Annotated in this window: 48 protein-coding genes and 2 tRNA genes (1 of these 50 running past the window's edge); 13 read left to right on the top strand and 37 right to left on the bottom strand. The window is 58.7% G+C overall.

Translation table 11 applies throughout. The features are described 5' to 3' along the window. Both MP439_01595 and MP439_01590 read right to left on the bottom strand, forming a co-directional pair. Positions 1-320: the start of an acyl-CoA dehydrogenase family protein gene (locus MP439_01595; protein MCI2974758.1), read on the bottom strand. It extends 871 nt beyond the left edge of the window; 320 of the gene's 1191 nt are visible here — the first part of the coding sequence; the start codon lies at positions 318-320; its stop codon lies beyond the left edge, outside the window. 76 nt (positions 321-396) lie between these two features. Next, positions 397-4005, bottom strand: coding sequence for an EAL domain-containing protein (locus MP439_01590; GenBank protein MCI2974757.1), 3609 nt, complete (start codon positions 4003-4005; stop codon positions 397-399). 157 nt (positions 4006-4162) lie between these two features. Here MP439_01590 and MP439_01585 point away from each other — a divergent pair, with 157 nt between their 5' ends. The 4 genes from MP439_01585 (at position 4163) to MP439_01570 (ending at position 7818) form a co-directional block, all read left to right on the top strand. After that, positions 4163-5311, top strand: coding sequence for an acyl-CoA dehydrogenase family protein (locus tag MP439_01585; GenBank protein ID MCI2974756.1), 1149 nt, complete (start codon positions 4163-4165; stop codon positions 5309-5311). A gap of 35 nt (positions 5312-5346) precedes the next feature. After that, positions 5347-6165 (top strand): 3-hydroxybutyryl-CoA dehydrogenase, encoded by an 819-nt coding sequence (locus MP439_01580; protein ID MCI2974755.1) that lies wholly within the window; start codon positions 5347-5349, stop codon positions 6163-6165. Between the two features lie 102 nt (positions 6166-6267). Further along, a complete protein-coding gene (gene gltX / locus MP439_01575; GenBank protein MCI2974754.1) occupies positions 6268-7674 on the top strand; it encodes a glutamate--tRNA ligase in 1407 nt (468 codons plus the stop codon). A 72-nt stretch (positions 7675-7746) separates the two neighbouring features. Further along, positions 7747-7818 (top strand) — tRNA-Gln (locus tag MP439_01570). 298 nt (positions 7819-8116) lie between these two features. Here MP439_01570 and MP439_01565 read toward each other — a convergent pair. From MP439_01565 to MP439_01555, 3 genes are all read right to left on the bottom strand, one after another. Next, a complete protein-coding gene (locus MP439_01565) occupies positions 8117-9652 on the bottom strand; it encodes a 2-isopropylmalate synthase (protein ID MCI2974753.1) in 1536 nt (511 codons plus the stop codon). Between the two features lie 254 nt (positions 9653-9906). Beyond that, on the bottom strand, positions 9907-11490 hold the full coding sequence (gene serA / locus MP439_01560) for a phosphoglycerate dehydrogenase (protein MCI2974752.1): 1584 nt from the start codon (positions 11488-11490) through the stop codon (positions 9907-9909). 294 nt (positions 11491-11784) lie between these two features. Next, positions 11785-12990, bottom strand: coding sequence for a pyridoxal phosphate-dependent aminotransferase (locus MP439_01555; protein ID MCI2974751.1), 1206 nt, complete (start codon positions 12988-12990; stop codon positions 11785-11787). 29 nt (positions 12991-13019) lie between these two features. On the opposite strand from MP439_01555, the gene serC reads away from it, so the two are divergent. Continuing rightward, positions 13020-14141 (top strand): phosphoserine transaminase, encoded by a 1122-nt coding sequence (gene serC, locus MP439_01550; protein ID MCI2974750.1) that lies wholly within the window; start codon positions 13020-13022, stop codon positions 14139-14141. A 141-nt stretch (positions 14142-14282) separates the two neighbouring features. Here serC and leuD read toward each other — a convergent pair whose 3' ends face one another. The 3 genes from leuD to MP439_01535 all read right to left on the bottom strand — a co-directional run bounded on the left by leuD (position 14283) and on the right by MP439_01535 (position 17184). Then, entirely contained in the window at positions 14283-14879 is a 597-nt protein-coding gene (leuD, locus tag MP439_01545; protein ID MCI2974749.1) for a 3-isopropylmalate dehydratase small subunit, read from the bottom strand. A gap of 181 nt (positions 14880-15060) precedes the next feature. Continuing rightward, positions 15061-16470, bottom strand: a complete 1410-nt coding sequence (gene leuC, locus MP439_01540) for a 3-isopropylmalate dehydratase large subunit (protein MCI2974748.1) — start codon at positions 16468-16470, stop codon at positions 15061-15063. Positions 16471-16710: 240 nt separating this feature from the next. Continuing rightward, the gene (locus tag MP439_01535) at positions 16711-17184 is read right to left on the bottom strand and encodes a transcription elongation factor GreA (GenBank protein ID MCI2974747.1); all 474 of its coding nucleotides are present in this window, start codon (positions 17182-17184) and stop codon (positions 16711-16713) included. Between the two features lie 269 nt (positions 17185-17453). On the opposite strand from MP439_01535, the gene MP439_01530 reads away from it, so the two are divergent. The 4 genes from MP439_01530 to MP439_01515 are packed head-to-tail and all read left to right on the top strand — an operon-like array spanning position 17454 to position 21444. Further along, the gene (locus tag MP439_01530) at positions 17454-18473 is read left to right on the top strand and encodes a 3-isopropylmalate dehydrogenase (protein ID MCI2974746.1); all 1020 of its coding nucleotides are present in this window, start codon (positions 17454-17456) and stop codon (positions 18471-18473) included. Next, positions 18473-19399, top strand: a complete 927-nt coding sequence (locus tag MP439_01525; GenBank protein ID MCI2974745.1) for a branched-chain amino acid transaminase — start codon at positions 18473-18475, stop codon at positions 19397-19399. The genes MP439_01530 and MP439_01525 overlap by 1 nt, the downstream gene beginning before the upstream one ends. Beyond that, positions 19375-20970 carry a citramalate synthase gene (gene cimA, locus MP439_01520; GenBank protein ID MCI2974744.1) on the top strand — a complete coding sequence of 532 codons (1596 nt, stop codon included), beginning with the start codon at positions 19375-19377 and terminating at the stop codon, positions 20968-20970. Before MP439_01525 ends, cimA begins: the two co-directional genes overlap by 25 nt. 12 nt (positions 20971-20982) lie before the next feature. Then, positions 20983-21444, top strand: coding sequence for a hypothetical protein (locus tag MP439_01515; protein MCI2974743.1), 462 nt, complete (start codon positions 20983-20985; stop codon positions 21442-21444). On the opposite strand, the gene MP439_01510 is transcribed toward MP439_01515, so the two are convergent. The 15 genes from MP439_01510 to MP439_01440 form a co-directional block, all read right to left on the bottom strand. Beyond that, complete coding sequence (locus tag MP439_01510) at positions 21428-22723, bottom strand: NAD(P)/FAD-dependent oxidoreductase (protein ID MCI2974742.1); 1296 nt, start codon at positions 22721-22723, stop codon at positions 21428-21430. The two genes, MP439_01515 and MP439_01510, sit on opposite strands and share 17 nt — an antisense overlap. A gap of 69 nt (positions 22724-22792) precedes the next feature. Beyond that, positions 22793-23404, bottom strand: a complete 612-nt coding sequence (locus tag MP439_01505; protein ID MCI2974741.1) for a hypothetical protein — start codon at positions 23402-23404, stop codon at positions 22793-22795. Further along, a complete protein-coding gene (locus MP439_01500; GenBank protein ID MCI2974740.1) occupies positions 23394-24629 on the bottom strand; it encodes a hypothetical protein in 1236 nt (411 codons plus the stop codon). The genes MP439_01505 and MP439_01500 overlap by 11 nt, the downstream gene beginning before the upstream one ends. 4 nt (positions 24630-24633) lie before the next feature. Beyond that, positions 24634-25656, bottom strand: coding sequence for a ketol-acid reductoisomerase (gene ilvC / locus MP439_01495; GenBank protein ID MCI2974739.1), 1023 nt, complete (start codon positions 25654-25656; stop codon positions 24634-24636). Between the two features lie 9 nt (positions 25657-25665). Next, a complete protein-coding gene (gene ilvN, locus MP439_01490) occupies positions 25666-26229 on the bottom strand; it encodes an acetolactate synthase small subunit (protein ID MCI2974738.1) in 564 nt (187 codons plus the stop codon). Further along, positions 26229-27935, bottom strand: coding sequence for an acetolactate synthase large subunit (locus MP439_01485; GenBank protein MCI2974737.1), 1707 nt, complete (start codon positions 27933-27935; stop codon positions 26229-26231). Before MP439_01485 ends, ilvN begins: the two co-directional genes overlap by 1 nt. A gap of 195 nt (positions 27936-28130) precedes the next feature. After that, positions 28131-29816, bottom strand: a complete 1686-nt coding sequence (gene ilvD, locus MP439_01480; protein MCI2974736.1) for a dihydroxy-acid dehydratase — start codon at positions 29814-29816, stop codon at positions 28131-28133. Positions 29817-30089: 273 nt separating this feature from the next. After that, the gene (gene gatB, locus MP439_01475; protein MCI2974735.1) at positions 30090-31553 is read right to left on the bottom strand and encodes an Asp-tRNA(Asn)/Glu-tRNA(Gln) amidotransferase subunit GatB; all 1464 of its coding nucleotides are present in this window, start codon (positions 31551-31553) and stop codon (positions 30090-30092) included. Then, on the bottom strand, positions 31550-32986 hold the full coding sequence (gatA, locus tag MP439_01470) for an Asp-tRNA(Asn)/Glu-tRNA(Gln) amidotransferase subunit GatA (protein ID MCI2974734.1): 1437 nt from the start codon (positions 32984-32986) through the stop codon (positions 31550-31552). The genes gatB and gatA overlap by 4 nt, the downstream gene beginning before the upstream one ends. Next, positions 32983-33282, bottom strand: a complete 300-nt coding sequence (gene gatC / locus MP439_01465; GenBank protein ID MCI2974733.1) for an Asp-tRNA(Asn)/Glu-tRNA(Gln) amidotransferase subunit GatC — start codon at positions 33280-33282, stop codon at positions 32983-32985. Before gatC ends, gatA begins: the two co-directional genes overlap by 4 nt. A 67-nt stretch (positions 33283-33349) precedes the next feature. Then, positions 33350-33799 carry a hypothetical protein gene (locus MP439_01460; protein MCI2974732.1) on the bottom strand — a complete coding sequence of 150 codons (450 nt, stop codon included), beginning with the start codon at positions 33797-33799 and terminating at the stop codon, positions 33350-33352. 63 nt (positions 33800-33862) lie between these two features. Continuing rightward, positions 33863-35767, bottom strand: coding sequence for a PASTA domain-containing protein (locus MP439_01455; protein ID MCI2974731.1), 1905 nt, complete (start codon positions 35765-35767; stop codon positions 33863-33865). Positions 35768-36442: 675 nt separating this feature from the next. Beyond that, a complete protein-coding gene (gene ligA / locus MP439_01450) occupies positions 36443-38434 on the bottom strand; it encodes an NAD-dependent DNA ligase LigA (protein ID MCI2974730.1) in 1992 nt (663 codons plus the stop codon). After that, positions 38403-39521 (bottom strand): tRNA 2-thiouridine(34) synthase MnmA, encoded by a 1119-nt coding sequence (gene mnmA, locus MP439_01445; GenBank protein MCI2974729.1) that lies wholly within the window; start codon positions 39519-39521, stop codon positions 38403-38405. The genes ligA and mnmA overlap by 32 nt, the downstream gene beginning before the upstream one ends. Continuing rightward, positions 39514-40278: a hypothetical protein gene (locus MP439_01440; protein MCI2974728.1), complete on the bottom strand. Its 765-nt coding sequence runs from the start codon at positions 40276-40278 to the stop codon at positions 39514-39516. The genes mnmA and MP439_01440 overlap by 8 nt, the downstream gene beginning before the upstream one ends. 35 nt (positions 40279-40313) lie before the next feature. Between MP439_01440 and MP439_01435 the strand changes: the two genes are divergently transcribed. The 4 genes from MP439_01435 (at position 40314) to MP439_01420 (ending at position 44371) form a co-directional block, all read left to right on the top strand. Further along, a complete protein-coding gene (locus MP439_01435; GenBank protein ID MCI2974727.1) occupies positions 40314-40907 on the top strand; it encodes a hypothetical protein in 594 nt (197 codons plus the stop codon). Positions 40908-41011: 104 nt separating this feature from the next. Further along, on the top strand, positions 41012-41824 hold the full coding sequence (locus MP439_01430; protein MCI2974726.1) for a prolipoprotein diacylglyceryl transferase: 813 nt from the start codon (positions 41012-41014) through the stop codon (positions 41822-41824). Beyond that, positions 41817-43127: a nicotinate phosphoribosyltransferase gene (locus tag MP439_01425; GenBank protein MCI2974725.1), complete on the top strand. Its 1311-nt coding sequence runs from the start codon at positions 41817-41819 to the stop codon at positions 43125-43127. The genes MP439_01430 and MP439_01425 overlap by 8 nt, the downstream gene beginning before the upstream one ends. 20 nt (positions 43128-43147) lie before the next feature. Beyond that, positions 43148-44371 carry a beta-lactamase family protein gene (locus tag MP439_01420; GenBank protein MCI2974724.1) on the top strand — a complete coding sequence of 408 codons (1224 nt, stop codon included), beginning with the start codon at positions 43148-43150 and terminating at the stop codon, positions 44369-44371. Positions 44372-44535: 164 nt separating this feature from the next. Here the strand turns inward: MP439_01420 and MP439_01415 are convergent, their stop codons facing one another. The 14 genes from MP439_01415 to MP439_01350 all read right to left on the bottom strand — a co-directional run bounded on the left by MP439_01415 (position 44536) and on the right by MP439_01350 (position 56907). Then, positions 44536-45144, bottom strand: coding sequence for a helix-turn-helix domain-containing protein (locus MP439_01415; GenBank protein MCI2974723.1), 609 nt, complete (start codon positions 45142-45144; stop codon positions 44536-44538). Positions 45145-45289: 145 nt separating this feature from the next. Continuing rightward, a complete protein-coding gene (locus tag MP439_01410) occupies positions 45290-46690 on the bottom strand; it encodes a glutamate decarboxylase (protein ID MCI2974722.1) in 1401 nt (466 codons plus the stop codon). Between the two features lie 120 nt (positions 46691-46810). Continuing rightward, positions 46811-47674: a beta-lactamase family protein gene (locus tag MP439_01405; GenBank protein ID MCI2974721.1), complete on the bottom strand. Its 864-nt coding sequence runs from the start codon at positions 47672-47674 to the stop codon at positions 46811-46813. Between the two features lie 14 nt (positions 47675-47688). After that, positions 47689-48066, bottom strand: a complete 378-nt coding sequence (trxA, locus tag MP439_01400) for a thioredoxin (protein MCI2974720.1) — start codon at positions 48064-48066, stop codon at positions 47689-47691. Positions 48067-48140: 74 nt separating this feature from the next. Further along, positions 48141-48223: transfer RNA gene (locus MP439_01395), tRNA-Leu, on the bottom strand. A 6-nt stretch (positions 48224-48229) separates the two neighbouring features. Further along, entirely contained in the window at positions 48230-48724 is a 495-nt protein-coding gene (locus MP439_01390) for a DUF501 domain-containing protein (GenBank protein MCI2974719.1), read from the bottom strand. Beyond that, positions 48705-49355 (bottom strand): SRPBCC family protein, encoded by a 651-nt coding sequence (locus tag MP439_01385; GenBank protein MCI2974718.1) that lies wholly within the window; start codon positions 49353-49355, stop codon positions 48705-48707. The genes MP439_01390 and MP439_01385 overlap by 20 nt, the downstream gene beginning before the upstream one ends. Further along, positions 49342-49977 carry an NTP transferase domain-containing protein gene (locus tag MP439_01380; GenBank protein MCI2974717.1) on the bottom strand — a complete coding sequence of 212 codons (636 nt, stop codon included), beginning with the start codon at positions 49975-49977 and terminating at the stop codon, positions 49342-49344. Before MP439_01380 ends, MP439_01385 begins: the two co-directional genes overlap by 14 nt. Then, a complete protein-coding gene (locus MP439_01375; protein MCI2974716.1) occupies positions 49974-51182 on the bottom strand; it encodes an XdhC family protein in 1209 nt (402 codons plus the stop codon). The genes MP439_01380 and MP439_01375 overlap by 4 nt, the downstream gene beginning before the upstream one ends. Continuing rightward, the gene (locus MP439_01370) at positions 51179-52264 is read right to left on the bottom strand and encodes a VWA domain-containing protein (protein MCI2974715.1); all 1086 of its coding nucleotides are present in this window, start codon (positions 52262-52264) and stop codon (positions 51179-51181) included. The genes MP439_01375 and MP439_01370 overlap by 4 nt, the downstream gene beginning before the upstream one ends. Positions 52265-52278: 14 nt before the next feature. Next, complete coding sequence (locus tag MP439_01365) at positions 52279-53211, bottom strand: MoxR family ATPase (GenBank protein ID MCI2974714.1); 933 nt, start codon at positions 53209-53211, stop codon at positions 52279-52281. Continuing rightward, on the bottom strand, positions 53204-54016 hold the full coding sequence (locus tag MP439_01360; protein ID MCI2974713.1) for a xanthine dehydrogenase family protein subunit M: 813 nt from the start codon (positions 54014-54016) through the stop codon (positions 53204-53206). The genes MP439_01365 and MP439_01360 overlap by 8 nt, the downstream gene beginning before the upstream one ends. A gap of 45 nt (positions 54017-54061) precedes the next feature. Next, positions 54062-56437, bottom strand: a complete 2376-nt coding sequence (locus MP439_01355; GenBank protein ID MCI2974712.1) for a xanthine dehydrogenase family protein molybdopterin-binding subunit — start codon at positions 56435-56437, stop codon at positions 54062-54064. Further along, entirely contained in the window at positions 56434-56907 is a 474-nt protein-coding gene (locus tag MP439_01350) for a (2Fe-2S)-binding protein (protein ID MCI2974711.1), read from the bottom strand. The genes MP439_01355 and MP439_01350 overlap by 4 nt, the downstream gene beginning before the upstream one ends. Positions 56908-57671 lie beyond the last annotated feature (764 nt).

The raw sequence follows: 57671 nt of genomic DNA, 5'->3' as shown, positions 1-57671 counted from the left end.
TCACCAGTAAAGAGCGGGCGCAAAAGTCGATGGGCTAGCTCCACGGAGCCATAGGTCATGACCGTGGGTGCACCCATGCCGACGCCGATCGGGTTGCTCGCAAACGCTGGGGGCACCTTTGCCTCCGCGAGGGTCTCATCGATGACCCCCTGAAGGCCGGGGCTCAAGCCGAGACCTCCGAGCCCAACTGGGTGGTGAACGAACGCGAGTCCGCGATCGTATTGCTCACCACGAAAAGCTACGCCGCCAACGGCTTGAAAATCCAACTCTTCGACAAGGCGCAACGTTGCCGCTCGCACCTCTTGCTCTTGGCTTGTCATCGACCCTCCTTACGAGCCTAAGCCTAGCAAAGCAACACCGGGCGCGTGGGGCACTCTACACAAGAGCCCTGGTTTACTATCCCAGTGTTTCCAGCCGTATTGCGATGTCTTCTCTCAACCCTCGCACGAGCTCAGCCCAATGAGCCGCCAAGGCGTGATAGCCATCAACACCAAAGTGTTCCTGGTGGAGTTCACGATGTTCCAACGCGGCCGTCGCAAAGTTTGACAGATCACCCCATCGGGAGCTACGAGTAGTAAACCATTCAAAGAACGGACACTCCTGTAACGATGTATCGCTGCCCCCATCGAGGTGCCCGACGACTAGCGCATCGTTAAGCAGCAGAAAATCCTCGACGGCAAAGACCTTGGACGGCAGGTGAAGCAGGTTACTTCGCTCGAGAATTCCCAATAATACGTCAAAATCTACCGGGCGCGAATAGAGATATCCTTGCACAAAATCTCCACCGAGACGGATCCATCGCGACAGCTCATCGACCGTCTCGACACCCTCAGCAACGACCCGAATCCCTGCGATTTGAGCGAGAAAGCTCAGAGAACTCACCACGGCAAACGAGTTAACATCCATTCCAAAGCGTGAGATGAAGGAACGATCGATCTTGAGCTCATCGACATCGAGCAGCGCTACATTGCTCAGCGACGCATAGCCAGTTCCGAAATCGTCGACCGAAACGGCAACACCCACCGAATGCAACATGTTGATCATCGAGCGAGCGGCGGCCAAGTCATCGAGAGCGACGTCCTCAGTGATTTCGATCGTGAAGTGCCAAGGCTCCTCGGCCGCAAACAACGCAATGTCTGCCGGGAAATGACTGGAGAGAAAGTGTGAGGGGGTGACATTCAACGAAACGTTAACCGATGGATAACCTGCGGCGACGAGCCTGTGGTGTGTCTCGAGGGCAGATCGGATCGCGTGGTTACCGAGCAATCGTGCCAGCTCCGGATCGCTCTTCACCTCCTTGAGGACCGATTCGAGTGGCATTCCATCCCAGCGCATAAGAAGCTCCACTCCGACTACCTCACCGGTCGTGCCACTGACTTTTGGCTGAAAGGCAAAGTGCAGCTCCTGGCTCTCGATTGCCCCAGGTAGTCGATCTCGGACCTGACGTCGCAACTCGATGGAACGGGCCACCATGCCACCAAAGAGATACGATCGCGCCTTGCCCGCATCCTTGGCGGCATAGAGCGCCGCGTCGGCGTGGGCGAGAAGACTTGGATAGTCTCGCCCATCGGTCACCGACATCGCCCAACCGAGCGAGCCTGTGATGCGGAACTCCTCGCCCACGTCAGCAACGAGTCGCATTACTCGTTCGACGAGATCGTCGATGCCTCGATAGTCTCCATCGGCAATACAGAATCCGAACTCATCCCCTCCGAGACGGGAGACGAAGTCGTCACCCACCACGAGCGTGCGTAGGCCTGACCCCAACGACTCAAGGAACTTATCACCCGCCCAATGTCCCGCGGTGTCATTGAGCTCCTTGAATCCGTCAAGATCCAAGATGCCCACCGCCACCTCTCGTCCCGACATCAAGAGGTGGCGAACCTTCTCCTCGAAGGCAAGCCGGTTATCAAGACCCGTCAGCATATCAGTGCGGGCTGCCATGCGTTGAATATTACGCTCTCGTTCGAGCGCCTGCTTGAGGTTAAGATCAGCAATGCCTTGCTCGATCATTTTTACGACCGTCTCCAAAAGGGAGACGACCGCTGGCGTCACTGTATTAGTCACCTGGGACATGACCGTCAGGGCGGCAACAACCTGCCCATCCTTATGGATCGGCAGCGACACTCCGCAGTTCCAACCAAATGTCTGCAAAAAATCCAGCCAGGGGTTGATCGAGGCGTCCGCAAGCTCATCCTGATTCCACACCACAGCATCGGTGCGAATAGCCCGTAACGCCAATGGCCCGTCGCCGACAAGGTCAAGTGGAACCACCAAGGCTCCAACTTCGTCGGCACCGCGGCCAGCGCTCGCCATCGGAACCAACCGATTCATCGTGGGATTCGGGGCCGCCACCCAAGAAGAGGTGAACACGCTTTCGGTAACGAGCACTTCACAGAACGACTGGAGGAGCTCGACCTCCGACTGCGCCGAAACCATGATAGACGCGCTTTGTAGCACGGTCAACGTAAGGTTATTTAACCAGCGATTTTCCCACTCAGACCGGTTGTGTTCGACACGCGCAATCGCCTGGCGAATGAGTTCGCCCATGGCAATGACAACGTCCTCGCCAATCCCCTGATCTGCCTGATCGTCGATAGCAAAGATGAACACACCCTGGCTCTGTCCCCCGAGGACGACGGGAAGACGCAACACAGCGCTGCCGTTGGCTAAGAGGGCAGCCATCTCAGTGAGGTCGTGGCGATCCGAACTACGTATCAGGCCGTTGGTGATCAGCTCGCGCTGAAGACGAAAACATGTTGCTGAGGGCCCAAGGCTCTCGAGGTCTCCGAGCACCGAAATCTCCAGAGCAAAGAGCTCGTCGCGGGCCTCTTGGCTGAGCTCGCCCCAGACACCAACACACCCCAGGGTCTTCTTGCAGGAATCAAGCCGGAACAAACACGCCTGCCGAATAAATGTCTCACCGACCAAGGTTTCGGCGAGATCACGCATCATGCCCGTCCACTCGGTGGTCATCGCCGACTGCAACGCCACCTTTGCTCCAGCGATGCATTCGAGCAACCGGGTATGAGCAAAGGCAGTGCGCGCACGAAAGAGGCGGCTGAGTTCTGATCCAAGCGCGCCCATCATGTCTTCGATATCGACCGGCACCGGGTCGGACATTCGTCGATAGAGCGCCAAGGCCCCGCTACGGTTCAGCGAGATCGTAAAGGGCACCACAATCACCGAACCGAGCTTGTGATGCTCGAGTTGATCGATCCACGGTCGAAAGCGAGCCTCCATCGTCATGGTGCCCAACGTCACCTGATGAGTGCGCAAAGCGATCCCGACGGGACCTTGGCCACGTGGATCGTTGGCATTGGTGCGAAGATCGAGTCCGGCCGCATAGTCGGCGGCCGGACCAGATGCAGCTGCGATAGTCACCTGATCACCAAAGTCGGTCGCTCGTGTCCCAAGCGCGGTTGCAACGTAAACTAAGGGTGCCTGCGTCGCCCGCTGGATCATCTCCACCAGCTGTTCGATCAACTGCGACTCTGGCATCTGTACGTAGCGATCGAAGAGGTTGGCAACCTCGACGATCGTCTGTTGGAGAGCCTCCCTGGCACCCCAAAGCCGCATACTCGTCTCGCTAGAGGTGGCAAGGAGCTCCTTCTCGTGCAAGAGCAGGAGTGCAAGCTCATCGGCGTCAAGTACCCCGGCGAGTTCGGTTCGATAGAGCGTGTAGATTTGGTCGATCCACATCGGTCGTATACTCATTCGAAGGTGGACGTCGCTAATCCGCGCGATCACACCGTAATCGACACGATGTTCAGAGAATAATCGTATGAACTCCTCGGTGATGAGCTGAGCGATCCGATCCACCTCGGCGGGGTCGGTCTCATGAAAGCCACCGAAGTTAGCCTCGATGAGTTCTCGTAGCTTTGGTAGAAGCTGGCGAAGTGCCTTAATTACTCGCCCTGGGGCACGGCGCGGTTGCATCACGGGCTCAGGACTTCGAGGCCGCCCTCGGTGAGTACCTGATCCAACCCCTGGATTAACCTCCATACCTCAGCTCCTTGGTGGCGCACACAACCACCGACACCACACAACGTCAACGATAGACCTACGAACGAAACTTCCTTCACCCTTATCGGCACGCCTGGGCAGAACCTAAGGTCGCCACAAAGTGGCAGAACTTCCAATAAGGGTGCACAATAGAGACATGACAAACTTTGCACTCAGTGACGAGCACAAGCAATTTCGCTCCGTTCTCCGTTCTTTCGCCGAGAGCCGCATCGCTCCACATGCACAAGAGGTCGATGAGACCGCGAGTTTCCCGTGGAAGAGCTTCGAAGCCTGCAAAGAGATGGAGCTACCGGCACTCGCAATTCCTGAAGCCTATGGTGGTGCTGGTGCCGATTCGATCACCAATGCCATCATGGTTGAGGAGCTTGCCAGAGTTTGTGCCTCCACCTCGTTGACGATGTTGATCTCGAAACTTGGCATGACTCCAGTCATTTATTGGGGTTCCGAAGACTTGAAGAACAAGTACTTACCACGAGTTGCTGCAGGCGAGGCACAGGCCTCCTATTGCCTATCAGAGCCCGATGCAGGCAGCGACGTCGCCGCCATGACGACCAAAGCAGTGCGTGACGGAGACTCCTACGTGCTCACCGGAACCAAATACTGGATCACGAACGCCGGCATCTCCGATACCTACACCGTCTTCGCAAAGACTGATCCCCAGGCCGGTCACCGTGGCATCACCGCCTTTCTTGTCGAGGCCGACTGGGGCGTCAAGGTCGCCAAGCTCGAGAAGAAGCTCGGGGTGCGAGGCTCCCCTACCGGCGAGGTCACCTTTGACGAGGTACGTGTCCCAGTGGCGAACCGTATCGGCGAAGAGGGCCAAGGGTTTTACATCGCCATGGGCACCCTTGATCGATCCAGGCCGACCATTGGCGCCCAGGCGGTTGGAATCGCCACCGGCGCGATCGACTACGCCGCCGGCTACATCAAGAATCGGCATCAGTTTGGTCGTCCTATCGCTGACAACCAAGGCATCCAGTTCATGCTGGCCGACATGGCCACCAAGGTTGAGGCGGCTCGTGGCCTCGTGTATCAGGCGTGTCAGCTCATCGACGATGACCCAGATGGTCAGCTGACCAAATACGGAGCAATGGCCAAGATGTTCGCATCTGATGTAGCCATGTCGACAACGATTGACGCGCTACAGCTCCTCGGCGGCTATGGCTACACCAAGGACTTTCCACTTGAGCGCATGATGCGTGATGCCAAAATCACCCAGATCTACGAAGGGACCAACCAGGTACAACGAATTGTGGTGTCTCGGCAAGTTTTAGGAGGCAAGTAGTGATTCATCGTTTGGGAATTATCGGCGCTGGACTCATGGGGTCGGGCATCGCTGAGGTAGCGGCACGCAACGGCGTTGACGTAATCGTCGTGGAAGCCGATGACACTGCAGCCAAAGCCGGGCTTGCTCGAATCACCAAATCCCTTGATCGGGGAGTTCGTTCAGGAAAACTCACCGAGGAGGCTCGGGCAGATGCCCTCGGCCGCATCGACGTCACGACATCGTTTGATAAGCTCATCAATCGAGAGTTGGTCGTCGAGGCAGTAATCGAGGATGAGGCCACCAAGCTCGATGTCTTTCGACGCCTCGACGCCGTCGTCGAGGACCCGACAGCCGTGCTTGCCTCCAACACCTCGTCGATTCCGATCATGAAGCTCGCCATGGCTACGCAGCGTCCAGAGCAGGTCGTGGGAATTCACTTCTTTAACCCAGTTCCGGTCATGCCACTCGTAGAGGTCGTGACGTCGCTCATGACGAATCCCAAGGTGGAGCAGCAGGCGCATGAGTTTGCTGGCGGGCAACTCAGCAAGCATGTGATCAAGTCTAAGGATCGAGCCGGCTTCATCGTAAACGCTCTCCTCATCCCATACCTTCTCTCGGCGATCCGAATGTTCGAATCCGGATTCGCCACCGCCGAGGACATCGACACCGGCATGGTTGACGGATGTGCCCATCCAATGGGGCCATTGGCACTGACCGACTTGATTGGGTTGGATACCACCATGGCGGTCGCCCAATCCCTCTACGAGGAGTTCAAAGAGCCGCTGTATGCACCCCCTCCCCTGCTGTCACGCATGTGCGAGGCAGGCCTCCTGGGACGCAAGGTTGGTCGAGGATTCTACCAGTACAACTGACAGCCACTGCGGACCGATCCTAGCCACGGTGGCGAGACTAGGCCCCTGCCGTTGTGGCGAGACTAGGATGATCGTCTTAGCTGACCTGCGAAGGAGCATCCATTGAGTCCGTCTACTCCCGAAAGGGTTCGGTTCGCGCCGTCGCCGACAGGGTTTTTCCACGTCGGAAGCGCGCGTACGATTCTTTACAACTGGTTGATCGCCCGCCAATCGGGTGGCAGCATGCTGCTCAGGATCGATGACACCGACGCTGAGCGCAACCGGGAAGAATGGGTCGATGGCATCTACCGTGCCATTCGTTGGCTCGGGCTCGACTGGGATGAGGGGCCAATTCGCCAATCCTCACGCATCGATCACTACCAAGAGATCGCCTTTGATCTCTTCGAACGCGGTTTGGCCTATTGGTGCGACTGCACCCGCGAAGCGGTTGAAGCCCGCAAGGCGCCAGGCACTCCGCCCGGGTATGACGGTTACTGTCGACAGCGCAGGCTCACCCAGGGTCCTGGCCGGGCACTTCGCTTCAGGGTGCCTGACGGAGAGGTCGTTGTCAACGACCTGATACGAGGTGAAGTGATTTTTCCTCATGGCTCCATCGAAGATTTCATCATCCTCAAGTCCACCCTTGCACCCCTCTATGTCCTGGCCAACGTCATCGACGATGTCGACTTCGCTATCACGACCGTGCTGCGTGCCGAAGAACACCTACCAACGACACCTAAGGCCGTCCTCCTCCACCAGGCGCTTAACAGCCCACTGCCTCAATTTGGGCATCTACCTGTCCTTGTCAACGAGCAGCGTCGAAAACTCTCCAAACGCCGCGACCGCGTGGCCGTCGAGGACTATCGTCAACTCGGATTTCTTCCCGAACCAATGATCAACTATCTCGCGCTTTTAGGCTGGAACCCTGGCGATGATCGGGAATTCTTTACCCTCACCGAGCTGATCGAAGCCTTCTCGCTTGCGAGAGTCGGTCACTCCCCCGCCTTCTTCGACGAGCAGCGTCTGCTCCACTTCAACAAGACGTACCTGGCGTCGCTTTCGCCATCCAACTTCGCTGATGTTGCACACCCATTCGTCAGCGCACTCATCGCATCGACCCCTGACGCCGATGAGCGGCTCGCCCAGATCTTGCCGGAGGTGCAGACCCGCATCGGGACACTGTCGGAGTTACCGGCGATGATCGGGTTCCTCTTCACCTTCTCTCCCGACTATTCTGACCTCGCCAGCCGACTCCGAGCCGGGGACGCCACCTACCTCCGTGCCGTAGCCACCGCGCTCGCGACCATCGACCTGTTCACTCCACAAGCTATCGAAGCACAGGTACGAACGATTGTCGACGGATTAGACACTAGCCTCCGCAAGCTCCAAGCACCGATCCGTCTAGCCATCACGGGGTCTCCAGTTGGTCCTCCGCTCTTTAGTTCGATGGCAATCTTAGGGCGCGACGAATGTCTTGCAAGGATACAAGCACTCCTCGATGCACTCGAGGATTTGCCCTCGCCGACGTAGTTGATTCTGTCGGTCGAAACCGCCGATTAATGGCAGTTGATCAGCAGATGACTGCTAGGATCGAAAGGACCTTCGGGGGTGGTGTAATTGGCAACACTGCAGATTCTGGTTCTGTCATTGGGGGTTCGAGTCCTCCCCCCCGAGCTCAACCGGCCTGGTCCATGACCCTGAATCGTGGCTGGGCCTCGGTTGCGTCCATCCGGTTGGCGCATTCATACGAAGTCGGAGATTCCCACGCAGTCGGTCGCCGTAGGTTCTCACCCGCCAGTTCTTCGGAGCATCGTCCATGTACGCTATGATTTCGTAGTTTCACACGATCTCTTGGCCACCCATAGCCACAACTCATGGCTCCCGGCGTCTCGCAAGATAGCGCCCCGCTGCCAGCCGGTGACGGTCTCATGTGCGAGACGCCAACGATATCGTTGGCGATCGCTCATCTGGCTTACGGCGTCTCGGTATTCGACGCCTTTTCGCCAGCCCGCAGCAGCCGATTTAACCCGTTGAGGTATGCCCGTGCAGACGCCTCCACAATATCGGTCGAGATACCACGACCCGAAACTTCGACATCGTCGCTGCGCAGCGTGACGACCACGTCCCCAAGTGCGTCAACCCCCCCTGTCACCGATGCGACCGTAAACCCAGTCAACTGAGCTGTCATGCCTGTCGCCTCCAAGAGCGCTTTACCGATCGCATCAACCATGCCATTGCCATCAGCCTTAGCAGTCACTAGCTTCTTGTCGTTGATGACGGCGACCTCTGCGTGAGCGGGTTCTCCTGACGTTGCTGCCACTGAAAGCGATCGCAACTCGAAACGCTCGGCGACCGTCATACCGAGCTCATCGGCGACAATCGCCTCGAGGTCTGCTGCGGTGATCTCGCTCTTACGATCGGCCATCTCCTTAAAGCGCTCAAATGCCGCGTTGAGCGCATCGCCAGCGAGATCAAAGCCCATGTCACGCAAGGTCGAGGTAAAGGCATGGCGGCCTGAATGCTTGCCAAGAACGATCTGTGATCCTTGTTGGCCAACACTCGTCGCGTCGATGACTTCGTACGTGCTTCGATCGGCGAGCACGCCATGCTGGTGAATACCAGACTCATGGGCAAAGGCGTTTCGACCGACGACCGACTTGTTGTACTGCACAGGATAACCAGTCAATCTGGCTACAAGGCGAGATGCCTTGGCGAGTTCCTCTGTATGAATCTGCGTTCCGAGTCCCTCAAAGAGGTCGGCGCGTACCCGCAGTGCCATGACGATCTCCTCAAGTGCTGCGTTACCTGCGCGTTCACCAATCCCGTTAATGCAACACTCGACCTGGCGTGCCCCGCCAGCGATTGCAGCCAGCGAATTGGCGGTCGCCAAGCCCAAATCGTTATGGCAATGACTTGAAATGACATAGTCACCACGAACATTGCGACGTACCTCTTCAATCATATGACCAAATTCAGCTGGAATCCCGTAACCGACCGTATCGGGGATATTGAGAGTGCCAGCTCCATTGTCGACGGCCAGCTGCAAGACTTCGTACAGGAACTCGACAGGAGTACGAGTCGCGTCCTGGGGGGAGAACTCGACATCATCGGTACAACTTCTCGCGTGTGCGACCGACGCCTTGACCTCTTCGAGCACCGTCGCATTCGTCATCTTCAACATGTGGGTCAGATGCGACGGTGATGTTGAGATAAAGATATGGATGCGCGCCTGCTCAGCGTCGCGCAGCGCCTCCCAGCACCGATCGACATCACGGAGCTGGGTCCTCGATAGCGCAGCAATCGTTGGCCCCTGGACCCGACGCGCGATGGCTTGGACCGCCTCAAAATCACCCTGAGATGCCACTGGGAACCCAGCCTCGATGTAGTCGACGTTAAGCCGCGCAAGTTGTTCAGCAATCTCAAGCTTCTCGAGGGCGTCGAGCGAGATCCCAGGCGATTGCTCGCCATCACGAAGGGTCGTGTCAAAAATAATCACCTGTTCGTCCATGGTCACTCCTTATTGCTCCGTAGGTACCACCAGCCACGACCAGTGATACGTCGCTTCTGTGTCGTCACGTATCGATCTTGCTTGTCTATTCGACCTTGCTTAGCTATGCCGCTAGTTCGCGGCTCCCAACCGTCTTCAGGAAACAAAAAGACCCTCTGATCAACGATCAAGAGGGTCTTGGGCGATCACCGGTGGTGATCGCCCTACCTAAGAAGGAGTCCTGTGCTGGCCATAAACCTCATATGTCCACGAACCTAATCGATACTCGGCTCAGACCCGACCGACTTCGCATAGATAATACCTGCATTCCCCTCAAGGAGTTGAATTACCGCCGGTTCGACCGGTCGAGAAACACTCAGGAGCATCAAGGCAGTACCATCATCCACCCTCGGCGATACCGCCATCGAAACGATTGAGTAGCCTCCGTCGCCTAGGACTTTACCGACTACACCAATCATGCCGGGCTGGTCAAAGTTTCGGACCGCGAGCATCGAAGCCGCTGGAGGAACCTCCACCCAGTGACCGTCCACCAGCACGATTCTCGGTTCAGAACCAGTCGCTCCTGCCAACGTTCCGCCAACCACATGCTCTGGAGTGCGCAGGACGACCAGGTTGCGGAAGTTCAGACTGTTAGCGACGGTGGTCTCTCGAATCTCAAGGCCGCGCTCCGATGCCAGTTGGGGCGCATTGACGTAGGAAACCGGTTCATTTAGTCCCACCGAGAAGATCCCCTTTAGGATCGACAGCGTCAAGAGCCTGGTATCTTCGTGCGCGAGCCCTCCCTGGTATTCGATCTCGAGGGCACCAGGAAGTCCGCCCGTTAGGGAGGAGATGAACTGACCCAAGAACTCCACGAGACCTAGATAGGGGCGCACCTCGGGAGAGGCCTCAGCGGCGTTCACGTTGACCGCGAACGGTACGAACTCATTCGCGAGCGCCAACTGTACCTGCTCGGCGATCGTAATACCTGCCTTGTTCTGGGCCTCCTCGGTACTGGCACCAAGGTGCGGGGTAACGACAACAGAATCCAGTTCAAGCAACGGTGAGCCGGTCGGTGGCTCGTTTGCAAAAACATCGAGCGCGGCTCCGGCAACTGTTCCTTCAACGAGCGCCGCATAGAGGGCATCTTCATCGATGATGCCGCCACGCGCAGCGTTGACAAAACGGATTCCAGGCTTCGCCTGGGCCAAAATCTCCTTACCGATAAGACCCTTGGTCTCCTTGGACTTAGGAAGATGGATGGTCACAAAGTCCGCCCTTACGACCAAATCTTCGAGCGAGGTGAGCTCAACGCCCATCTTCTTGGCCCGCTCCTGGGAGATGTAGGGGTCGTAGGCGATGAGTGTCATGCCAAAGGCCAGTGCCCGCTGCGCCACCAACGCTCCGATTCTGCCCAAACCGACGATGCCAAGCGTCTTGCCATAGAGTTCGACGCCTTCAAATGAAGACCGAGCCCAAGTCCCCGCCGTCAGACTCGCGTGTGCCTGGGGGATCTGGCGTGACAGCGAAAGCAAGAGCGCCATGGTGTGTTCAGCAGCCGAGATGATGTTCGATTGCGGAGCGTTGACCACCATGACCCCCGCCTGGGTGGCGGCTTCAACGTCGACATTATCAAGTCCAATGCCAGCTCGGCCAACGACGACCAAGTGTGGTGCATTGGCAATCACTTCAGCTGTAACCTTTGTCGCCGACCGAATGATAACCGCATTAACGTCATGAACGGCTTCGATAAGCTCTTGGGGGGACAGATCAAGGGCAACGCGCACCTCGTGCCCTGCCCCGCGTAGAATATCAAGCCCGCGGTCTGCTATTACCTCGCTCACCAGGATGGTAGCCACACATACTCCTCTGTTAGTCTATGAGATCTTCTCAGTAGATGATCAATGCTATGGTTGGTTAATCAACACGACGTCCGTGCGACGCTGCACCTACGCGATACTGTGCCCAAGCGACATTGCTCGAGCGTGGCTCACACGACATAGTCCAAACCGCTCGCCTTTGGCATGCCCACCGGGGAGCCAATCCAATCACTGAAGACCGGGCCCCGATCAGCGGGTAGTGGTTTTCAGGCACTGCCCAACTCCCAACTAGAGCATCAATCCAAGCTTCGACAATGGAGTATGAGGTGTTGGCTAGAGTCTAGCGACGAAGGCGGAAATCCGACCGATCCCCTCAACAATCCCCTCATCGGCGAGGGCGTACGACAGACGCAGGTATCCAGGGGCGTCAAAGGCTTCACCTGGAATGACGGCCACCTTTGCATGTTCGAGCAAGAGCTCTGCGAGGCGATAGCTGGAGCCGATTGGCTCTTGGTCAAACTCCTTTGTGAGAATTCCTTGAACTGACGGAAAGGCATAGAACGCGCCCTGTGGCCACATGATGTCAACACCTTCGATGGCCGAGAGCAACGTCACGATCGTCTCGCGTCGACGAGCAAACGCATCACGCATGTATTGGGTTTCGCTCGGATCGGCGCGCAACGCAGCGATTGATGCCCGTTGTGACACGTTGGCCACATTCGAGCACAGCTGCGACTGTAGTTTGATGACCCCGTCAGCAACATCCGTCGGGGCAACGACCCACCCGACCCGCCAGCCAGTCATCGCAAAGGTCTTTGCAACACCGTTGACCAGCACCAAGCGCTCGGCCAACGCGTCACTAGCAAAACTTCCGATCGCTGGTGCGCTCGCAAACCCATAGGTGAGCTGTTGATAGATCTCATCACTCACCACATACAGGCCCTTGCGATCGGCAAAATCCGCCAATGCCGCGGTCTCTTCTTCGGAGTAAACCGCCCCGGTAGGGTTCGAGGGAGAGACGTGAATGAGCATCTTGGTTCGAGGGGTCACGTACTGAGCCAACAACGCCGGCGTCACCTTAAAACCCGTCTCCAGATCGGTAGGAACGGCGATCGGGATACCTCCTGCAAGGCGAACAACCTCAGGATAGGTGACCCAATACGGGGCCGGGATGAGCACCTCATCGCCGTCGTCAAGAAGAGTCATCATGGCCGAGTACACGGCATGTTTGCCACCGTTGGTCACCACGACCTGGCGAGGATCCACCGTCAGCCCGCTCAAGTGGGCACTGCGCTCAGCAATTACTTCCCGAAGCTCACCGAGTCCGGCCGCAGGCGTGTAGTGATGATTTCGAGGATCACGCGCAGCCTCGACCGCAGCCTCGACGATGAAGCTGGGAGTTTCGAAGTCCGGTTCTCCAGCAGCGAAGCTCACCACGTCGACTCCCGCAGCTAACATGGACTTGGCTTTCGCGTCGATCGCAAGCGTTGCAGACTCGTTGAGCTGCTCGACTCGTGCAGAGACCCGGCCTTGAACCATGGTAATTCACCTTTCAGATTGGAGAGACAATGAGCGCGAATTCCCACATTACCCTACCCCCCGATCTGTTGCCCTCCGACGGCCGCTTTGGGTCAGGCCCCTCGAAGATCCCAACGTTCTTCCTTGAGGGACTCGCCGACACCCAAGCCACTCTCCTTGGCACCTCGCATCGTCGCCCGGCCGTTAAGGACCTCGTTCGCGTCATCCGAGAGCGAATGACCGAGCTCTTTGGGCTTCCCGACGGCTATGAAGTCGTCCTCGGCAACGGGGGTGCGACACTGTTTTGGGACATGGCCGTCCACTCGTTAATTACGTCATCGAGCGAACACCTGGTTTTCGGCGAGTTCTCGTCCAAATTTGCGGCGGCCGCGCGCCAGGCTCCGTTCATCGACAGCGTCAAAGAGGTAAGTGCCGACTATGGCTCTTGCCCCTCGATCGAGGAGGTTGATGGCATCGACACGTACGCGTTGACCCATAACGAGACATCAACCGGTGTCCTCGCTCCCCTCACCCGACCCACAAGCGGCGATGCGTTGGTCTTGGTGGACGCCACCTCAGCCGCTGGCGCTGTACCGGTCGACCCTGAGGTCTTCGATGCCTACTACTTCTCACCACAGAAGGCCTTTGCCTCAGAAGGAGGATTGTGGATCGCCCTACTCTCCCCGAGAGCAGTGTCTCGAGCGGTCGAGACCGTCGCATTAGGTCGATACGTGCCAACCATGTTGGATTTGTCGATCGCCATCGACAACAGTCGCGAGAATCAAACCTACAACACCCCCGCGATTGCCACGCTCTACCTCATCAACGCTCAGCTTGAGTGGGTGCTTTCACATGGTGGGTTGGCCTGGGCTGCTAAGCGCTCGGCCGAGTCAGCGACCACGATCTACAACTGGGCAGAGAGTGCCACCTACGCACATCCCTTCGTCACCGATCCTGCCCTGCGCTCGCCGGTGATCGCGACCATCGACTTTGACGACAACGTCGACGCCAAGGCAGTCGCCGCCACCTTGCGAGCAAACGGCATCGTCGACACCGAGCCCTACCGCAAGCTCGGCCGCAACCAACTGCGTATCGCGCTCTTCCCATCAATCAACCCCGACGACGTCGAGGCGCTGACGCAGTGCATCGACTTTATCGTCGGTCAACTCTGACGCTATCGAGCTTCTTGACGGCTCACGGTCGGCCAGCCTTGCGCTGTCAACATCGCGCCGCGACGCTCCGGCGAGCCCGCGCACGGTGCAAGGGTAACGCCGATTAGACCAACAACGGTTGGGGTGTGAAAGCCAAACCCGTCAACCGACAACGCTTGGTGCCCACGGGTCACGGTGCTGCTCGAACCGAGTGATCTTGTCTTCTTTGGTCAGCGTCATGCCGATCTCGTCCAGGCCGGCTAGCAAGCGCGCCTTGGCCGTTGGGTCGATCGCAAAGTGAAACTCGATCCCTTCGGAAGGAACGCTTACCCGCTGACTCTCAAGGTCGACCAAAATTTGGGTTCCTGGCCGCTCGGCGACCAGATCGAGCAACCGTTGCACCTCATCCAAGGTTAGCTCCACAGGCAATAGGCCAACTTTAAGTGAGTTGTTACGAAAGATGTCGCCAAACCGCGGCGAAATAACCACTCGAAACCCGTAATCCATCAGAGCCCATACCGCATGCTCTCGCGAGGATCCCACGCCGAAGTTCTCCCGAGCGATCAGGATGGTCGAGCCCGCAAACTGCTGATCGTTAAGCACAAACCCCGGATCTTGGCGCCACTCCGAGAACAAACCCTCACCAAAGCCGGTCCGCTCAACACGCTTAAGCCATTCGCTCGGAATAATCTGATCGGTATCAACATCTGAAATTGCCAGTGGCATTGCATGCCCACGTAACTCGGTGATCGGCTCCATCAGTCGCCCTCCCTTCTGCTCGTACTCACCATCTCTGCGGTATACCTCTTGTTAGTCATCACCTCGGTGGTGTGATCAACCTCGACCAACGCACCCATCTCAAAGCCTCTGCTATGAATGCTGGGGGTCCACGTTCACCAACCGAACGCCTCCCCCAACGAGCCCCCTCGGCCAGGTCATCCTAGGCCAAATCATGTGGCGTACTGAATGTACCACGAATAGCGGTCGCGGCGGCAATGGCTGGCGAGACCAGATGGGTGCGCCCCCCTCGCCCCTGGCGACCCTCAAAGTTCCGATTTGAGGTCGAGGCCGCCCGTTGTCCCGGCATGAGTTGATCCGGATTCATCCCGAGACACATCGAGCACCCAGGCTCGCGCCATTCGGCCCCCGCTGCACGAAAAATAGCGTCAAGCCCCTCAACCTCTGCCTGTTCCATGACCCGTCGGGACCCAGGGACAACGAGGGTGCGTACTGAAGGGGCGACCGAACGACCTTCAAGCACCCTGGCGGCAATCCTGAGATCCTCGATCCTCGAGTTTGTGCAGGACCCAATGAACACCACATCCACTGGGATATCTCGCACCGCGGTGCCCGGGGTGAGGCCCATGTAGCGGAGCGCACGATTCGCTGCCTCTCGCTGGGGAGCGAGCGCGTAGTGGTCAGGGTCTGGGATGACGCCATCGATCTCGATCACCTGGGATGGGTTGGTACCCCAACTCACCTGCGGTCGCAGGGCCGACGCCTGAATATGGACTTCACGATCAAAAACGGCGTCGGCATCTGTAGCAAGCGAAGCCCACGCCTTTGCCGCTTCATCGAAGAGCTCCCCGGCGGGCGCAAAGTCACGACCGGCAAGGAAGGCGACGGTGGTGGCATCCGGCGCGATCATCCCTGCTCTCGCCCCGGCCTCAATGCTCATGTTGCAAACAGTCATACGGGCTTCCATCGAAAGCTTGCGAATGGCTTCACCCCGGTATTCGATCACATGCCCAATACCACCCCCGGTGCCGATCTGACCGATAATGGCGAGAATCAGATCCTTCGCAAAGGTACCTTCTGGAAGGTCTCCCTCTACTGTCACTGCCATGGTCTTCGGTCTTACCTGCGCGAGCGTCTGCGTCGCCAAGACATGCTCAACCTCCGATGTCCCGATTCCAAATGCCAGGGCACCAAAGGCACCATGGGTCGCCGTGTGTGAGTCGCCACACACGATCGTCATGCCCGGCTGCGTCAACCCCTGCTCTGGGCCGATTACGTGCACAATCCCCTGGCCCTGTGACCCCATTGGATAGTATCGGATTCCAAACTCGTCACAGTTTTTTGCCAGAACCTCGAGTTGCTTGGCACTGATGGGGTCCTCAATCGGACGATCAATGTGTTCGGTAGGTACGTTATGATCGGCTGTCGCCACGGTAAGATCAGGGCGCCGGACTCGGCGTTTGGCCATACGCAGCCCATCAAATGCCTGAGGCGATGTCACCTCATGGATGAGATGGAGGTCGATGTAGATTAGATCCGACTCCCCAGGTGCTCCCTGGTCAACCAGATGTGACTCCCACACCTTCTCAGCCAACGTCTGTGCTACTACCATCGTTCATCGCCCCCATTCTTCGGTCTGATCGAAACAGCCTGCGTACTTACTTCCATTGTTAGGCCGATCACCGTAACGTTACAATGTCGAACGAGCCCACCATCACGATGTCATCACCATGGGACCACAGCCATCATGTCACCACACACTCAATGCACACCGTCTACCAGAGCACGAACTCTTGCACCGGTCATCCTTTCACCAGTTGGATCTCTCCAATTGGATCGATGTCCGTTCGATCTACGCAGTCCGGATCGCCACTACCTCAACCTTCAAGAGTCCGCCCGGCGCTTGGTATTGCACCCAGTCTCCAACGCCTGCACCAACGAGTGCCTGCCCGAGTGGAGAGGTGGGTGAGACGACGTCAACCCCTGAGTGTCGCTCCTCAATCGACCCAAGAAAATACTCGCTGACCTCATCATCGTCCTCGTAGCGCAGCGCCACAACGAGACCAGGACGCACGGTGTCGGTTGTCGCGCCATTATCAGAGACCACGACGGCGCTCTCGAGTAGGGCTTCCAGCTGACGGATACGGGCCTCCATCTTGCCTTGTGCATCTTTAGCGGCGTGATAATCTCCGTTTTCGCTTAGATCGCCCAACGCACGAGCCGACTCAATAGCCTTGGCGATCTCAATGCGACCAGTTGTGGTCAGTTCTTGCAGCTCAGCGACCAGGGCATCGTAGGTCGCCTGAGAGATCGTAGTTTCGGTCATGCAAGACACTCTAGCGCCTTCCCTTGAGAGTCGCTGGCTACCGACAAACCTGCTTGCCCCACGGTAGCCAGACGCCCAAAATGTACGTCGATCCCACGAGTTGATCCACGATGATTTCAGATTTTGGCCAGGACAGCCTACAATGATCGGGTAACCCGCGAGCAATGGAGCTCATGGCAATGGGCGAGCGACTTCGATTGATCGCAGTGAAGATAGGGCGGTAGTGGTGCACATGGCAGGAAGGCAGTGGCGATGATGCGGAGGTGTCGATGAAACATCGTATTGCCGTCGTCGGTGGCGACGGGATCGGTCCAGAAGTCACAAACGAGGCGCTCAAGGTTGCGCGCGCCGCTGGGGCTCAGTTGGAGACCAAAGACTTCGACCTCGGGGCCGCCCACTACGAGCGCACGGGGGAGGTGCTCGACGACGCCACCTTGGCCGAACTCAGGAGTTTCGACGCCATCCTGCTCGGTGCCATCGGTCCGGCAATCGGTTCAACGACGGTTCCTTCGGGCATCCTCGAGCGTGGTCTGCTCCTCAAAATTCGTTTTGCGCTGGACCTCTACATCAACCAGCGTCCGTTTCTCACGCTCGACCCATCGATCACCACGACACACAAGCCGGTCGACATGATCGTGATCCGAGAGAACACCGAAGGTGCCTACGTTGGCGAAGGTGGTCTGCTCCGTCAAGGTACTCCCTTTGAGGTCGCCACCCAGGGGTCGGTGAACACCCGCAACGGCGTTGAACGTGCCGTGCGCTTCGCGTTCGAACTTGCCCAGTCCAGGCCCCGCAAGCTGCTCACGCTGGTTCATAAGACCAATGTATTGACCTACTCCGGTGACCTTTGGTATCGAACGTTTGCAGAGCTATCGGCGGAGTACCCAAACGTCATCACAAACTACAACCATGTCGATGCCGCCTGCATCTACTTCGTAGAGGATCCGGGGCGATATGACGTCATCGTGACCGACAATCTCTTCGGTGACATCCTTACCGACTTAGCAGCCGCCGTATCGCAAGGGATTGGCTACGCCGCCTCGGCAAACATCAACCCCGAGAGGCATGGCCCATCGCTGTTCGAACCAGTCCATGGAGCCGCTCACGACCGCGTGGGGACCGGCGAGGCCAATCCATACGCAGCGATTCGATCAGCGGCCATGATGTTAGATTTCCTAGGCGAGGCTGACGTAGCCAAGCGAATCGAGCAAGCACTTAGCGTCATGCCGCCGCCAGGGGCGAAGACAGCAGCGATAGGTGATTTCTATGGAGAAAGGGTAAGTAAATAATGCCAATACAACCGATGAAATACGTGTGGATGAATGGGTCACAAGTACCCTTTGAGGACGCCAAAGTGCATATCCTGACGCATGCCCTCCACTATGGTTACGGGGTCTTCGAAGGCATCCGAGCCTATGAAACACCCCGAGGATCAGCGGTGTTTCGCCTCACCGATCACATCAATCGCTTTTACGAGTCTGCAAAGATCCTCATGATGGAGATCCCGTATGCTCCTGCAGAGCTCATTGAAGCCACCAAGCGACTCGTCGCGGACAACGAGCATGCGTCGTGTTACATTCGACCAATCGCCTACTTGGGCTACGGGGAGATGGGGCTCAACCCACTCACTGGCACTACCGACGTCGCCATCGCCACCTGGCCATGGGGCGCCTATCTCGGTGAAGAGGGACTCGCGAAGGGAATCCGAGCCAAGATCTCCTCTTTTAAGCGCCATGATCCCAACATCATCCCACCAGCCGCCAAGACCACCGGTGGCTATATCAACTCCGCCCTCGCCAAGGCTGAAGCAATCAAGGCCGGTTATGACGAAGCGATCATGCTCTCGGGCCAGGGCTATGTCAGCGAGTGCACCGGGGAGAACATCTTCATCGTCAAAGATGATGTGCTCATCACACCATCAGATGCCTCAGGAGCGCTGGCCGGAATCACGCGTCGTACCATTACTGAGATCGCCAGCGACATGGGTATTGAGACACGTCAAGCCCAGCTCTTGCGCACCGACCTCTATCTCGCCGACGAGATGTTCATCACCGGCACCGCTGCAGAGGTCGTCCCGGTTGCCTCGGTCGATGACCGACCGATCGGAACTGGCGAACCTGGAAAGATCTCCAAAGAGCTCCAGCGCCGGTACTTCGAGATCGTGACCGGCAACGATCCGGCGTATGATCATTGGCTCGAATATACGAAAGGTTAACCTCTCTGCGCACGGTTGACATCTACGACACCACGCTACGAGACGGGTCACAACAGGAGGGAATCTCCCTTACCGTTGATGACAAGCTCCGGGTTGCCCGTCAACTCGACAGCCTCGGGGTGCACTACATTGAGGGCGGCTGGCCGGGTGCCAACCCCAAAGATGCCGCCTTCTTCGCGCGTGCAGCAACCGAGCTCAACTTGCATACCGCACGACTCGTTGCCTTTGGCTCGACTCGTCGGGCTAATGCCGACGTTGGAGGCGATCCAAACCTGCAAGCCCTGATCGAGAGCGGTGTCAACGATGTCTGCATCGTGGCCAAGGCCTGGGACTACCATGTGGTGCATGCACTAAGGACCTCACTCGAGGAGGCACTAGCAATGGTGCGCGAGTCGGTCGGCTTCCTTGTCCAACATGAGCGCAGGGTTCTCCTCGATGCCGAGCATTTTTTCGATGGCTTCAAAGACAACCCTGCCTTTGCCCTCGCTGTGCTCGAAGCCGGTGCCACGAGCGGTGCCACTACCGTCGTGCTTTGTGACACCAATGGAGGCACTCTGCCGACCGAGTTGGGGGCGATCCTCACCAAGGTCAGGGATCAAGTCGATATCGAGCTTGGCGTTCACTTTCATAACGACTCTGGGTGCGCCGTCGCCAACTCGCTGATCGCGGTCGACCATGGAGTTTCGCAGATCCAAGGATGCCTGAACGGTTACGGCGAGCGAACCGGCAACGCCAATCTCGTCCCCATCATCGCCGCACTCTCACTTAAGCAAGGCATCACCACGATTCCATCCGAAAATCTTGAGCTGCTCACCTCAACAGCCCGCCATATCGCCGAGATCACCAACCTGCCGGTCCCTCCGCAAACTCCCTATGTTGGGGCGTCAGCCTTTACTCACAAAGCTGGCCTCCATGTCAGCGCCATCGCCCGCCGCAGCGATGCCTACGAGCATGTAAACCCAAGCTTGGTTGGAAACCATACGCGCTTTGTCGTATCAGAGATGGCAGGTCGCCAGACGCTGATCATCAAGGCCGCAGAGCTTGGACTCGAGCTCACCGACGATGCAACCACATCGCTACTGCAACGGCTCAAGGATCTCGAGCATGAAGGGTACCATTTTGAGGTGGCCGATGGATCACTGGAGCTCTTGATGCGTCAAGCGCTCGGCTGGCAGCAGTCATTTTTCGCCGTCGAGTCCTATCGAGTTGCCACCGATGACTACCGCGGCGCCGAAATATTGACGGAAGCTACCGTCAAGATCCAGATCGCCAACGAACGAGTGATCGCGACCGCTGAGGGCAACGGTCCGGTGCACGCCCTCGACCAAGCACTGCGCCAAGCACTCCAGTCAACCTATCCACAGCTGACGTCCATGGGGCTCGACGACTACAAAGTACGGGTCCTCGATACCTCGCGAGGCACCGATGCCGTCGTGCGGGTACTCATCGACTTCTCCGATCCAGAGGCCCAGTGGACAACCACCGGCGTATCAACCAACATCATCGAGGCGTCGTTCTCCGCGCTTACCGAGGGCTTCGTGCTGGCGCTTTTGAAAACCAACCACACATGAAGGGAGAGGGTGATGAGTCAACCCGATATGGTCGAGCTCAACCAAGCAGAACAGGCACCGCGTTATTGGGCGGAACCGGTCAACCCCGTCGAGCTTGCGCTCGAGCGTCCGGCGGAGTTGACCGGTCGTCGGCTCACCGAGGGCCAGCTCAATGGCCGACCCGGTCCCGACCAGGGCTACGCGTTATCGCTCTATGCCGGCCTTGCTGACCGAATTCAGGCCTTAGGCAACGAGCAGCCCGCCGACATCGAGGCTGGCGTCGTCGCCTGTGCGATGGCACACGCCAGCAAGCTTGGCCGAGCGCCGATACGGGCCGATCTCGAACTCGTTCTCGAACACTTTGGCTACTTCGGCGGCGCAACCTCAGAACAGCTACGCATCCGCCAAGATCGCTTTCGAGGAGTCAGTCACAACTATCAGGCGCTACGCCGCATGGTCGCATTTACCGAGATGGAACTCACCCTCCAAGAATAACCCTTGGGCCCTTGCCCCAGGAGATGTAGTGCCACGTCCAGTTGATCATCACCGACGCCTTGTTCCGTGACCCCAGCAACGTGACGACGTGGAGGCCGAGCCAGGCAAGCCATGCAGGCGTACCACTAAGACAGATCCCGTGGCCCATCTCCGCGACAGCGGCGCGACGCCCGATCGTCGCCATGGTTCCCTTGTCTCGATACCGGAATGGATAGGTGGTCTCGCCGCGTGCGAGCGCCCCAATCTGCCGGGCTGCGTGGCGACCACCCTGAATCGCCGGCTGTGCCAGCTGGGGTAGCGCGTTGCCACTTGGATCTGAAGCGAGTGCGACATCGCCAACCGCGAAGATCGATTCAGAGCCAATGACTCTCAAATCCCCACCAACCATGAGCCGTCCTCCTCGGCCGGTAGGGAGACCCAGGCGCCCGATTACGGGCGGTACCGCCACTCCAGCAGCCCAGAGCACGAGTCCGTTCTGGATCTCGCGGCCGCTGTGCAACAAGATAACACCCGGCTCGAGCGCCTCCACGGTCTCCTCTAACAACACCGTCACCCCGCGCGTGCGCAACTCCCTGCGGGCATATTCCGAGAGGCGCTCGTCGAACGCCTCGAGGAGACGTGATTGCTGCTCGATCAGAATGACCTTTACATCATCTGGGTTGAGGCTGACGTAGTCGGTGTAGAGTGCACGGTGAGCAAGCTCTGCGATCGCACCGGCTAGCTCGACACCAGTGGCCCCTCCCCCAACCACGACGAAGGTGAGGGCACCATCACGCACGCCGTGCGCAACCGCCTGCTCGAACTGGTGAAAGACATGATTCCTGACGTCCAGTGCCTCATCAAGTGTGTAGATCGCATGCGAGTGCTCCCGAGCCCCCTGGATGCCAAAATAGTTGGCAGTAGCACCCACGCCAAGGACGAGATAGTCGTAATCCAACGTCCTGCCATCCTCGAGGACGATAAACTTTCGCTCCGCGTCGATCGACGCGAGTTCACCCTGTTCAAACTTTGTCCTGGCCATCGACCGAATCACGGTCCGGATCGGGAAGGCGATGTCTCCCGGATTCAGCCCAGCGGTTGCCACTTGATACAAGAGAGGCTGAAAAGTCGCGAAGTTATGCCGGTCCACCAGGGTCACTTCTACCGGGAGCTTCGCCAGCTCCTCGACTGCTGCGAGCCCGGCAAAACCGGCACCCACGACCACCACACGAGGGCGGCCATCCGGCGTTGACTGGCTACGGGTTACTGCTTTACGTTGTCGGATTCGTGTGGTTATCATGCTACCTCCTCATGCTTTGCAACGAGCATAGCTGGCCCCCGGACCGCCAGGGTTGGTCGTAACCGTCTCTTAATCTTGTGCTGGTCGCAACTCGAGTCGACGCGTCTGGGATGCAAGCCCGATCAGTGCCTCGGCATCGGTCACCATTACGACCGCCACACCGGCGGCAATCGCCTCCTTGATACGAACTACAACCTGAGGTGAAGGATCAAATGCAGGGGGCAGTGCGAGAACCCAAACCGGCAGCAAGCGCACCAGGAGCATCGCGAGCGAGAGTTGGAGCCGGCCCTCGCTGGTCAACTCCCGAGCTGGTGTATTTGCCCAGGCTGCAAGCCCCACCTCATCAAGCACATCTCGAAACGGCGGTACCTTCCCAAGACGCGGAGGTCCAATACGCACAGCGAGCGCCAGATGCTCCAACACCTTCAAGGACGAGATCGGTTCAAAGTCGGCGAATGCAATGGCGGAGACAGTTCGGGCCTCATGAGTGCCGGCCTTTGCGCCCACCATCCGAATCTGCGCTGCCGGTTCGAGGCCGAGAAAGGCTTTGGCGATGAGCTCAGCTGGAGCACCCACCAAGCGCGTCACGCTACCCTCGGCCAGCTTCCAGGTTCCAAGACGAAGGGTCTCTCCAGCAACAGGCATGGAGCCTTGCACCTCAAGCACGGTCTTAGGAGTCACGAATCTCCCCCCTCCACCAGCTCATCAATGAGATCCCAACGACACCCACCACGATCGAAAAACTGGTACCCGTGATGGTGTACTCAAAGAACAGCCCGTGGGCGCCAAAGGCGTTATTGAGTTGCACTAGCGGTGCCAGGGCACACCCCGCAAGGCCAACGACGAGGACACTCGTGATCCAGCGAGACATTGCCAGCGATCGATCACTCACAATCACCCGAAGCGCCACGCCAGCTCCGACGAATCCGACCCCACAGCCCAGGGCGATCACCGCTGCCGTGGCGAACCCAGCAAGAAAACTCACTCGCCATGCGATCAGGATCGCCACCCCTAGAAGCACGAACGCGGCCAGCACCGGCACCACCGAAACGCGGCGTCCATAGGATCCACGCGTCCGTGGCAAGACCCCAAGAATCCCTTCGGTACTCACCAATGGCGTTATGATCGACGTCAGCTCCCAACCCAGCCAACTGCCCAAAGCTGCCACCAACGGTCCGAGGAACAACAGGCCCTCCGAGAGTCCAATCCCCAACGGAATGATGGTCACCGCACCGAGTGCGATCCGAAGCCAAGTGCGCCGATCCGCGCGCAGCACGCTCGTCGCCCCCAACGTCAATCCCGGATACCGGAGCAACGATGTTAGCATGAACGATCGATCGAGAAAACGGCCGTCAGGCCGCTTGGCTCTACCCCTCGTCGGGACCCATCGGGTCACAAGCAACAAGGCGATGCCAACGATCGCCACGATAATGGAGGCCACCAGGGCATGAGCACCCACGACCAGTCCGGAGACATCGCGCTGTAGCCCAATCCCCGAACCCGTCGCGATCAGGACGATCCATGCCAGCGTCACCACCCCGAGCGCCACATCGACGATAACCGCGATCGCGCCCATTCGGTTGAAGGCAACCAAGCCCGCCCCAACTCCGAGGCCGCCCAGGAGCCACGGACCAACGCCCGTGTGAATGAGATCCTGGTGACGCAGGGCATACCAAGCGACAGCCGCATAGACGACCGTGATACCCCCGACGAGCAGCGCCACGCTCTTTGACCATCGCGACCCCGCACTAAAGGCGACTCCAGCGAGGACGAAGGCGCACAAGCCGCCTCCAAGAGCCGCGATGGGGAGGGAGTAGACGACCCGGTCGAGGTCGCGGTCGAGGACGGCGACAAAAACCACCAGAGCGACGACCCCCCACAACGCCGGCTTGCGCCAGTCGCGCACGACGCTAGCCTCCGGAGACCTCGGTGATCTTCGACTTCGTCGACAAAAATGGCATCATCGCTCGCAGCGTCGCACCCACCTGCTCCACCGGTTGACCCTTGGCCCGTTCCCGAAGTTGATTGAAACGGGGCCGGCCGGTCGCCATCTCGTCAATGAGTTCGCGTGCGAAGCTACCATCTTGGATCTCGGCAAGAATTTGCCGCATCTCTGCCCGGGTGGCTTCGGTGACCACACGTGGACCTCGGGTGAGTCCGCCATATTCTGCAGTCTCCGAGACCGAAAACCACATCCCAGCGAGCCCGTTCTCGTAGAGGAGGTCGACGATCAACTTCATCTCATGCAAGCACTCAAAATACGCCGACTCAGGCTGATAGCCAGCCTCGACCAATGTGGTAAAGCCAGCGATGATCAGCTCGCTCAGACCTCCGCAGAGAACCACCTGTTCTCCGAAGAGATCGGTCTCCGTCTCCTCAGCAAAAGTGGTATCCAAGACACCGGCCTTGGTCGAACCAATGCCCCAGGCATACGAGAGCGCAAGCTGATGACCAGTACCTTGGGGGTCGTTGGCCACTGCGATCAAGGATGGGACCCCACCGCCCTCCTCGTAGGTTCGGCGAACGAGATGTCCAGGACCCTTCGGGGCCACCATGATCACCGTCACATCCTCGGGTGGGACGATTTCTTGGTAGCGAATGTTAAACCCATGAGCGAAACCCAAGGTCTGACCCGGGCGAAGATGGGGAGCAACCTCGTCGTCATAGATCTGCTTTTGCACCGTGTCAGGAGCGAGAAACATGATCAGGTCCGCCCAGGCCACCGCCTCAGGCACCGACAAAACCTCGAGTCCGCTCGCCCAGGCCTTCTGTCCTGAGGCCGAGCCAGGCCGAAGTGCAACCCGCACCTGGACACCCGAATCGGAGAGGTTGAGTGCATGGGCATGCCCCTGTGAACCATAGCCGATGATAGCGACACGAGTGTTGCTAATGATCGATGAGTCAGCGTCCTTATCGTAATACATGTGAGCCATTTATGAAATTCATCCCTTCTTCGGTCTTCGCGTTGGTTTTGGCAGCTTGCTCAGTGCAATCCTACCGGTTCGTTGCAGCTCGATCAGGCCGAATTCGGCCAGGAAGGCTTCAACATCATCGAGCTTCTCTGGCGAGAGTGCGAACACGACGGTCAGCCGATCAAGCGAAACGTCGATAATCTCACCATGAAAGATCTCGACGAGCTCCATCACCTTTGCGCGTGCACCGGCCTCGGCGTTGATGGTTGCGAGCATGCACTCATACTCCAAGGCATCCGCTGGATCGATCTCGGTGATCTTGATCACATTGATCAACTTATGCAGCTGCTTGGTGATCTGCTCGAGTGGAACGGTCTCCACGTCCACGACGATCGTCAACCGCGAGAAGCGCTCGTCGTCCGTCGGGGCCACCGCCAACGAATAGATGTTATAGCCACGACGAGAGAACAGCAGCGAGACGCGGGCCAACACGCCGGCTCGATTCTCCACCAAGACGCTCAAGATATGATGACGCCCACCGGTGTGAGGGCGGATCGAGCCAATCGGCACGAGATTGGAGGAACGTTCGGCCATCATCGCCCCTTGAGCTGATGGGGCGGCAACACAATGTCATCGTTGGGCGCCCCAGCCGGCACCATTGGGTACACCTTCTCGAAGGTGTCCACCCGAAAATCAATGACTACCGGTCGATCATCGATCTGGTTGGCCTTTTCAATCACCGGATCGACATCACTGACCTGATCGACTCGAAAGCCCACCGCACCCATCGCCTCTGCCCATTTAACGTAATCGGGCAGGTCCGGCGAGAGGAACACCTCCGAATAGCGCTCCTCGTAGAACATCTCTTGCCACTGGCGGACCATGCCAAGGTAACCATTGTTGAGAATGGCAACCTTGATCGGGATACGCTCTGCAGTGGCAGTCACGAGCTCTTGGGCAGTCATCTGGAAGCAACCATCGCCATCGATAGCCCATACCGTACTCCGTGGACGACCAGCCTTGGCGCCGATCGCCGCCGGGACCGCGAAACCCATGGTGCCCAGCCCGCCTGAGTTGATCCAGGTGTTTGGGGACTCGAAGCGAAAGTATTGGGATGCCCACATCTGATGTTGACCAACCCCTGAAACGGCGATCGTATCCGGAGGTGCAAGCGCCGAAAGACGCTCTACCACGTATTGCGGCTTGATCGGGGCTCCAGGCAACGGCGGCTCATACGAGTATGGATACTGCTCGCGCCAAGCGTCGAGCTGGGCCAACCACCCTGAGAGGTCACGACCTTGGGCCGGTAGATGCCGAACGATCTCGGGAATCACGGACTTGACATCACCCACGATCGGCACATCGGGTCGACGGACCTTGCCTAACTCGGCGGGGTCGATATCGACATGGATGATCCGCGCCTTGGCAGCGAAGGCATCGACCTTCCCCGTCACCCGATCATCGAACCTCGCCCCAAGGGCAATCACCAAATCCGATTGCTGGAGCGCGGTCACGGCAGTGAAGTTCCCATGCATGCCTGGCATCCCCAAGCAGAGCGGGTTCGAGTCGGGCAGCACCCCGCGAGCCATGAGGGTCGTGACCACGGGAATGCCCGTCCGCTCGACAAGCGCGCCAAGCTCTGGCGCGGCACCGGCGCGGATGAGCCCCCCTCCTGCGTAGATGACCGGTCGCGACGCGCTCGCGATCATAGCTGCTGCCTGCTCGATCATCTTGGGATGGCCCTTGACGGTCGGCTGATATCCGGGGAGATCGAGTCGACGTGGCCAGTACCACTCCATCGTGTCGTTGGCGACATCCTTTGGAAAATCGACCACGACCGGCCCCGGCCGTCCCGTCGTTGCGACGTGGAACGCCTCCGCGATCACGCGAGGGATATCTCGAGCCTGGGTGATCAACCAGTTGTGTTTGGTCACCGACATGGTGATACCGGTCGTATCGGTCTCTTGAAAGGCGTCAGTCCCGATCGACGTCGTTGCGACCTGCCCGGTGATCACCACGATGGGGATGGAGTCCACATACGCGTCCGCCACCGCTGTCACGATGTTGGTCGCCGCTGGTCCGCTCGTGACGATCGCAACCCCAGGCCGTCCGGTCGCTTGCGCAAAGCCTTCGGCGGCGTGACCCGCACCCTGCTCATGACGGACAAGGATATGACGGATTGGGGATTCGAGCAGCGGGTCATACACCGGTAGAATCGCTCCACCAGGGAGACCAAAAACCGTCTCGACTCCCTGCATCTCCAGGGACTTGATCAGCGCTTGCGCTCCCGTCAATCTCATCATCGCCTCCTTCATCGTCAACGATGCGCCTGTGGCTTCTTCTAGGGATCACCATCTCTCATATGCGTAGATACGAAAAGACCTCCCGGTATGGGAGGTCTTGGGCACGACGCAACGAAGAGCCGTGCCCTAACGAAGGAGTACCACCAGCGCGCGTCGAATGATCATGGGTGCCAGCATAGCCAGCACGCGGCGCTATCCGCCAGTTACGGCACCGATTTCTGCTCCTTTCACGAGCAACGCATACTTGCCCAATGCCCCTTCGGTGTATCGGGGTGGGGCAGACACAAAGGTCTCTCGACGCTTCGAGAGCTCCTCGTCGTCGACAAGGAGTTCGATCGAATGGGTCGGCACATCGATGACGATACGATCCCCATCACGCACGAGGCCGATCGGTCCCCCGTCAGCCGCCTCTGGGGCGACATGCCCAATGCAAAACCCATGGGTTCCCCCGGAGAAGCGTCCATCGGTGATGAGCGCCGCGTCATGGCCCCGTCCAGCACCCTTCATCGCGCCGGTCACTGCCAGCATCTCACGCATCCCTGGACCGCCCTTGGGTCCTTCGTAACGGATAATCACCACATCACCGGCCTCGATGGTGCCGGCGAAAATCGCATCGAGTGCCGCCTCTTCCCGATCGAAGACGCGAGCCTTGCCATCAAAGTGCTCTTGGTCGAGACCGGCAACCTTCACGACCGAGCCCGCCGGCGCCAACGACCCCCTCAGAATAGCGATACCTCCAACCGCGTGCAGCGGCTGATCGAGGTGATGCACCACCTCCCCATCGGGTCGTGGCGGATCGTAGATGGCGAGCTCCTCAGCCATAGTCCGTCCAGTAACCGTGAGGCAGTCACCGTGCAAAAGTCCCGCCTCAAGTAGCTCGCCGAGAACGACTGGAATGCCGCCGATGCGATCGAGATCGGTCATGTGATACTTACCATGTGGCTTCGTATCAGCCAGGTGAGGCACCCGCGCAGCGACACGGTTAAAGTCATCGAGGGTTAACTCCACCTTGGCCTCGTAGGCGATCGCGAGCAGGTGGAGAACAGCATTGGTCGACCCCCCGAGGGCCATGACGGCGGCGATGGCATTTTCGAACGCCTCCTTGGTCAGGATCTGTCGTGGCCTAATGTCTTGGGCTAAGAGGTTCATCACTGTTCGACCGGCATCGAACGCGATATCCTCGCGACGTCGATCGACCGCCGGCGCCGAGGCTGAGCCGATTTGGGCCAGCCCGAGTGCTTCCGCCACGGAAGCCATGGTATTCGCCGTATACATGCCGGCACATGAACCCTTGGTCGGGCAGGCATTACGTTCGATATCCAGTAGACGCTGGTCGTCAATGGTTCCAGCTCCATGGGCCCCGACCGCTTCGAAGACACTCACAAGATCGAGCGTCTCCCCATGTAGGCGCCCCGGGAGGATGGTCCCTCCATAGACAAACACCGACGGAAGGTTGAGGCGAGCAGCGGCCATCATCATCCCCGGCAGCGACTTGTCACAGCCGGCGAGGGTTACCATAGCGTCGAATCGTTCGGCGTGCATCATGAGCTCCACCGAGTCGGCGATGACCTCGCGAGACACCAGTGAAGAGTGCATACCTTCATGCCCCATGGAGATGCCATCCGAGACGGCGATGGTGCCAAACTCCAAGGGAACCCCGCCAGCCGCGCGCACGCCGGCTTTGGCACGTTGTGCCAGATCTGAAAGTACGAGATTGCATGGGGTCACCTCGTTCCACGATGATGCGATGCCAATCTGTGGTTTGGCAAAGTCCTCGTCGTTGAGTCCGACCGCTCGCAACATCGCTCGCGCCGGAGCGCGGCGCACCCCCTCGGTAACCTCTTGACTTCGAATCCTGATTGATCGTGTCTCGCTCATGCCACCCTCTCCCCGCAATACCGCATTCGTTGATTGCCCAATTACCGCTGTTTGATTGCCGCTGTTGGCCTCGTTGCCTCGCGTCAACACTCAGTACAACGCCTCGATCATCCTCTTCTGAATTGACGCTGGTCAGCCGTCGCACTAGTGTCACTGTAGCCTTACTCACAAGCTTCCCTGGCCACTCAGCCCTGCACCCAAGCTCATACCCATCGATACGACGCTGCGCTCATCGGTTTGAGCACTGGCTGGCAACGCGAGGCCTGAGCGTCCTCAAGATTCGTCGCTGTGCGCCTCTTCACGCAAGGCGACTAGCGCATTGCGAGCGTCTGCCCCCGAAATCTGTCGTCCGTGTTGACGCATCACCTGGCCGAGCAAAAACCCAGCAACCTTCTCATCACCGTCACAATAACGAGCCCATTCTTCGGGGCAAGAGTTGACGACCTCAGCAACCATTGCTTGAATAGCCAGGGCATCGTTGGCGGTGAATCCAAGCTTGACGACGAGGTCACCGATCGGCTTTGCGTCGTCATTGGCCTCCCGGAGCAGGATCTTGACCTGCGATGCCCCGAGGGTCCCCTGATCTTCAAGGCCAAGAATCTCGACAAAGCGCTCCGGGCTCAACGCATCGATCTCGGCCAACAACGCGGTGAGCTCGTTGGCACAACGGGCAACCGCTCGGCTCGGCGTGATGCCAGCATCAAGGGCCGCCCGAAGGTAGGGCCAACACGCATCGGCGATCACCGTTTCACGAAGGTCACTTCGAAGGTCGGGAACCAACGCGTACAGTTGCGCGCGCCGAGCGCTCAACAGCTCGGGCAGCTGTGACCTGCGCTCCTCGATCAGTGATGGATCCGGTGCAACCGGGGGGAGATCAGGCTCGGGAAAGTAACGATAGTCGTTCGCCTCCTCCTTGATGCGTAAGGCTCCGGTCACCGAGCGAGCCTCGTCCCAAAACCGCGTCTGCTGCAGCATCGTCTCGCCATCTTCGTAGAGCTGCACCTGCCGCCGCCCCTCGTACTCCAACGCACGCGTCAGTGAACGGAGAGAGTTGAGGTTCTTGATCTCAACCCGAGTTCTGAAGGTGGTCTCGCCGATGGGGCGCACCGACACGTTGGCATCGACACGCAAGGAACCCTCCTCCATTCGTCCGTCGCTGGCGCCGACGGCGACAAGAATGGATCTCAGCTCGCCGACGTACTCCTTCGCCTCCTCAGGGTCACGGATATCAGGGGCGGAGACGATCTCGAGGAGTGGAACGCCCGAACGGTTGTAGTCGATGAGCGAATACTCAGCGGACTCGATCCGTCCATGTCCCCCTCGATGCACCAGCTTGCCAGTGTCCTCCTCGAGATGGGCGCGCTCGATACCGATCACCGCGCCTGATGGCAGCTCGAGCCGACCGTGAGCGTTGATTGGCACGTCATACTGGGAGATCTGAAAATCCTTGGGCATGTCAGGGTAGAAGTAGTTCTTGCGATGGAACTGACTCCGCTGGATCGTCGCATCGAGTGCGAGTCCGACGCGGATCGCAAAGTCGACCGCTTGGGCGTTCATGACCGGAAGGCTCCCTGGAAGCCCTAAACACACTGGGCAAATCGAGGTGTTTGGCTCCTCCCCAAAAGCATTCGGACAGCCACAAAAAAGCTTGGTCACCGTCTTGAGTTCCGTGTGGACCTCAAGACCAATCACGTACTCCCAACCTTTGGCTGGTCCGGCGATAGTTCGTGAACTCAACGCAGTCCCTCCTCGATCACAGAGGCCGCCCGGAACAACAACGGCTCCGACAGCGCAGGGCCAAGCAGCTGCACTCCAATGGGCAACCCATCATCATCGGTCCTCGCCGGGACCGAGATCGCAGGATCGCCCGAAAGGTTGGACGGTATGGTGCACACGTCCGAACGATACATTTCAACGGGATCATCCGAGCGTTCACCGATGCGAAAAGCCGTCGTCGGCGACGTCGGCGCAATCAGCAAATCAAAGGAGGTATATGCACGAGAAAACGCCGCGCGCACCAGGGTTCGAACCCGTTGGGCCGTGACGTAGAAGGCGTCGTAATACCCAGCTGAGAGCGCATAGGTACCGAGCATGATACGTCGCTTCACCTCGGGCCCGAAACCCTTTGTCCGCGTCGCAATCATCATCTCCTCCACCGTCGCTCCGGGCTCGCGCAGCCCATAACGCACTCCGTCATAACGCGCTAGATTCGACGAAGCCTCCGCTGGGGCCACGACATAATAGGCTGCAAGCCCGAACTCGAGCTCCTCGAGGGTGACCTCATCGACCGTAGCACCCGCCTTGACCAGTGTCGCGATCGCATCATTGACGCCAGTTTTCACCTGGGGGCTCGCGGTGGCCAAGAGGTTCGTGACAAGACCAACGCGCAGACCCTGGACACCTGCGCCGAGCACATCCACCAGTCGTGGCGACCCCTCCTGCAACGAAGTCGCGTCCCGTGGATCATGGCCCATAATACATTCAGCCACGATGGCTGCATCCTCGACCGTTCCAGCGAGGGGGCCGATCTGATCGAGCGAGGAAGCGAACGCCAAAAGACCGTAGCGCGAGACTCGTCCATAGGTCGGTTTGAAACCCACAACGCCAGTGAGCGCTGCTGGCTGACGAATCGAACCACCGGTGTCTGAGCCGAGCGCAACGAGGGCCATCCTGCTCGCTACGGCAGCGGCTGATCCTCCCGAGGAGCCGCCCGGAACCCGCTCAAGGTCATAGGGGTTGTGTGTAATCTTGTAGGCAGAGTTCTCAGTTGACGAGCCCATTGCAAACTCATCAAGGTTGGTTTTACCAAGCATGATGCCGTCATCTCGACGCAAGCGCTCGACGACAGTGGCGTCATAGGGAGGCACCCACCCCTCTAGGATCTTGGAGGCCGCCGTGGTCGGGAGGGCCATGGTGCAAAGATTGTCTTTGAGCGCAATTGGCACACCCGCAAGGCGTCCAAGCTTTTCACCACGCGCCCTGCGCCCATCTTGTTGACGTGCAACCTCTTTGGCGCTCTCAAGATCCAACGCCAGAAAGGCCCCAACCTCCGGCTCTTGAATTGCTATCTGCTCCTCATAGGCTCCGAGGACCTCGACAGTGGAAACCTGCCGGTCATCGAGGCGACGCTGCAGCTCAGCGATCCCCCAGTCCAATATCTCATCGTTCACGGCGCCTCCAGAATCCGAGGGACTCGAAAGTACTCATCCTCGGCGCTGGGAGCGGTATCGAGAACCGAGGCCCGCTCAAGACCAGGTGCAACACGATCTTCGCGCAACAAGTTCACCGTCTCCAACGGGTGATCCATCGGCGGATAACCCGAGAGGTCTTCGGCATTCATAACCGCAATCACCTCAAGAATCCGCGACAACGACCCTTGATATGCTTCGATTTCGTTGTCGCTGAGCCTGAGACGAGCGAGGTGTGCAATGTGGGCAACATCCGCTTGATCGATCCGATATGTCATGCTCCAGAGCCTAGACCTCGCGTCAAGGATCCCTGCCCCGAGGAGCTATCCAGCCACGATGGCGGTCCTACGTGGTGATCGCCTTCATGAGTGCCGACATTGGATCGTCCTCGGAGCGACCGGCGAAGACCTGCGTCAGTCCAAGCAGCTTGGTCATATCCCCAGTCACCAGGATCTTGCCAGCAATGAATGACTCGATGGCTCGCTGCGGGTTGAACTCGACAAAGAGCGCCTTGGCGGTCTCGTAATCAAGCGACACGGTGAGATCCGGGTCATCAAGCTCACCCAAGTCAAGCGCGACAACGCCTGAGGAGGTATCAAGAAAGGCCTTCAATGGCTCATCCTGGAACGGACAACCCGAGATAATCTGGTTCATCCGCAGCGCGACATCCACCCGCAACGGCTCGATGTTCAATCGTTCGGTGATCGTGCGGAACTCTTCAAGCCAAGCCGGGCTCAAAAACTCGTAGCGGCTCAACCCCTCAACCATCGACATGTCAAACTCTGTCATCGGCATAACCGCCCTTCTTTATTCTCATTGTAGAAGCTACGAACTATCAAAAACATTCCAAGGGACCTGTTAGGGGATGACCAGCAGGTTAATCGTAGCTCCATACAGCACACTCTGACCGGCCCCAGGACTCTGGTACTGGACGATCGCTCCACCAAAAGGTGCCGACACCGTGCCGATTGTAAAGCCCTGGCCTTGTAGCGTCGACTCCGCTGTGTTGAGAGCATCGCCAACAACGTTAGGAACCTGCACATAATGGGGACCCAACGACTCGACGATGGTGACACTAGACCCAACGGAACGTACCGTCCCCGAACTCACCGATTGCGAGATCACATCACCACTTGCCACCGAGTTCGAGTACTGCTTTTGCACGCTGTAGACAAAACCTTGATTTGTCAGATCACCCTCAGCTGCTGCGAGTGAAGCTCCGACGACATTGGGTACCGGGCGAGGCGCCGGCCCTTTTGAGACAACGAACTTGACGACCGAACGATAGGCCACCTTCTCGTTGACCGGACTCTCTTGCATAACGACACCCGCTGGAACATCCGGCGAATACTCATACGTTGGGTCCACCTGAAAACCCTGTGCAGTGAGCGCTTGTTTTGCCCTGGAGAACTGTGCCGATTGAAACGAAGCGACATAGACCGGTGCGTGACCTTTGGAGACGAACAGCACCACGGTGTTGTCTGGGTGGACATTGGCCCCACTCTTGGGGTTTGAACCAATCACATGACCGCTTGGCACCGCCGACGAGTACCGTTGATCGAGGGTAACGTGGGTAATCCCCTCAGCACGAAGTCGCTGTGACGCGGTCGCCGCAGTCAAGTTCGCGACGTTATCCATCTTGACCTCGCGTAGATGTTGGTACAGAACCGCAACGCCAAGTGCCGCCGCCACCAGAATCGGCAACAGGAAAAACAACAGCCACCAGGGTTGCCGACTCCCCACCTCCTCAGAATCGCCAATCGCGGGAATCGCCGGCTTGGCGACCGCAAGTGCCGAGGTGCGATCATCGCGTTCTCGATCGTCGACAGGTACCATGGCGGTCTCGGGCACCATAACGCCTACTCCAAAGTGTTGGGTTACGTCGGCCGCGAGGGTACTCCCATCGGCGAGCCACTGCAGGCTATCATCCATCACCATCTCTGGTGTGGCGTCAGCAGGCGCCGCCTGTCCAACAAACAGCGGTCCTGGATTTGTCAGATCGCGCGCGAAGGCATTGAGGGTACGCTCAACCTCGGCTGCACTCGGGCGCTCATCGGGATCGCGATTGAGCATCGCAACCACCGAACACGCCACCGGATCCTCCGGCCGTGGGTTGATCACAGGGTCGCGCAACCGAGCGAAGGCGAGCGCGAGCTGCGTGTCGCCCTGGAATGGAATGGCCCCGAACAGCGCCTCGTAAAGTACAAGCCCGAGAGCGTAAACGTCACTGCCTGGCACCGAGCGCTTGCCCTCAACCTGTTCAGGCGCCATGTATCGGGGAGTTCCAATGATTCCTCCACCCGTCTCGGTAACCGTCGTCTCCGAAAGGGCTCGCACGAGGCCGAAGTCAGCAATACGAACACGGCCCCCGTCGTCAAAGAGTAGGTTCGCAGGTTTGATATCTCGATGGAGGAAGTTACGGTTATGCGAGTATGCCAGCGCTGACGCGGTCGCCGCACCAATCTGGACCACCTGTGACGTAGAGAGCGTGGTACCGCGGGCATACAGCTCACGAAGCGAGCCATTGGAGAGATACTCCATCACGAGGTACGGTTCGCCCTCATCAGAGCCCCAATCGAACACCTTCATGATGTTCGGGTGATTCAGTTGGGCCGCCGCTTGGGCCTCATCGCGAAACCTTCGCAAGAACATCGGATCGTCGGACAATCCTCGCAGCAACAGTTTGATGGCGACGGGGCGACCAAGGCGGTCATCGAGAGCGCGATAGACGACGCCTGCACCACCCGACCCTCGCCGAGCCACAACGCGATACCGATTACTTAGGACCCGGCCAATATTCTCGTCCGCACCCGTAGCCAGCTCGTTACCTACCTTATGATTACCGCCCGACCAGGCGGTGAGCTTGTCAGAATCAGCTACAGCCTACACTGACCGGTTCTCAAACATCCACCAGTTCATCGGTTGCCCAGGGGACTCCTATCAGCAAGGCGATAACGTTGGGTTCTCTGGGAGGAGCACCCAGGCAGGCGACACGGTTGGAGACGCTCGGTGAGGCCGCCGAGGAGCTGTCAAAACCCTAGCCTGTGCCCACGTAGCCACATGGCATCCGCCCAACTAGCTCTGGCATCTGCCCAATCAGCAGGGCACCAACGTCATGGTGGCCCACCCCCCAACGCTACCCCTCTATGGCCATGCGCTCGGGCGACCCAGAAGACATCAGGGGCAGTATTGCCGACACGCTGATGGTCGATTGCCAGCGTCACAGCGATAGAGAAGGTGGACCTTGAGCGAACACGCGACAACAACCACCCGGTTGTCAACGCAAACAATCCTGGCTCCATGGATCCATCAACGGCGTCTTAACAGTTGGGACGCCGTAGCATACGCTGGTCCTCGATGACGTCTTACGAACAATATCCAAAGCTAACCACCATCCAAGGGTGCCCCCATCACCCAAGCCAGGTCGGCGCTTGCTGGTCAGAAGCCTCCTTGTCCTACACGCTCAACCAGGTTGTCGATGCCGATCACCGCGACACCAAGCTCACTCGCCTTCGCGAGCTTAGAGCCAGCACGCTCACCAGCGACCAGATAATCGGTCTTCTTTGAAACGGCCTCGGCAACTCTTCCGCCGTGAGCGACAATGAGCTGGCGAATTTCGTCACGTGAGTAGCCAACAAAACTCCCGGTGATCACGAAGCTCAATCCGCTCAGTCGATCGGAGACCTCCCGCTTTGGGGATGCCCCCACCACGCCAGCGTTGATCAAACCCGCCAACACCACCGATCCATAGGGATCGTCACGAAAACCCACGACGGACCCCGCCACCGTCTCGCCAACACCATCGAGAGTAACGAGCTCATCCACCGTCACCGTCAAGAGGTCAGACAACGAGTTCATCGCGGTGCCGATCACCTCAGCCACGTGCAGTCCGACGTTATCAATCGCGAGTCCAAACAAGACTCGAGGGAGCTCTCGCTCCCTCGAGGCAGCGATACCCCCTAGGAGGCGATCGATCATCTTCTGACCAACGCCAGGGAGCTGACGTAACTCATCAGGACCAAGACGATAGAGGTCCGATGGAAGACGCACAAGCCCCTGTTCAATAAGTTGACGAGACCGCATCTCTCCAAGACCGTCGATATCTAAAGCATCCCGTGAGCCAAAGTGACTCAATCGTTGAACCAACTGTTCTGGGCAGAATCGGTTCGGGCACCGAAAATCGGCCTCCCCAACGATTCGCACGAGCGCCTCGCCACAACTTGGGCACGTTGTCGGGAACTGATAACGCGCCAGCTCACCAACTCTCGCCGCGAGAACCGGCCCCACCACCTCGGGGATAATCTCACCGGCTTTACGTACCACCACCAAGTCGCCGACCCGCACGTCTTTGCGTTCGATCTGCTCACTGTTGTGTAGCGTTGCCCGGGTCACCGTCGAGCCAGCAACGACAACTGGCTCAAGCTCGGCAAAGGGTGTAATCTTCCCGGTCTTGCCGACGGAGATCTCGATGGCCACAAGCTTTGTCACCTGCTCTTCCGGTGCGAATTTGTAGGCGATCAACCATCGTGGGGCTCGTGTCGTAACCCCGGCACGACGACGCTCTTGGAGGCTATTAACCTTGATAACCACACCGTCGGTCTCGTAATCGAGGGTTGCACGTATCTGGTTTAGCTCGTTGATCCGCTCGATGAGCTGCTCGGCAGCCACTGACTGGGCGTGGGGTTCTATCGCGAATCCCAGCGACGCCAGATAGGCAAGGGATTGCTCATGCGTTGGAGCTAGCACCGGAGACTCGAGCTGATAGGCGAAGAAGGCGAGCCCACGCATGGCCGTCACGCGAGGATCCTTCTGTCGAAGGCTCCCTGCCGCCGCATTACGTGGATTCGCAAACGGAGTTTTGATGGCTGGGTCCCGATTCAAGGCAGCAAACGCCGACCTGGGCAGATAGATTTCGCCCCGCACCTCAAGGGGCCCCTCAAAGGCGATCCTCTTTGGAACGGCACCAACGGTATAAACGTTGGCCGTCACATCCTCGCCCACCCTGCCATCACCACGAGTTGCCGCCTGCAGGAGTACACCGTGGTCGTAGCGCAAACTCAACGCCAGGCCGTCGATCTTGAGTTCGGCGAACAGATCAGGCACCGTCTGGAGCAATCGCCCAAGACGCTCGACCCACGCCATGAGTTCGTCGGTGTCGAACACGTTGTCGATGCTCAGCATCGGCTCGATGTGGGTAACAGCCGCAAAAAGACCTGACGGCGGAGCTCCGACACGCTGGGTTGGGGAGCTATCGGTGATGCGAGCTGGATTAGCGTCTTCCAAAGCGACCAACTCACGGTAGAGCACGTCGTACTCCGCATCCGTCAAAACAGGAGCGTCAAGCACGTAGTAGGCATAGCTTGCCCGATCAAGCAGCTCGCGCAGATCGTCGATCCGGTCACCCACAACCAACTCCCGCCTGATCGACACTGGCATGTTCGTTGCTGGATCGTTCGATAATGCGTTGGTCGATACTGGTCACGGGCATCGCCACCATCGCGGATGCGATGACCAGATCCTCTCGATAGAGTGCTACCGTCTGACCCGGTGCAATCCTACGAGTCGGCGTCTCGAATTCGAGTTCGTCCGCGTACAAGGTCGCTGGGTTTGTTGCTCCATGGGCGCTTCCCTGAAGCTGACCTACCTTTGGCCAACCGTCGCCAACATAATCGATTGTTGTGGTCACCGGCAAGCGATCGATCGTCAACTGATCAAGCGTGCCGACTTCAATAGTGCGCGTCTTGGGATCCTTGGCCAACACGTAGCGGCGCATCCCGTCACCAAGGCCGCCAATTCTGCGGCGCTGCCCTACGGTCACACCCTCAAAGGAGCTCGTGTCATCATATTCCTCACCGGTCACTCGGTCGATGACCCTGGTGGCATGCAAGGTGCCTCGTGATGCAAGAAAGCTCTCCTTACCTTCACGGCGCGAGATGAAGCAAACCTCGAGGGAATCAGGCTTGGCGGCCGTACGAAGGCCTAGATCAGCGGCGATGGCGCGCACCCTGTCCTTAGTCATGTCGCCCACTGGGAACATCAGCGATGGAATCGAGTCCTTTGGGACCACCGACAGCACATAGGACTGATCCTTCGCCACGTCCACGCCCCGTCTGATCAACGGGACGCCGTTGAATCGACCGACTCTCGCATGGTGGCCAGTGGCGAGGTAATCGAACCCGAGCGTGCTCGCACGTTCACAAAGGGCATCGAACTTGATGCTGCGGTTGCATTCAATGCACGGGTTGGGCGTCGCGCCCCCAAGGTACCCTCTGACATAGGGGTTGACGACCGAGGCATCGAACTCCTCGGTGAAGTTAAAGACCAGGTGCTTGATACCGAGCTGGTGCGCCACAAAACGCGCATCTTCAACGTCGGCGACCGAACAGCAACCCGAATCTGATGCACCTCCCCAAAGCTTGAGGGTGACACCGACCACCTCGTGACCCTGATCAAGCGCCAGCGCAGCCGCCACCGATGAGTCAACCCCTCCGGACATTGCGACCAGCACCTTAGCCATGCAACACCTCCAGAGCGCGCGCCGGGTAATCGGTCACGATCGTATCAAAACCCATGGTCTGCATACGGCGAAGATCCTCCTCCTCGTTGACGGTCCACACCCAAACGCTCAGGCGCTGTCGGTGCGCCCACTGGACAAGCTCTGGGGTGAGATATTGCGCTCCCATCAACTTCATCGGAAGTGAAAGGACGCGATAGTCAGGCTCAGAAGTTGCGTCATTATGAAAGTCCTGATACCACTTGATCGACTCACGAGATGAGGCCGTCGTCGCGACCATAGGGAACAGGGATCGGAATCGCTGCAGCGGCGGGTCCAAGAACGAGGCGACGATCGCTCGATGGGTGGCATGGTAGTCCTCGAGGAGCCGGCCAAGTTGAGCCTCCACCCACGAGTCTTGACCCAGGTCTTCCTTGATGTCGATAGATATGTTGACCTCTTGAGCCACCGCCAGCACCTCGGCAAGCGTGGCGATCCCCACTGGCTCAGGCGCGGCCCCTGCGCTCAGATCGACCTCCTGGCGGAGCTGGTCGATCGAATAGTCGTGGATCCAACCGCTGACGTTGGTGCTAGGGTCGAGCCGGTCATCATGAAATACGACGAGCTCACCATCGGCTGTTGGATGGACATCGAGCTCGAGGTCGACGTGGAGATCGACCGCAGCGCGTCGAAACGCCTCCAGCGACGAGGCAACCGCCTCACCCATCCCCCCACGATGTGCTGCAATCCTTACATCATGAACGTCAATCACTTCGGTCATGTCCATCTTCCTCGAGCGACTAGAATCGTGGGCGAATGCTCGATCATCTCTTTCTTCGCTTCATAGCTTCGCTCAAAACCTCCCTCAGCTCCTCGATGCTTGAGCGAGCAGGACTGGAGGAGCAGCTTCACAACGACATGATGCTCGGAGATTTGACCTTCGAGACCTCCTACAGCCTACCGGGAGAGGCCTCTCCACCTCACGTGCGGGCAGACTTGACCGTCGAGTGGCCGACATGGAGTCAGGGATCGTATCGCAGCTGGTCAATCGGTGACGGGATCGAAGATCCCATCGAGATCGTCATCGAAGTGGCGCTTCGGTTTACCGGGCTCCAAGAACTACCAATGACACCCCAACAGCTGGTCAATCACCTGCCACGCCACTCAGCGCAGACGATTTTAAACGCCCCTATGGAGCTCCAGCGAGTGACGGTCGAGACGAGCTATGACATTACCACTGAGGAATCAGAGCTCAGTGCGGAGGTCGTGTACGAGACGACCTGTACATTTGACGAGCAGGTCATCGAAGACGAAGATCGGGTCCTTGAAGCAATCAACCAGCTCACCGGGTGGATCTCCTCGGTTCTCGTGCAGGCGAGCGATATCCCGTTGACCTATCTTCAGCTGTGAACCGGCTCTTGGCTGTGAACCAACCAGGCCACACGGTGACTACGAATACCGATCAGGCCGGTTTAGACTTGACGTTAATGCAAGGCAATCGGAGGTAACTTGACGTGAGACCGATACCAATTGATTTCCACATCGGGCCACTCGTTCTCCACACCTATGGATTTGGGCTTGGGATCACCTTCTGGTTCGCCTACTGGTATCTCAGCCGACGCTTTCACCGTTATGGACTCTCAACGACCTGGCTCGAGAAATCTTTTCTTTGGATCATCGTTATGGCAGTCGTCGGTGCGCGGGCCGTTCACTGCATCGCGAACATCAGCTACTACATCGCACATCCGATCCTTGTTTTCGCAGTCTGGCAAGGGGGCCTCTCGTCCTACGGAGGTATTGCTGGCGGTCTGATCGTAGCGCTGTGGGCACTCCACAAATACAATCCAGAGATCTCCTTCCGAACGGCGGCCGATGTCACCGCACCCGTGCTGTTGGCGGCGTGGGCGATGGGTCGGCTACTAGGTCCACAACTCATGTACGCCGGTGGTGGCCATCCCACCACCGCTTGGTACGGCATGAAGTACGCTGGCGAGGTGGGATACCGTATCCCAGTACCGATCTTCCAGTCGCTCGAGACCATCGTGACCTATCTCATCGTGCTCCAGCTCGCCCGGCTCTACCCAACGTGGAAGATGCCTGCACTTTCGGTTGCCGCTTCCGCCTACGGGATCTGGTCGATCGGTCGCTTTTTCGACGAATATCTCTGGCTGGCGGTCCCCCGTGTCTGGGACGCCGTTGAGGTCTTCGCCCTCATCAGCCTCGGGGCCTCCATCATCGTGATGTTCATCCTTTTCAGGAGACGGGGCCGTGACGCTGCTATCGTCATCGCCCCCGAGCCGCTTGCCGCTGCCGATACGCATGGCTGACACAACGGCCCTCCTCACCGATCGTTACGAACTCACCATGCTTGAGGCTGCGCTCCAGAGCGGGATCGCCTCGCGACGTGCGACCTTCGAGATCTTCGGACGAGGACTTGGCGACCGAGGCTACGGAGTGATCGCTGGCTCAGCAAGACTCGCGACCCTCCTGGATCGCTTCAGATTCCAAGCGATGGAACTCGACTACCTTGAACGCAACTCGATCTGCTCCAGGGAGACCATAGATTATCTCACTAATTTTCGATTCTCCGGATCGATTTTCGCTTACCCCGATGGTGAGGTCTATTTTCCCTTCTCGCCGGTGCTGCGCGTCGAGGCAAGCTTTGGCGAGGGGCTCATCCTCGAGACGCTCCTGCTCTCGGTCCTCAACTTCGATTCGGCCATCGCCACCGCTGCCTCCAGGATGACGCTCGCAGCCCAAGGTCGAGCACTCATCGAGATGGGCTCACGAAGGACCAACGAGGACGCCGCCGTCACTGCCGCCAGAGCAGCCTATATCGCTGGCTTTAGTGCAACATCAAACCTCGCGGCCGGACGGCGGTATGCGATCCCAACAGCGGGAACGATGGGGCATGCCATCATTCTTGCCCACGACAGCGAGGCCGGCGCATTTCGTGCTCAGAAGGCCGTCATGGGGGATGCAACGACGGCACTGGTCGATACCTACGACACGATGAACGGGATACGCACCGCCATCGAGACCTTTGGGCCGTCGTTGGCTGCGATCCGAATCGACTCTGGCGATCCAGCGACGACCGCGGTAGGGGCACGTAAGCTGTTGGACTCGCTCTCTGCAACCAAGACCCAGATTATCGTCTCGGGTGACCTGGACGAAGCCGCGATTGCACAGCTCAGCGGAGCCCCAATCGATGGCTTTGGGGTTGGGACCAAGCTGGTCACCGGATCAGGTGTCCCGACCGCAGGCTTTGTCTACAAACTTGTTGCGATCGAACGTGGCGGTGAACGTATCGCCGTAGCAAAACAATCGGAATCCAAAACCTCCGATGGCGGAGCGAAGACAGCGTATCGAAGGACGAGAGCAAAGCGGGTGATCGACGAGTTCTCGCTCGATCCCACAACCGCGCTTAGCCCTACCTCCGCCGACGAGCTTCAAGAATTGCAGATTCCGCTCATTGTGCACGGTGACCCGGTCATCGACGACGACATCGAACGCTGGCGTCGCATCCACCGGGACTCGCTGGCTGAACTCGGTCCCGCGGCTGAGGTCCTAGCTGCGACATCACCCCTGTTCACCTGCCACTACATCGGCCCAGGCACCCTCCACGCCTGAGCACTGTCGAAAGGAGCCCCATGCCAATTGAGATCACCTCACTCGAAGAGGCAGGCCTATATCGTCCACAAATCGAGCGGCTCACCGCCCATCTGGAACACTATGTCGACGCTGGCAAGATACCAGGATTCGCACTCCTGATCGCGCGAGACGACGCGGTAGCCCTTCGCCATCACTACGGCATGGCGGACCCGCTCAACCAAACGCCGATCCAGGATTCGACGCTATATCGCATCTATTCGATGACGAAGCCGATTACTTCGACCGCACTTTTGACGCTCGTCGAAGCCGGACTCATCGATCTCAACGACGAGGTGGGTGACTACATCCCATCCTTCAAAAACATCAACGTCCTCGTCGGCGGTTCGCTCTTGGAACCCCTCTATCGACCAGCGACCGAGCCGGTGCGTGTCTGGCACCTACTGACCCACACCGCGGGCTTGACCTATGGATTTCACAATCAAACCATTCTGGACGCTCTCTATCGCCAGCACGTCTCCGAATTCAGTCTGCCCGCCGACATCACCCTTGAAGCCCTAGTGGACCGGTATGCGCAACTCGGTCTTCTCTTTGACCCCGGAACCGCCTGGAATTACTCGGTCGCCACCGACGTCGTCGGCAGGCTCATCGAAGTAGTCTCCAACACGTCGCTGGCCCAGTATCTACAAGAGACCATCTTTGATCCGCTCCAGATGACCAATACGACTTTTGAGCTCGACTCTGAACAACTTGAACGAGCCGGTGCCCTCTTCCTGAGAACCGAGAGTGACGGCATGCAACGCCTTGGTGGAGCGGTACCTGAACGCCGCGTAGCCCCAGTTGATCTTGGTGGCGGAGGCCTCTACTCCACGCTCGACGACTACCTTCGCTTTGCACTCATGCTCATGCACCGGGGCGCCTTTGAGGGACATCGCATCCTTGGACCCCGCACGGTCGATCTCATGACAACCAATCATTTACCTGGTGGCGCTGATGCACTCGATCTTTGTCGCTATCGCCCCCAACCAATCGACATCCCCGGTGAGGGTTTTGGCCTTGGCGTCTCCGTGGCCACCAACCCCACCGCCGCAAAGAACTTCACCCTCGATGCCGAGTTTGGCTGGGGCGGCATGGCCAGCACCAACTTCTTCATCGCGCCACGAGACCAGCTCACCGTCATCTTTATGACTCAACTCATCCCTTCAAGTGCCTACGCATTCGGACACGAGATTCACCGTTTGCTGGTTCCCGCACTGACGAGCTAAACATAGACGCAACCCACCATCGCGAGGCGACCAGTCTCACCTGGCCAGTGTTGTTTGCTGGTCCGTTGGTCGAAGTCACTCTCCCCGATCGGGTCGAGGTATCAGCACCTCAATGAGCAATTCTCACCGTGGCCAAACGAGATGGCAGCCCTTGAGGCGGGCGATTACTCGGTGTCAGGTGAGGGTGGATCGAGTAACAGGACAAACTGGGCAATATCTACCCGTCGGGCGTCGCTTGGGATCTCGCTGTAACCGTGCGCCCTTGCGGTTGCCAGCTCGGCGAGCTCGCTAAAATGGCTGTCAAGCTCGGCGAGTTCCCCTACGGTGAGCCAGCCCGTCCCCTCGGAGAGGCCACAGACGTTGCGCCACTCCTCAGAGAGCTGGGTGGCAAATCGTCGATGCGCACGGTATCGCTCGATGATCGCGGCTGTCACCTGTTCGGCCAGGGCATTGAAACCCACGGTCACCTCTCCAGCATCGTCGGCTACCGTGATGCCGAGATACTTCAGACGCCATGGATGTTCACGTCGGCTCTGGACCTCGACCGGCTCGACAAAATCGTGCTTGGCCAGTTGGCGTAGATGGAAGGAGCAATTGGCCGCCGTCGTGTCCAGCAAGCGGGCCGCCTCGGCAGCCGTCAGCGTCTCGTGCTGTCCCAGAAGGTCAATGAGTGCAAGCCGGAGTGGATGCGCTAGCGCCTTGATCCCACCAACATCGTCAAGCATCCGACTGGGCAGATCCCTCTCCTTTGGATCATGAGCTCGGTCAAGCATCGCTTCGTCACCTCCATTCGCTGTGTATCCACTGATCTGTCCCCACGCACGACAGATCCCAAGAGATGGCAGGCGACGAGACGGTTCCACCATACCCTCTCGTCGCGCACCACCAATAATGGTTCATCACAGCAGCGATGTTACCCTAATGGTGAAAGCCATTCACCTGTGACGATGTCGGCATGGGAGCATCGAGATCATCAAGCTCTTCAACCGCCCGCTTGAGGTCATCGACGAACAACGCAGCGAGATCGCTCCGGAAGCCGTTGCGCAAAACCGCGCGCATGATCAACTCATCTGAGAGGTTGTCGGGCATCGGATAGACCGGCACCTGCCAGCCGCGCTCACGCAGCTTCGAGGAGAGGTGGTGGAGGTTCCAGTTGGGATTCGAATCAGCGGTCTTCATCCAGGCCACGACCGGCAATTCATCCCCGCGCGCGATCACCGACATCGAAGGAAGATCATCAAGGCCGTCTGCAATCATCGCCGCCGTTTGCTGTGAGCCACGCTGAACGCGACGATAACCCTCAAACCCCAGGCGAATCAGGTTATAGTACTGCAATAGCACCTGTGCTCCTGGACGCGAGAAATTGAGTCCGAACGTGGGCATCTCTCCACCAAGGTACGAGACCTTGAAGATCAACTCCTCGGGCAATAGGTCCTTGCTTCGCCACAACACCCAACCGAGTCCTGGATAGACCAATCCATACTTATGGCCCGAGGTGTTGATCGAATGAACGCGCTCCAACGCAAAGTCCCATACCAGTTCGGGTTGGAGAAATGGGGCCACAAAGCCACCAGAGGCCGCATCGACATGGATGGGGATATCAAGCCCGCCAGAGGCAGCGAGATCATCAAGCGCTCGGGCGATCGCGGCGATTGGCTCGTAGATGCCGGTATAGGTCACCCCGAGGATCGGTACCACACCAATGGTATTCTCGTCGACCGCGTCGAGCACACCGCGCGGAGTCAGGAATGGCTCCTCTCGAGTAATGGGGACATAGCGTGGCTCCACCTCGAAGTAATTCGCAAACTTCTCCCACACGACCTGCACCGAAGAGCTAAAGACGATATTGGGTCGTCCCACATCTTTACCTTCTGCGCGTCGTTTTGCCATCCAACGTCGCTTGAGCGCAAGCCCAGCCAACATACAGGCCTCCGAAGATCCGGTGGTGGAGGTTCCAATCACGTTCGACGGATCAGGGGCATGCCAGAGATCGCCGATCATAGCGATGCACCGATCCTCGATCGCCGCAGTTTGCGGGTATTCGTCCTTGTCGACGATGTTCTTGTCGACCGCCTCCAGATAGAGTTGATCAGCTTCAGGCTCCATCCATGTGGTCACAAAGGTCGCCAGATTTAAACGCGCAGAGCCATCAAGGTCAATCTCATCACTGATCATCTGATAGGCGGTACGAGCGCTCATGCCAACAGCAGGTATCTGATATTTTGGAATTTCGTGATCGTCGCCATCGGCGTAGATCGGATTAACTTTGATTCCCTCTGACATTTCCTTTGCTTCATGGTCACCGCTAAGTCGGGTCATGCATCATCCTCCTTGGCACCAGGTTAGCAAGGAGACCTCGTTATCCGCTGAACAGGCGCCCGGAGCTCGACCATACTATCGCAAATGGTGGCTGTCCACCACCGTAATCGACACGCGCCATTATCCATTCATCGCGCGTATGACCGCGTCGTTGATGCTTGGCCAGCGCTCCTTCGCCCAGGCACCAAAGGGCTTTGCACCGAGAAACACCGCGAAGCATTGCTGCGAGGGATCGATCCACAGATAGGATCCACTCTGGCCAAAGTGGCCATAGCTTGCCTCCGAGACGAGAGTTCCCATCCAGTGCGCCACCTTGTGGCCCCGCACCTCTGCACCAAGGCCCCACGGGTTGGGGGTCTGCAATCCAAAGCCTGGCAATACCCCGGGCAACTCCCCCAGGAAGGGCGTCCGTAACCGCAACAACGACACATCGGCAAGGATCGAGGGAACGCTCAAGACCCGTACCAACTTGACAAGGTCGTCGATGGTTCCCGAGAGGCCAAAAGCGGCTCCGGTGGTGGCAAGCTCCGGGTCCACACTCGCACCAGCCATCCCCGCTGGCTCGAAAACAGCCTCACGGATGTAGTCGCGATAGGTCATCGATGACACTCTCTCTAACCCTCTGCCAAGCAGCTCATAACCAATGTTGGAGTAGATCCGCCTGGTACGCGGTGCGATTGATGGCTCGATGTTGTCTGGCGCAACCAGCCGGGGATCGTTAGCCTCACCAGTGGCAAGTCCGGAGGAGTGCGATAACAACTCCTCCACAGGGATATCGAAATTCCCCAAGCCCGAACCGAGGGCAAGAGAACCATCCTCGATCCCAATGTGAACACCTACCGCAGCCACGAGTTTCGAGACCGACGCCCAAGGTCTAGGAACAATCTCCCCATAGGAGCCACCGACCACCGCGTCGGCATCGGTGAGCCGACCAAACGCGAGCGACTCACCCGTCTCAAGATAGTCCTCGATCGTCAGTGTCATGGAGTTCAGCCTATTTACTGTTGGCTGGTGGCAGCCTCCTGTTCGGCGATTTGGCGCCGAACCTCATCCATGTCCAGAGCTTCGACCTGGGCAATAATCTCGGCCAAGGCTTGACGCGGTAGCGCCCCAGGCTGTGCATAGAGCAGCACCTGATCACGGAAGGCCATCAGCGTAGGGATCGACATGATCTGGAACGCCTGTGCCAACTCGCGCTCAGCCTCAGTATCCACTTTGCCAAAGACAATATCGGGATGCTCCTCCGAGAGCTCTTCGTAGACCGGGGCGAAGGCCCTACATGGCCCGCACCACGCTGCCCAGAAATCGACGAGAACGATACCGTTCTCTTCGACGGTTTCGTTAAAGTCTGCTGCCGTCAAATTCTGCGTTGCCATCGTCACCCTTTCTCGTTACCAGTTACAACCACTATACCCCTAACGGTATTCCGAAAGGTTCAATCAACGAGCGGTACCCGGAGCGGGAGTCGAACCCGCATGACCCAAAGGTCCGGGGGGTTTAAGCCCCCTGCGTCTACCATTCCGCCATCCGGGCGCACGGCTATGTCGGGCCGAAGAGCGTCGTGAGAAGCTGACGGTCCGACTGATACAGCCACCACATCGTCCAGACACCAACTGGGGTGAAGCCTCCCGCGAGGTGAAAGGCAACATGGGCATGCAGACACTTTACACCAGCGCGTGCACCGCCTACGCCTCGGCCAAACATGTGGGGAAGTTCATGGCGCCCGCTTCGATAGCTCTGGTTGGCGAGATCGAGTGCGCCAGGATCAACTGACGACGCTGCTCGACGCACCCCTCCTTGAGACTCAAGGCGTGCGACGGCGGACACCAGTCGACGCTCAACCAACCAAAACCTGTTCGACTGTGGCGTCTGATCCTGGTCATAAGGGGCCAACTCGATCACGATCGGGTAGCCATCGACCGATCTGGTCACCGTGCGGAACGGAATCTTCGGGACCCGACCGAGCTGGTCGGTTACCCAATCGATATCCTCCCTATTGGCGAACCACGCTTGACTATCCTCGTCGACGACCACGCCGACGCACCAGAACTGCAATGACGATTGCCACTGCGGCCACCGGAGCCAGTCGCTTAGCAATTGGCTTAGCCAGCATGCGCACGGCATTGAGCTCTGCAGGTTCGTCAGACTCTGCTACCACGTGTGTATCCACAGACGCGTCATCGGCTGGAGCCGCCCGCGACTCATCCTCAGCAGCCGTCTCACCCTGGCCGATCAGCTCAGCGAGTCTGGTTGCAAACTCGCCCATCAACTTCTCAGAGACCTCACCAAGCACACCACGACCGAACTGGGCAACCCGACCCGCGATGGTCAGGTCAACGTCAACCGTCACCCGAGTCATCTCACCCTCAGGGATCAACCGCGCCGTGATAACCGCACTCGCATTCCCCTGACCTTTGGTCTCACGTCCCTCTGCGCGCAGCACTGCGATGTGGTGCTCCGCATCCCGAGACTCGAAACGCGCCACGCCGGCGTAGTTCGCGGTAATCGGGCCAACCTTGATCTTGACCGACCCCTTGTGATCGTCGCCCTCGACCGAAGACAGCGAAGCGCCGGGTAGACATGGTGCAATACGCTCGAGATCGGTGAGAATCTCCCACGCCCGATCGACCCCAACCGGTACCGTAAACTCGTTAACAATCTCCATAGCACTTCCTCTCTGTCGCACGAACCCGTGCAAGATCAGCCCAAGTATCGACGTCCATTGGATTCCCTTGACACGGGACCTCGACAACGTTGACGCGATCGAATATTCCTCGCGCACCGACGTCTCCTTGGCGCGCAAGCAACCCGAAGACCGACGACGATATCTTAACCGGGTTCCCTCGTTTACCCCTATAGGTAGCGATGGCAACCCCAGTGACGGTGGCGCTGGCCACCGCGTACCACGCCTTGGCGCCAATCAATGGTTGATCGCCTAGTCCAACGGTGAGCGCACCGAGGCGACGCTCAAGGGTCGCGTCCACAGCGAGTCCCAGCGACGATGCCAACCCATCGCCCGGGCGATGGTTTCGCAATTCAATGAAACCGTCCGGCACCAAGCCATCGAGGCGACTGTCCTGGGTAACGACAAAATGGCCACCCGCTGGCACCATCGCCGCGGCGCCGAGTGCCCAACTCACGAGCGGACGCCCACCGACATCGACGAGCAGCTTGGAGGTTCGAGCATCAAAGCGTGTGCCCGAACCCGCAGCCAGCACCACCAAGGCCGTCGATGCCAATTCACGCTCTGCAGCCATGTCATGACTCACTAGGTCATGGTAGCTCACCAGGTCATGGCCCCTTCAGCGTGGATAGGACCCTCTGTGAGCGACAGCGGATCAGCCTGGCGATGCTCCCGACGAGCGATGATCTCTGCCAGAATCGAAACCGCCGTCTCGGCGGGGGTTCTGGCTCCGATATCGAGACCGATGGGTCCAGCGATGCGGCTGCGCACCTCATCCGCAGCGATCCCATCGGCCACCAATCGATCCAGACGATCCTGCTGTGTTCGTCGCGACCCCATGACGCCGATGTACCCAGCTCGAGTCGCGAGTGATGCCTTGATCGCAGGCACGTCAAATTTAGGATCATGCGTGAGGATGCAGATGGCATCGCGCTCGGTAATAGTTTCACCGACCGCCACAAGATAATCGTGTGGCCAAGCGACATGCACCTCGTCGGCCATCGGAAAGCGAGCTTCGGTGACAAAGACCGCCCTTGCATCTACGACGATCACGCGATACCCCAGGAGCTTCGCCGCCTGTGCAAGGGCATCACTGAAGTCAACTGCGCCAAAAATGAACATCTGCGCAGGTTGTGCTGAAACCGCCATCACCACCGCAACCTCGAGTGAACGAGACTGCCCTCTTCTGCCATAGGTGCGCCGCGTCCCATGTGCCTGCGCCAACACACCGGCCGCATCACGAGCAACCACCCGGTCGAGATCTGGGTTGCCGAGTGTACCCACCACTTCGTCGGCGAGCACCAGCATCGATGCACCTATCGACGGAAGTGCTACCGAACGATTCTCCCCAGCAAAATATGATTCGTCCTCTTCATCAACGGCATAGACCGTTGCGATCACGCACGGTTCCCCGTGATGCAGCGCCTCTGCGAGCCGGTAGAGATAGTCAGGAGGATCAGGCTGTACAAGAATATGGAACGTACCTCCACAGGTCAGGCCAACCGCCACCGCCTCATCATCGGAGAACCCGAAGGCCATCGTCGTCGCCTCCGAAGGAGAGGAGCTACCAAGGAGCCCAAAACTCGTAAGAACCGACTCCGGCGCTTCAAGTCGCAACAGTGCCTCGGCGACAACAGCTCCTTCGACGCAACCTCCCGACACCGAACCGGCGACCTCGCCGTCTTGGTTCACGGCCATCAGGGCACCCGGCTCTCGAGGACCGGAGCCCTCGACTGCGACCACCGTCGCAATCGCACAACGCTTCCCCATCGCCCGCCAAGCGAGCACTCGATCTATCACCTCAATCATGAGAACGCTCCTTGAGTACAGATTAGTTTGGCGAGTTGTTCGAATGAACGAATGCTCTCGCCGGGCACGAGCGCATCGAGATAGGGCAGCGCGGTCGCCATCCCACGTGCCAGCGGAGCGTAATCAGCCGCCCCTGCAAGCGGGTTCACCCAAAGAATCCGATGAGCCAGACGAGAAAGTCGTCCCATGGCCACATCCATCACCAAGGGATCGCCACGATCCCAACCGTCGGAGAACACGACGACGACCGCACGTCTGGCAAGACCGCGTGAACCATAGCGGGTGTTGAACTCCCCGAGCGAAGCACCAAGCCGGGTACCTCCAGCAAAATCATCGACGATACGTGTCACCTGAGCCATCGCCCGATCTGGATCACGGGCATCAAGTGCTCGGCTGACGTCACTGAGACGCGTGCCGAGCGTAAAAACATGGACGTCGCCTAACGCCCGTCGTGCAGCCCACGCAAAATGCAAGAGGCCCTCAGCATAGGCGTGCATCGATCCGGAGATATCGACCAGGAACAGCAGCCTGCGATACTGCATGCCCTTGGCACGAAAGCGACGCTGGATCAGCTCCCCATCGGTCGCGACAGAGAGGCGCAGTGTGCGCGCAAGATCCACCCGCTGCATCCGCCGGCTCTTGGTGTACCGGTAACTACGGCGAAGCGGGGGTGCGAACCGAAGCTGATCGATGACTCGAAACGCCTCTTGTCGCTCATTGGCATCCAGCTGACGCAGATCTACCGACCGCAGTCGCTCCACAGCCGAATAGCGGACGATGCGTTGCGCCTCCTCGCCTTCGTCAGCGTCGCCTTCTGGTGCATCGTCATCATCGAGACCCACACTGACCTGGCGTGGTTGCTGGGCCTCGCTGGCGACACCTATCCCGTAGAAGTACTCTGCAAATCCCCGCTCAAAGGCCTCGTTATCGTGGCCCGACTTGACCAAGATGGCTCTGGCACCCTCGCGAACGAGATCCTCACGGCCAACACCAAGCACGGTCAACGCGGCCAAGAGGTCACCTGCACTCGTGGGCGACACCGCGAGTCCACGTGAACGCAGGAGCTCTACGAGCCCAGCCACCAACTCCTCAGGGCTCACTCCTCGAACCGAGCGAAGGCCTGCTTAAAGAGCGTCGAAACCCCGACCCCAGCCAGTCGCTCCTCGTCCTCGCGAAACTTGACAACCGCCCCAAGCGTCATCTCCAACCACTCCGGAGTCACCTCGGTCGCCATCAGTCGGGCAAGTGCCATAGCCCAGTCGATTGCCTCAGCGATCCCCGGCGGCTTGACGAGGCCCTGGGTGCGTAATTCCTGTACCAACGCACCCACCTGAGTAACGACTCGTTCGCTCGCCTCAGGAGCGCGGAGTCGAATGATCGCCACCTCGCGTTCAAAGCTCGGATGATCAACCCAGAGATACAAGCACCGACGCTTGAGGGCGTCATGGAGATCACGAGTTCGGTTTGACGTGAGGATCACAATAGGACGCACCGTCGCTGAACGTGTCCCTAGCTCTGGAATGGTGATCTCGAAGGTTGAGAGCAGTTCCAAGAGGAAGGCCTCAAACTCATCATCGGCGCGGTCGAGCTCATCGATGAGCAGGATCGGGGGATGAGCCGGGTCCTGATATCCGAGCGAGCGCAGCAACGGTCGCTCCACCAGGTAACGATCCTGATACAGCTCCGCCTCGAGCGATGACCGGTCCGTTGCCACACCGGTGGCCTCGGTGGCCCGTAGATGGAGAAGCTGCTTGGCATAGTCCCAATCGTACACCGCCTGGGTCGAGTCGATTCCTTCATAACACTGCAAGCGAATGAGATCACTCCCAAAGAGTCGCGCCAAGGCAAGCGCGAGCTCAGTCTTGCCGACACCGGCATCCCCCTCGAGCAGCAACGGCTTCTCGAGTGCCAAGGCAAGGAAGACCGCGGTGGCGATCTTGAGGTCAGGCAGGTAATCGACTCGGCGTAGACCTTGCGCCAGGTCTTCTGGCGTGTTGAGCCCGAGCCTCGCGGTTCGTTGCTCAGCCAAGTTCGATCAATGCTCGCTTCACGAGGACCCGAGCTAGGTGGCGACGATACTCGACACTGGCATTGATATCAGCTGAGGGGCTCGTACCCTCGTCGGCCACTGCTGCTGCCTCGTCAACACTCGCACCCGCCGCCAAACGTTCTTCAACCGCTGTGGCGCGCAAGGGAGTCGGCCCCATGTTGACAAAGCCGACATTCGTGCGGTCGCCGCGAACCGCCACCACGCCAACAATCGCCCAGTCCTGCGCCCGTCGATTGAACTTTTGGAACGCATACTTCGTGAAACCGGTTGGGACGCGGATCTCAATAAGAATCTCATCGGGCGCGAGTGCCGTCTCCAAGAATCCCTTGAAGAACTCCGACGCCGCAATCTCGCGACGGCCCGATGGCCCTTCAACCACCATGGTCGCTCCGAGTGCCAACAACGCCGCCGGAAAGTCGGCGGCACCATCGCCATGGGCGGTTGAGCCACCGATCGTGCCAACGTGGCGCACCGAAGGATCCCCAATCTGACCAGCGACCATGGAAAGAACGGGAACTTCACGAGCGACCAGCTCTGAGGTCTCCACATCACGATGTCGCGTCAGTGCCCCAATCGCCACCGCGTTGCCTTCCTTGCGCACATAGGACAGGTCGGAGATCCGTCCGATATCAACAAGCATCGAGGGTGATGCGAGCCGAAGCTTCATCAACGGGATCAACGAGTGGCCCCCTGCAAGAACCTTCGCGTCCTCATCACTGGAAAGCATGGCGATCGCCTCTGCGACATTGTTCGCCCGGACATAGTCAAAACTCGACGGATACATACATTTCCCTTCTTTTGATTTGCGTCATCTCTACCGGACTCTCAACTATTGCTGCTTCTTCGCCTGTTGGATCAGCGAATATACCCGCTCGGGCGTCGCCGGCATCTGACAGTCCATCACCCCAAGGTCAGCAAGTGCATCCACGACAGCGTTGATGACGGCGGGTGCCGATCCAATCGTACCGGCCTCACCAACCCCCTTGACGCCAAGTGGATTCGTCGGCGACGGGGTCACCGTCGAGTCAAGCTCAAAGCTCGGCATTTCAGACGCCGACGGCACAAGATAATCTGCCAGCGAGGCATTCAGCAGCTGTCCGGAGGTATCATAGAGTGCCTCCTCGTAGAGCGCCTGGGCCACACCTTGGGTTATCCCGCCATGCACCTGACCCTCGACAATCAGCGGGTTGATTTGATTCCCACAATCGTCGACGGCGATATAGCGAACAAGGCGTACCTCTCCAGTTTCTTCGTCAATCTCCACCACCGCGATATGAGTACCATTCGGGAAGGTGAAGTTCGGTGGATCCCAGCTGATCGACGCCTCAAGATTTGGCTCCACCCCATCGGGAAGGTTATGCGCGGTGAACGCCTCAAAGGCGATGGCGGCGAGCGGTAGCTGCTGGTCTGGCGAGCCCTTGACGCGGAAGGCAGCATTCACGTATTCGAGATCCTCTTCAGCGACCTCAAGCTGATGGGCAGCGATCTTCATCGCCTTCTCGATGACCCGCTCGGTTGCCAGGTAGACGGCGGTGCCGCCAACGGAGAGCGAACGGCTGCCGTAGGTGTCCATCCCGTGAGGCGCGATTGCTGTATCGGAATGCAATACCTCGACATCGTCTGGCGATATGCCAAGCTTGTCGGCCACGATCATCGACCAGCTCGTCTCGTGACCCTGCCCATGGGGAGCAGTACCCGTCACAACCTGCACCTTCGAGGTCGGCAGGATCCGGACCGTCGCAGCCTCCCAACCGCCGGCCCCATAGTTCAAGCTGGCAAGCACACGAGAAGGGGCGAGCCCACACATTTCGACATAACACGAAACGCCGATCCCAAGCCGCCGTGGGTCGCCAGCCGCGCGACGCCGCTCCTGCTCGGCACGCAGCTCGGTGTAGCCCGCGTTATCGAGCGCCTTTGCGAGGTTCTCGTGATAAGAACCCGAATCAAACGTCAGTCCTGCCACCGACTCATAGGGGAACTTATCGGCTGCGATAAAGTTACGCCGCCGGATCTCCGCCGGATCCATGTTGAGCTTGCGCGCCAACGTGTCCATCGCTCTCTCAATGGCATAGGTCGCCTCTGGCCGTCCAGCGCCTCGGTAGGCATCAGTCGGCGTTTTGTTCGTGAAGAGTCCGGTGCAGGTGAACGAATAGGCACCAACGTCATAGACGCCGTGATAGAGAAATGCCCCAAGCAGTGGGACACCGGGAGTCACGAGCTGGAGGTAGGCACCCATGTCGGCGAGCAACTTCACCCGAATGGCGGTCACCTTGCCATCGTCATTGGCCGCGAGCTCCATGTACTGGACCTGGCCACGTCCGTGAATGGTCGCCATTGTGCCCTCACCACGCTCCTCAGTGAAGCGAACCGGTTGACGCAACCGACGCGCCAGCGCGAGGCACAGGAGCTCCTCCGCATAGACGTCGAGCTTCGAGCCAAAACCACCCCCGACGGATGGGGCCACAACACGCAGCTTGGTCTCCGGGATACCCGTAGTCAAGGCGAGCATGACACGCAACACGTGGGGAATCTGCGTAGCTGAGTATATGGTGTAATCGCCACCCATCGGAGACGGGACGACCACCATCGCCCGTGGCTCCATGGCGGCGGGAATAAGCCGCTGCTGGACATAGCGCTCGCTCACGGTCACTTTGGCCGCACGAAAGGCCGCCTCGACCGCATCCGGGTTCGGATCGAGCGCCCACACAAAGCTGGTGTTGCTCTCCAACGCTTCGTGGGCAAGCGTACCGTCCTTGACCGCGTCCTCAAGGTCAAGGACCGGGGCCAACTCCTCGTACTCAACGATTACCTCGCCAGCAGCATCGACCGCCTCGGTTTGTGAACGAGCCACGACCGCTACTACTCCTTCACCGGCGTAGTGCACGTAATCGATGGCGAGCGGATAATGCGCAGGACTCTTCATATCTGGCGTCACCGGCCAGGCACAAGGCATCGGAGATGCCCACTCGGACTGCAAATCCCCTCCCGTCAAGACCGCAACGACACCAGGCATCGATCGTGCAGCGTTGGTGTCAACCCTGGTGATTCGGGCATGCGCATGCGGCGAGCGAACGAGGACGAGATGCAAAGCACCAGGGACGACAAGGTCGTCGGAGAACCGATTCTCGCCCGAAAGAAGCCCGGGATCTTCCCGCCGGACCCGGCGTTGTCCGATAATACGCTCTTGTGCCTCGGTCATCGTCATCGCGTTGCCCCCATCTCCTCTTTCGCGGCCAAAACGGCCTTGACGATATTGTGATATCCAGTGCAGCGACAGAGGTTCCCCTCGAGCCCCTCCCGCACGGTTGCCTCATCGAGCGTGTCGTGCTCGGCCAGAATCGACATCGACACCATCACCATGCCCGGCGTGCAGTAACCACACTGCAGCGCATGATTCTCCTGGAACGCTCGTTGCAGAGGATGGAGTGTTCCATCAGGGTCGGCGAGGCCTTCGATCGTGGTGACGCTTCTCCCGTCAGCCTGGGCCGCCAGTACCGTGCACGACTTCACCGATTCCCCATCCAGGAGGACGGTGCAAGCCCCACACGACGATGTATCGCAACCAACGTTGGTACCTGTTAACCCAAGATGCTCTCGTAAGAAATGCACCAACAAGGTCCTTGGCTCAACATCAGCCGCTCGCTCTTGGCCATTCACTGTCACTTCTACGCGCACTCGTCCTCCTCTTTCAATGGATCGTACTTACCTAATGAGGGGAGCGACGCGCCCCCTGCGACACCATGATCACACACCATGATCACTCTGTGCCCACACTCCCGAAACTAGCACGAATTTCGGGACTCTTGTGTGCGGCGGCGAAAAAGAAGTCTCCTCCGTCTCCGACGAACCTCATCTCCTCGGGTCCTTGCAACACAAACGACGTGGTTCACAGCTACCACCCATGCCGGGCTACGCCATCGAACCCTGTCGTTACCAAGATGCATCACGCAGGGGCTGACCGCAGCTAGCACTGCTTACTGCGGCCCCGGTTCATGATCAAAGATCTTTCTCAGCGAGCCGCTCTCCCCGGCTCGCCCTCTGTCCCCACCCACAGGCCGCACCAGAGTGCCGCGCGCGTCAACAATCCCCGACCCAACATGCATAGTGTGGGCGTTGCGCCGAGACGTTGGGGTCAACGCCAATAAAACGGCACGAAGCGCCCCTCGGCGTTCGAATGACAGCCACCCACCACGAGGTGTCACCGTAACCGTCTATTCGCTCCACCAGTTCCACTGCATCAGGAGGGTCAGGTTGGGGCACGCTACTGATACGGCTACGTTGATCACTCTTGAACTAGTTTGCCATCATGTCGCTAGAGCAAGGTCAGTACCTATTGGGTTGTGGCACAAGAGCTTAGAGTCCACTCAGTGACACTACACCGATGGGAAACAAAAGGACGTATTGATCCTCCTATGCACACCACAACGGGGGTACGCCCA

The organism is Ferrimicrobium sp. (assembly GCA_022690815.1).
Taxonomy (GTDB): Bacteria; Actinomycetota; Acidimicrobiia; order Acidimicrobiales; family Acidimicrobiaceae; genus Ferrimicrobium.
The sequence above is the reverse complement of the archived record's forward strand: the minus strand, read 5'-3'. Positions and strand labels throughout refer to the sequence as shown.

Coding starts and splice junctions, on each gene's coding strand:
- MP439_01590 (MCI2974757.1), bottom strand. CDS start 4,005: ATGGAGGTTAATCCAGGGGTTGGATCAGGTACTCACCGAGGGCGGCCT.
- MP439_01585 (MCI2974756.1), top strand. CDS start 4,163: ATGACAAACTTTGCACTCAGTGACGAGCACAAGCAATTTCGCTCCGTT.
- MP439_01580 (MCI2974755.1), top strand. CDS start 5,347: ATGGGGTCGGGCATCGCTGAGGTAGCGGCACGCAACGGCGTTGACGTA.
- MP439_01565 (MCI2974753.1), bottom strand. CDS start 9,652: ATGGACGAACAGGTGATTATTTTTGACACGACCCTTCGTGATGGCGAG.
- MP439_01555 (MCI2974751.1), bottom strand. CDS start 12,990: ATGGTTCAAGGCCGGGTCTCTGCACGAGTCGAGCAGCTCAACGAGTCT.
- serC (MCI2974750.1), top strand. CDS start 13,020: ATGAGCGCGAATTCCCACATTACCCTACCCCCCGATCTGTTGCCCTCC.
- leuD (MCI2974749.1), bottom strand. CDS start 14,879: ATGGAGCCGATCACCGAGTTACGTGGGCATGCAATGCCACTGGCAATT.
- leuC (MCI2974748.1), bottom strand. CDS start 16,470: ATGGTAGTAGCACAGACGTTGGCTGAGAAGGTGTGGGAGTCACATCTG.
- MP439_01535 (MCI2974747.1), bottom strand. CDS start 17,184: ATGACCGAAACTACGATCTCTCAGGCGACCTACGATGCCCTGGTCGCT.
- MP439_01530 (MCI2974746.1), top strand. CDS start 17,454: ATGAAACATCGTATTGCCGTCGTCGGTGGCGACGGGATCGGTCCAGAA.
- MP439_01525 (MCI2974745.1), top strand. CDS start 18,473: ATGCCAATACAACCGATGAAATACGTGTGGATGAATGGGTCACAAGTA.
- MP439_01515 (MCI2974743.1), top strand. CDS start 20,983: ATGAGTCAACCCGATATGGTCGAGCTCAACCAAGCAGAACAGGCACCG.
- MP439_01510 (MCI2974742.1), bottom strand. CDS start 22,723: ATGATAACCACACGAATCCGACAACGTAAAGCAGTAACCCGTAGCCAG.
- ilvC (MCI2974739.1), bottom strand. CDS start 25,656: ATGGCTCACATGTATTACGATAAGGACGCTGACTCATCGATCATTAGC.
- ilvN (MCI2974738.1), bottom strand. CDS start 26,229: ATGGCCGAACGTTCCTCCAATCTCGTGCCGATTGGCTCGATCCGCCCT.
- MP439_01485 (MCI2974737.1), bottom strand. CDS start 27,935: ATGAGATTGACGGGAGCGCAAGCGCTGATCAAGTCCCTGGAGATGCAG.
- ilvD (MCI2974736.1), bottom strand. CDS start 29,816: ATGAGCGAGACACGATCAATCAGGATTCGAAGTCAAGAGGTTACCGAG.
- gatC (MCI2974733.1), bottom strand. CDS start 33,282: ATGACATATCGGATCGATCAAGCGGATGTTGCCCACATTGCACACCTC.
- MP439_01460 (MCI2974732.1), bottom strand. CDS start 33,799: ATGCCGATGACAGAGTTTGACATGTCGATGGTTGAGGGGTTGAGCCGC.
- mnmA (MCI2974729.1), bottom strand. CDS start 39,521: ATGGCTAAGGTGCTGGTCGCAATGTCCGGAGGGGTTGACTCATCGGTG.
- MP439_01440 (MCI2974728.1), bottom strand. CDS start 40,278: ATGACCGAAGTGATTGACGTTCATGATGTAAGGATTGCAGCACATCGT.
- MP439_01435 (MCI2974727.1), top strand. CDS start 40,314: ATGCTCGATCATCTCTTTCTTCGCTTCATAGCTTCGCTCAAAACCTCC.
- MP439_01425 (MCI2974725.1), top strand. CDS start 41,817: ATGGCTGACACAACGGCCCTCCTCACCGATCGTTACGAACTCACCATG.
- MP439_01420 (MCI2974724.1), top strand. CDS start 43,148: ATGCCAATTGAGATCACCTCACTCGAAGAGGCAGGCCTATATCGTCCA.
- MP439_01415 (MCI2974723.1), bottom strand. CDS start 45,144: ATGCTTGACCGAGCTCATGATCCAAAGGAGAGGGATCTGCCCAGTCGG.
- MP439_01410 (MCI2974722.1), bottom strand. CDS start 46,690: ATGACCCGACTTAGCGGTGACCATGAAGCAAAGGAAATGTCAGAGGGA.
- MP439_01405 (MCI2974721.1), bottom strand. CDS start 47,674: ATGACACTGACGATCGAGGACTATCTTGAGACGGGTGAGTCGCTCGCG.
- trxA (MCI2974720.1), bottom strand. CDS start 48,066: ATGGCAACGCAGAATTTGACGGCAGCAGACTTTAACGAAACCGTCGAA.
- MP439_01385 (MCI2974718.1), bottom strand. CDS start 49,355: ATGGAGATTGTTAACGAGTTTACGGTACCGGTTGGGGTCGATCGGGCG.
- MP439_01375 (MCI2974716.1), bottom strand. CDS start 51,182: ATGATTGAGGTGATAGATCGAGTGCTCGCTTGGCGGGCGATGGGGAAG.
- MP439_01360 (MCI2974713.1), bottom strand. CDS start 54,016: ATGTATCCGTCGAGTTTTGACTATGTCCGGGCGAACAATGTCGCAGAG.
- MP439_01355 (MCI2974712.1), bottom strand. CDS start 56,437: ATGACGATGACCGAGGCACAAGAGCGTATTATCGGACAACGCCGGGTC.